Here is a 57671-nt window from a genome sequence, read left to right on the forward strand (position 1 = left end):
CTTATAAAGCCTGTAAAGGGGGCGTTACCTTAGCTTTGTAGTAGGATAGGGGAGGGGTGGGTGTTTTGTAGTGTTTTTGTTTTATTGTTCTAGAGTGTAGTGGTTTATTTTAAGTGTTTTTTTATTTCTTATGCCCTGTCCCCCCTGTAGGTCAGGTTTAAACCTGACCTACAGGGGGGACAGGGCGATTAAAAGATTTAGGGACTAGATGAAGCATAACTCTTCGTCATTGCGAGGAGCAAAGCGACGAAGCAATCTCAAGCGAAGAGAAAGGTTGTTAAAAGAGTAGCTTGAAGAGTGATTGGCGAAGGAGAAGCTCTAAATTTATTGACATAACTACTATATTTGGTATAATATATGTAATTAATAACAGGGCAAGGCCATGGAAGAAATGGTCTTTTTATGCCTTGCAATAGTAAGAGGTTTTAAAAGGGCTTAACTGTATGGCAAAGATATATAAAATAACTAATATAGCGTTAATATTTACGCTAGTAGGGGTGGTTTTGTGCGCGGAGCCTACATTTTCTTCAACCAATTCTTTAGGACTTAGAGTTCCTTTAAAATTTGGCAAAGAGAACAAGAAAACTATAAGTTCTCGGATTATTGTTGAAACAATCTCGCCCAGTACGGAAGAATTTATGCATTATATAGGTGTCTTTGGGGAAATAATACTAGAAGAAACGATGGAAGAAATGAACGAAATACATACATACCAAGAGATAACGGATCTTTTGGATTCTTACGATAAGAGTAAGGTGCTTACAATAAATAAATTTGTATCTCTTGAGGAGAATCTTGCTTCAGCACTTTCGAAATTAGAAGATTCAGATATATTGGCTTTATTCGTAGCCAAGGATATCAATGGGAAGGTAATAGGGGCAGAATTAGCTTATAAGTCTAAATATTTTGAGAAAGGAATTAAAACAATAGGAGCCGTCGTAACAAAATATCAGGGCCAGGATATAGGTATAATGTTTAAGAATGCGTTACTAAAGTGGCTGGTAGAAAATGCAGGTTGGGCGTTTTTTACAACAATAGATAACGATAATAGAGCAAGCTCGGAAAGTTTGAAAAAATCATGCAAAGAGTTGGGTTTGCTTATACAGTCTATCCCGAGCGAAGAAATCGATGCGATTATCTATATAGTAAGCTCAGAGTATAAAGCAATACAACCTATTCTTGAATCTATTATTCTTAAAAGGGGACAGCAATTAGCTGTGGCTGAAAAATTTATAGAAGCAGCAAAAAGAGAAGGTAACCGTACGTTTCAATTCAAGACAATTGATTTTTTGGATATAGAACTAAACTACAGTGAATATGACAAAGTGGAAAAATACTTGGCTAAGCAGATAGAAGAAAGCCTGCCACATGCCAATGGAATAATCTTAAAAAATGTCCAATTTAGTGAATTTTCTAAGTACGATAGCAATAATATATTACTAAAGCTTATGGAAGTGATACGTAAAAAGCTATTTCCGATTAGTCCTGAATTGAAGGAAGCATTAAAAGAGGCTGTTAAGAATGGGGTTATTTATGGTAACGGCAATAAGCCCAACAATATAGTAGTCGTACGTTGGTGGTTTGAAGGAGAAAGGTTTGTAGTGGACATAATCGATCAGGGTAGGGAAGCAATAAATTTTTACAAATTTAAAAAACTTCCCAGAGGACTTCCTCTGTCCCTACAGAGAGAAAGAGGGTATTCAGACTGGATAAGTAAATTTATTGCCTCTCCGCCTAATAGCAAAGGAGAATATAATTTTCCACTTAGGTTCGATCCTAATGGGGAGCAACTTGGCCAAATAGTTCGATTAGAATACACACCTCGTAACTCTCAAGCGAAAAAAATAACTTCATTACGAAAAATTAAGAAAAATATAGATGGGCAGATTTAAAGGTCTGTCCTCGAATCACGCTTCAAAGTGTCCCCGGGACAGCTTGAAGCTTAGAGCTGGGACACTTTGATAGGGGAGAGCCAAAACGGTACAAGATCAAGGTTTAGGCGGAGAGGGTAAGCGAGGGCAGAGGCTGTTAAAAGAGTAGTTTGAAGAGGGGTTGGCGAGGAAGTGAAGTTTTTCTTGCTTAAATGATATTAAATTGGTATAATATTTTCGCTAATCACAATGGGGTGACGAGTGATAAAGATGTCTACATTTTTACAATATAAAGCAATCTTGGTATAAACCGGGGTTGCTTTTTGTGTTTTAGGAGACTATGTTTTTCCTATTAAAACGTGATTCAGGGCGACAAGGAGGAGAAATGTTGATACGTTTTATTACTGCTTTAAGCATGATAGTTGTTCTTAATGGTTGCGCCTCAGCAAGTTACCATAAAGGAGAGGTGCGTAACGACATTGGGGATAGGATAACCGTGGGCAAGGTGCAGCGTGAAATTTTAATTGGTATGAGCTCAGCGAAAGTTATAGAAATATTAGGCTCACCTAACGTTGTTAGCACTGATGAAGAGCGACGAGAAGTTTGGGTCTATGACAAAATAGCCACTGATGTAGTTTATTCAGAGAGTAGATCTGGCTTGAAGTTCTTAACACCTGGAACCTCAGGCGCAGTGTCAAAAACACAGAGAACATTAACCGTTGTTATTAAATTTGACACGGAGAGCAAAGTCAGAGATTTTGCATATCACACTTCCAGTTTTTAAAGTTAGGAGCTATATATGTTGCAATTCTTCAAACACTCACTAGTTATACTATTGGCCATTTCATTAGCTGGCTGTGCTACGACCTACCCTAAAGATTTCTTAAAACCATCCGAAGCTTATCTCCAAAATAGGCAGCTTCAAATGAAGCAGTATGATACTCAAGATGAAAAGCTGATTATCGCGTCTTGTGCGGGTGTTTTACAAGATCTAGGATTCACCTTAGATGACAGTGAATCAGAGTTGGGGTTAGTGGTGGGTTCTAAGGATCGCGATGCGACTGATGCAGGGCAAGTTACACTAGCTACAATGTCTGTTATATTAAGTGCTCTTGGAGGGGTAAGGTCAAACGCATTAGAGATGATAGATAAAACACAAAAAATACGCGCATCTATTGTAAGTAAACCTAGCTTGGAAGGAAGCAAGATAGTTGTCAGAGTTACATTTCAAAGAATTGTTTGGAATGCCAGAGGGGATGTTTCGAGGATGGAGACCTTAAAAGATCAAAGTTTGTATAGCGGTTTTTTTGAACGGTTATCGAAATCTGTATTTTTGGAGGCACACAGCATATGAAACCTTTAGCCCGTAGAAATGTAGTTTTATCTGTAATTATTTTGACCAGTGTTACTTTGTTTGGATGTGTTTCGTCAAGACAACAGTTGCTTGCAACAAACGAAAGTCAGGTTCAGTTGAGAAGTATGCAAACCAGAGCTTTTGATACGACAGATAAGCAAAAGATGCTTCGTACAATAATTAGCACTTTACAAGACCTAGACTTTGTAATTGATAGAGCCGATTTGACGATTGGATCTGTAACGGGTTCAAAGTTTACCGCAAATACCCTGTTAAAACTCTCTGTTACGGCAAGACCACGGGGAGAAACTCAATTACTAGTTAGAGCTAATGCACAGTATGGCTTAAAGGCCATAGAAGACCCAGAGCCTTACCAAGATTTCTTTAATGCTTTAGAGAAAGCAATATTTTTAACAGCGCATCAAGTTGACTAAATTGTTTATTGCTGGACACTAAGAAGTTTTAAATATTCGCGACATAAAGCAATCTTGGCATAAACCGAGGTTGCTTTTTGTGGTTTAAGAGACAGACTGAAGCTTAGAGCTGGGACACTTTGATAGGGGAGAGCCAAAACGGTACAAGAGAACAACAATGTGGAGACTTATGTTTGAAAAATTAAAAAATATCTTTTGGTTTATTTTTGCTTGGGGCTTAGGTAGTTTGTTCATACTGGGTGGCATAAGCAATTTCTTTGACCCAATGTATGAAAGCAGAAAACCTATGTTTGGCATTGATTACAATATTTTTATTGGTATTGGTGGTGTTGCTATAGGTGTCTTAATTATACGTGCATGGTTTAAAATGTATATTAATAAAAAACATTAAGAGAGAACGTGTCAAAAAGGGGCGGGTTACCGATTGAGCGCTGAGGCGACTCTAAGCACTGTATACTAATGAAAAACATACTATTTATTCTCGGAGCGGGCGCTAGTAAACCTTTTGGATTTCCTTTAGGTAGCGAACTAATCATGAACATGATTAAAGGTATTGAGGAAAATTCTTATAGGGATATTTATGAAACATTCCGTAGTTATCACTGCGAAGAAAAAATACATTACGATTTTCTTCAATATCCATATAAAGCGTTATTTTCAGAATTACAATGTCGCAGAGCTAGGCAATTGGTGAACCAGTATGTTGAAAAACATGGGGAACAAATAAATAATTTAGATTACCATATTGCATTTGCTGACCTACTAAATTCTAAGACACATCGCTCAATAGATTATGTTCTAAACGAAAATCCAAGTTATACTTTTATTGGTAGAATGTATATCGCGTTAGAAATTTTACGATTATATGTATGGCCACAGAAAACCGAGTTTGACAATATATTCGCAAATAATATGATTGTGCCTGATTGCAAGAGATACCAGAAATTATCTCCTTGCTATGAAGAGAATTGGTATATTTACTTGGCTGAATTTATAAAGAACATGGGGCAAAATGTGGATGCATTAAACACTATATATGATAAAAACCCTATTAAATTTATAACATTTAATTATGACATGAGCTTAGAACTCTATTTAGAGCATTGTTTTCTTGGTGAAATATATTCTAAATTTGATGTTGGTCGCATAACATCAAATATTTTTCATGTATATGGTAAAGCTGATATAAGCTCGCATAAAAACACTTATCCAAGCAATGATACCAACTATTTGAAGTTAGTTTTTGAACAGGCCGAGAAGATATCGCTCCTACGAACAAGTGAGCAAACCATAGATGTGTCTATACAGGATAATGTTCGTAAGTGTGTGACTGAAGCTGATGTTATTTGCGTTTTGGGCTTTGCTTTTGATGAAATGAATAGAGAAGCTATAGGCTTGGACATTGCGATGGGAAATCCTGACAAGAAAACATATGTGCTTAATTATGATAATAACGAATATATTACCTGGGTAATTGAGAATCTCAATGAACATAAGAATATCAATGTTAAGGCAAATGGCATTAAAAATGCGTTTGTATCAGGGTTTATATCACCACGCATAGCGCTATAGCAGGAGAGAGGTTAATAGGGGCAGGTTCGCGATTGAGCGGGTAGGTGAGTGTTCTTGTGCCGTATTGGGAACTCCTAACCAATCTGTCCCCGAATCACGCTTCAAAGTGTCCCCGGGACAGATTGAAGCTTAGAGCTGGGACACTTTGATAGGGGAGAGCCAATACGGTACAAGAAATACCATTAACTCTATATACCAACATGCCTGACAGTCATGTTTTCATGACTGTCAGGCATGTTCCCGACGAGGACTCCATCTCCCTTTCAGGGAGAGGGTAAGGGTGAGGGGAACGATATCATCCCGATAGCCATACAATCCCCCGGATCAACAGCATAATTACAATCAAAACAATACCCACCAGCAACCGCTCATAATAAAACCTGAAATATGGATGCATTGATTCTCCTTGATTTTAGACGACATCTGAGTTAAAATGTTCTTAGATTAGTATCCTTAATGAGTTATTACTATAATAATACCACAGAAGTAATATAAAGTCAAGGAGAAAAATGTTATCTAAAAGATTAAAGGAACTACGCAAAGAGAAGGGCTGGTCTCAGCAGAAGCTAGCAGAAAAGACAGGGCTATCGTTTAATGCCATTACTAAGATTGAGCAGGGCTTAGCAAAACACCCTACACTGAAGACATTAGTGAAAATTGCTGATGTTTTTAGGATTAGTTTAGATGAGTTAGTGGGAAGAAAGCGGTAGGGGACAGATTGAAGCTTAGAGCTGGGACACTTTGATAGGGGAGAGCCAAAACGGTACAAGAAATAGCTATAAAAAAGGAGGAAAAATGGCTTCGATAATTGATAAATTATTTTCACTCAAAAGCGATATACAGTTGAAGGCTTTAGCAATAGCGATTTTTGGAAGCATCGCTATTATTATGTGTCTACCTCTTATACAATATCGGGGAGCAATGATGGGATCTCAACAGGTAGCGATAATTACATTAGCCATTTTTGGGATAATAATTGTTATTCTTTCTGATCGCATTACTTCCCTTAATATCTCAAAAGATAAATTAAATATTACTTTAGCCGAATTAAAGAAAAACGTTAAAGAAACAATTGATTTTGTACGATCCGATTTAAAAGAAGTTTCATCTTCTTCAAGCTCATCCGCTTCATCATCATCGTCTTCCGAAGATATTAGTAATATCCAAAAGAAACTTTCCGAAGTTGAATCCCTCATGGATACAAAAGCCGAAAAGGAATCAGCTCAAGAGCTTTTTCAAGATGCAACAAATATAGGGCAGGCTATGGGAATGCTACAGGAAATTATGAAAAGCTATAAGGAAATTTGCAAAAAATAAAACAATTTCTTGATATACATTAGGAGATAGCAGGGGAGAGGTTTCCGATTGAGGAGGCATCAAAGTTCTGGGGGCACGACACTTAATTAGTTAATTATTTGAGGGGAAAGCGTATAATTAAGTATTGTGTCCGCAGAATTACGGAATTACGAGGTATAATAAGGGAAAAGTTGATAGGAGGTAGATTCCGATGAATATTGGATTAGAAACAGAGAAAAAAGAGAAGGAAACGGCAAAAAAAGAAAAAAATCCTACCTTCTTATCTGATGCACCGTTAGCCATTGACCAAGAAAAGGACTTTGCTTTTGGTCACAAGAGCATTGCGGAGAGCCTAGCCTATGTCGTTCGGACTTGTCCAAAACCCTTTACCATTGGATTGTTTGGCAAGTGGGGCACGGGAAAAACAACAATTATTCATTGGCTCATCCACCAATTGGCAAAAAATAATATTTTGATTGCAAACATTGATGCTTGGAAGTACGAAGAAGATTCATTGCGAAGACAATTTCTTATCACTTTGGATGAGGAGTTGGGGTTAGGTCGAAATTACAAGAAAGTTCTCAACCAGTCACTTTCGGAGATTGATCCAACAAAAGGTAAATTCAAGTTTGACAAGAGTATGTTCCTCAACCGTGTTGGCGTTGCTACGTTTGCCATCGCTCTTGCTGCGCTTGTCCTTAGAATTATTGCCGCTCACCCTAATGTTTTAATACCGATGAGTTTTTCAGTCAGCTTTGATCTTATTTTTAATTTAGGGGTTGCTGGCTACCTAATTCAGCTAGCACTTAGCTTCTTCCAACGAGTCAGCATCACTATTACTGAGCCGAGGACAGACTCTGCAGAAGGGTTTGAGCGAATATTTGTAGAGGAAGTATTGGGCGATAAAAAAGTTAGGGGCAAGACATTGCTAATAGTTGTGGATAATTTGGATCGTTGTAGCGATAAAAAGGCAGTCGAAATGCTTAGTACCATTAAGACTTTTCTAGTTAAAGAGAGGGAAAAGGCGAGTTGCGTGTTTCTAATAACTTGTGATGATGAGGCAATCAAGAAGCATATTAGGAATATTTATTCTGATGATGAAAAAGGGAATTTATACGATGCCAACGAATTCATCAGGAAGTTTTTTAACACGTTTATCCGAATCCCACCTTTCATAGACACAGAACTCCAGTCTTATACGCAATTACTTTTAGGAGAGACTAATGTCGCAGAGCTATTACCGAGTGAAGTAGCCCATGTTATCGTAAGCGCTTTTCGGGAGAACCCAAGACAGATTAAGCAGTTCATTAACGTCCTTCTGGCATACTTTCTTTTGGCTAAACAGCGCGAAGATGAAATCCCACCGTTGATTCCAAAAGGAGCTGTAACAGGGCATGTAGCCTTTCTGGCAAAGATTCTCGCTATTCAAATACGCTTCTCAAAGATATATGACACAATATTGGAGAACTATTTGACATTCGAAGATGCGGAGAAAATAAATCCGAACGATAAGGACTATCAGAATTTTATTCGGTCAACAAAGCCTGTCCCTAATGTTGATATTCGACCTTTCTTGTATCTTAAGATGTCTGAGCAAGAGATGGCTATTCCTGGTTACAATGAATTAAGAGCAGGACTTGAAGAGAACAATGTTGAGGTTATCCAGAAGAAATTTGAAACAATTAAGAAGAAACCGGAACAGGTTGCGTCCCTTCAACAGTTGTTGCCTGATATGCTCCAAAAGTATAAGAATAAAAGAATCTCATTGCTCAACATTGTATCAGGCTCCTTGGAAGCACTGCATAAGGTGAATTTATCTTTGCAGGGAACTTATTATAACAAGGTTGCTGATCTGCTAGCAGATACTGGCGAGCTAAAAGACGACCTTGCGCAATTCGACCCCAACTTGATATTTAATGAAGTCCTGTTAAAATGTCCTACTTTGTACAGGGCATCTATAATCAAGAAATATTGCGCTCTCTTTACAACGAAACCGAAGGACGAGAAAAGTCGCCTTGCTCCTGAATTCATTGTTGGTCTATTTAAGCAGTTTTTGAAGCACGAAGCTCTAATGAAAGGTAAGATTGGTTTACTTAAGGCGTCGATATCTGAACAGTATTTTTCCGATGTTGACTTGCTTGCATTATTAGTGAACGACAAAGAGAAACTCAAAAAGTATCTCTCAGAAGAGGCTGTTACAAAATATATAGAAACTTTTTCAGATGCCGATGTTGACAATCCCAAGCTATTGGATGAGAAGACGAAGGTTTTGAGTGGGTTTCAGCCTATTTCATCAATAGCGATTGGTAAGAAAATCTTACAACAATACACCTCTCTTCTAGATAGTGAGCAGCAGAAGCCAGCGAGGGAACAAAGGAAAACTCTTCTCGCTACCATGATGGCTGTGTTGCGAATATACAAATCTGTTATAGAAGATCCTTCAAATAAACCGGAACTGTTGGCTCTTTCGTCAAAGATTCTTAAGGGAACGGCTGCCTTAAGTAGTAATTGGAAACAGAAGCAATACTATATTCCAGTATGTCTTTTACTGGCCGAGATAGAAGAATCCAATAGGGCAAATCTCAATTCACAGACGCAGACGTTTTTTGCAAACGCTGATCTTGAAAGCATGAAAGGGGTTTTAGGTTCTTTGCCTATCAAGGAAAGAGAAAAAGCAATTGAACTGTCTAATTCGCAATTCAATCAGCGTGTCCAACAGGATCAGAATATCCTTACCTATATGTATGACATAGCCTCAACAGAAACTCGTACGCAGTGGCTCGTGAATATTATTAACTCTGCGCATTATACACAGATATTGGTATTTCTGGAAGCACGGAAATATAAAATTGATGACAGCAGGAGGGTATTGGAGTCTCTTCTGAATCGAGCACAAGGACTTAACCCCCCAGAGAAAAATAAGATGTACGTCGCTACTAATGAAATAACTTGGAAAAAAGACTGTACTGAGCTAAAAAATATATACGCAGATCAAATAAAGCATTTGTTGGTACAAGCAAGTGCGGTGCACCAAGCAACAGGAGAAGATGCGTTAAAAGGTGCCAAAATGTTGACAGATCCCCAGAGGCGGGACATCGTGCGTTCTACTATCGAATGGCTGGATACGTTAAATGCAGAAAATTCGTTACAGCAGGCTGCCATCAGGAGCATTTTGGCAAATTGGGATTCTATAGAGAAGCAGGAAGGCATTAAAAGTAAATTTATCGAGTTCTTATTCTATAAACTGATTATCAATAACAATAACGTAGAAGCGATAAAGTTCGGTTTTGAAGGGTTGAAAAAAATCAAACCGCCTATCAATCCGAAAGACTATAAGTCCCATTTTGAGGATATAAAATCAAGGATAGCACGCGAGCTTGAGGGAAATACGCAAATCAAAGAAATCCTTGAAAATGGCCTGAAAGAGCTGACTACATCTTCGAAGTAGAAAAGCGTAAATACTAGCAGTCGTCCTGTTTTGGTACAGCCTATAGCAGTGGGAGAGGTTGATAAGGGGCAGGTTCCCTATTAGCTCCAGAATCGTCCCTAAGGTATAATAAAAGGAGGGGGGTATCATGGCAAAAAAGAAAGTATTTGTGAGTTTTGATTATGATCACGATAAACGATATAAGTATTTACTTGAAGCGTGGGATGCAAATCCAGATTTTGATTTTGTTTTTGACGACAAAACCCCGGAAGGAATCAACACTAATAATATTGACCGAATTAAAACAGGGCTTACTTTAAAAATCAAAGAAGCTACGCATACTTTATTTATTGTTGGCGAATATGCAAATCAAGTACATAAAGACCGTGAACTTATCGGCTTTAAAAATTGGATGAACTTTGAAGCACATCAAAGCATAGAAGAGGGCAACAAACTAGCAGTAGTAAAATTAGATGGATCATATGAAGTTCCAGAAGAGCTAATAGGAAGTGGTTACTGGTGGATAGCTGGATTCAAAGAAGAAAATGTTATAGAGGTCTTAGGCAAAGCGTTATCTAAAAGACTATTATGAGTTCAGAAGATACAAAATTACAAATACTAGCTGAGCATTATAACAGCACATATGATACTTTAGTTGTTAAGATAAAAGAAAGAGATAAATTTTTTCTTTTAGTTCTTGTTATTTTAATCGTTAAACTCTTTCGGATTTACACCCCAGAAGAAGCTATACTTGTTCTAACCCAATTGATTTCATCTCGCCTTGGAGTAACAGCCCCCTTAAATTTTTCATTTATTGAAAGTGTTATTTGGTTTTGTCTTCTAGCTGCTGTTCTAAGATATTTTCAGTCAGTGGTATACCTTGAGCGACAATATGATTATACTCATAAATTAGAAAGTCAACTCAGCGCACACTTTGAAAATTCTGCTTTTGTACGCGAAAGTTCAGCTTATTTAAAAAACTTTCCACTTTTTTTAAATTGGGCTTCATTTTTATACACAGTTTTTTTTCCTATTCTACTAATGGTTATTATTGGCTGTAAAGTTACGTATGATTTTCGTTTGATGGGTTTTAAATCTTTACTATCTTGGTTTAATGGACTTGTCTTTCTGGCAATTATGACATCAACTGTTTTATATCTGATCGTAATCCACTCTAGGAAGCAAGGAAAGAAAGCGGGCAGCTTAAAAAGCATGTTTTGCGCTTCTTACAGGATAAAGAGATAAAAAAGCTCTATCATAGAGTAGAGAAAGATAGTAAGAATTTTGGAAGGATTTTTGTGTATTTTAGGTTTTGAAGATGGGACACTTTTCCGATTAGCTGAAGAACCGGTCCTGAAAATATAAAGCATACTTTTTTAGTAACTATTTAATAAGAGAGACTATCATGACGTATATCGTAGGCATTCGAAAACCTGAACACAATTTCCTTACTATTATTAGTGACCTAATGGTAACAAAAAAAATTCCTGATGGCAAAATTCAAAAAGAAAATAATGCCTTAAAAACGGGCTATTTATTCGATGGTTGTATATATGGTCTTTCAGGAGACGCTACTGCAGGACATAAATTTCTAGGTTCTTTCAAGAAAAGCATAGACTGTAAAAACTCAGTAAAAAACAATGTTGAAAAATTATCTAACTTTATAAAATCGTCAAAGTGGAATTCAGGTTCAGGTTTCAAAGTATTGTTTGGAATTAGAAATCCGAATCCTGAATTTTTCCTTTTAGATTCACACACACGAGAGTTTAAATTGTTAGACGAATGTTTATATACAATGGGAAGCGGCCAAATGCTTCTTGACAAGATAGTATCACAAGCATATAACTATTCAAATTCCTTCATAATGGAAAAACTAAAGCAAAAGAAAGCTCCTATAGTTTATTATCCTTGCTTCATATGTCTTTGGCTTTCTGAATTAGTTTTAGGCTTTGAGGAAAAGCAGTTAAGCGAGATAGGAGTTGGAGGAATTTTCCATTATGTTTATCAAGCCGATAAAAAGGAATGTAGTCCAATGCCCATAGTATTTGTTTTATCTAAGCTTGAAAATAATAAGCTCGTTCAAAAAAGTTACAGGGTATGCTTAATAAATGGTTACTTAATCATAGAGAATTTGTCCGATGGTTCAGTTTCAGTATTTACATCAGAAGTCGAAAGGCAAGATTTAGCAGAAAAAGGCTTACTAGATTCGGATGACATTCTCCAAGAAGCGAGGAAGAGATCTAGAAATCTCCCGATTTACTACTTTTGTGGTTTTGCAACTCATGACCCTAGTTATCGCGGGTTCTATTCTGCACATTTTTCATGCAACGAAATAAAAGTAATAGACTGGGAAGGCAATGTTAGGTCGGATTTTCAAGATAAGGTTGACAAAAATCTTAGAATTTCACAAGAATTAAACAAATGAGTGGCTAGGCGTCTCCAAGTATTAAAAATGAATAAATCAAAAACACCGCCTCCTGAATGGGGCAATGATAAGATTACTGAGTTTTTTGAAACAGCAAGAGAGAATAGCTTTGCTACTTTTGTCAAAGATAAGCCTTTCTTTAAGTGTCTAGTAGATATAGAAAATCTTTTTCGCTCAGCCATTGATTCCATGGGAAACAGCGAACACTGGTTTCCATTGTTTTTCTTTCTGAAAGCTCATTCAGCTTTTTTGGCTGCACTTCGTTTAGTCTTCGCTACGCAAATTCCAGAAGCTTTCATGGTTTTACGAGGAGTGATAGAAAATTCCCTATATGGATTTTACATTTACAAAAATCCTAAATTAGCTCCCGTATGGCTTAGTAGGCACCGAGACAAAAAAAGCATGAAAGCAGTTAAAGAGAAATTCAAAGCAGGCTTTATGCTACAAACACTTAAAACAACAGACCCAGCCTTAGAAAAAGCGGCTAGGGAGCTATATGATAGAACGATTGATTATGGTGCCCATCCAAATGAACGTTCTTTGAGTTTGGCATTAAAACGCACAGATGTAAAAAATGGTTTTAGATTTGATCTAAGATATCTAACTGATGATGCACTTGCTATTGAATTCTGTTTAAAATGTACTGCTCAAATAGGGGTATTATCTTTAAAAATTCTACAATTGATTACTCCTGAAAGATTTAAAATAGCAGAGCTTGATACAAGGTTAGAAAAGATATCAAAGGCAAAGATTTTTAGTAATCTTAGTAAATCTTATACTCATTTGTAATTGCAGTCCTACCTAAAGATACCATAAAAAACTCAAAAAATTATGGCCACAACAACAGAGGTTTATATCGACCCCTAGAAACCAGGGGTCAATTTGGTTTATAGGGAGTTAAAATATAACCGCTTATAGATCCCCGCTTTCGCGAGAATGACAAAGTCAGGGGAGAGGTATATATAGGTATATCCAAGGGTGATCGGGGCTATAATAGGCTGTAATGAGGGTTAATTCTGTTATTAAACGTAGGTTAGGTATATAGATTCCAGCTTTCGCTGGAATGACAGGCCGGATAGGCTGTAAGGCTTACCAAATAAACTTTTAATCAAAAACAACCAGAAAAATAGTTATTAACACACTTTTAACATAACGCTGTAAGTCGTTTAGCCATAATTACTTATAGTGTTTTTCTCTCTATAGCCTAGTTAACATAAGATACATTATAGGCGGATAGGGTTAATCATGAAGGAGTCTGGTTTATATGGCTATTCGCGCTCAGCCTGTCCGCTTATGTCATTGCGAGCGAACGCAGCAAGCGAAGCAATCTCTTCTACCTCTTTATAAACCCCATCGACCCCTGGTTTTTAGGGGTCGATATAAACCTACCTTGTAGAATGGAATCCTATCGGACCTTTTGGCTTTGGCGGTGGCTCAGGTGGGGTCTCTGTGAGCTGCTTAATAATCTCGAATATCTTTATTATTAACTTACTATGTTTTCCGACTTCCTGCTCAAGCTCCTTTAGTTTTATAGCAAGTTCTTTATGCGTCGCAAGAACCTGTTTTAGTCTTACAAATGCCCTCATAATAGCAATATTGACATGGATAGAGCGTTCGCTATTTAGCACACTTGATAACATGGCTACACCTTGCTCAGTAAAGGCATACGGTCTATGGCCTCCAAGATGCTTATGTGATGGTATCGCATTTTGCGATACCATGAAGTTAATCTCTGCTTCATTAAGCCGAAACATAAAATCATCAGGGAAACGTCTTATATTGCGCTTTACTTGTTCTCTAAGCCTAATGGCCTTTACTCCATAAAGCTCAGCCAAATCCCTATCCAGCATAACTTTCTGTCCCCGAATCACAAATATCCTACGTTCGATCCTCTCCTGCGGAACGAGTTCTTTCATTACATACCTCCCTCCTGTCTAAGGTCGCAAAATGCGACCTTAGAAGCTATGTAGTCGCAGATTGTAACCACCCATATATTAGACACATCTGGAGGGTGATTTTCTTTCAATTATTTTTATTTTTTTGCTTGATTGTATATTTAGATAGGAATACTGCTATGTCTTACATAAGCGCACTGGGTGCGGCCCCACCAGGTCTTGTGGAGCATGTTGCGGATTGGGACACATAATACTGGTTCACCTTTTATGGTTTTTTGTAGGCCAAAGCGATTATCATAGGTATCGCAGAAATACCTGCCATCCTGGCCCTTTTTCAGGTGCTCACAGGGGTCTCCCTCCAGAACTCCACAACAAGCCCCACACCTCTTGCACAAAGCCTCTTGTTCCAGGTATTTCTGATTCTGTATTTGATTGTATCGCTTTTCATCCATCATGATCCCAGTAACCGATAATATTCTGCTATGGTTTTCAAGGAATTGATCACCAAGATACCTAAAAAATAAGTTACAATAACGACAATAATAGTTATAACTATCTTTTTATTCCTGCTGTAATCAGGAGTAAGCCAGACCAGTGGCAAGGCAAACGGCCCTACAAATACAAAAGCAGCTACTATAGACCCTGTCTTAAGATACCATTTGCTCTGCTGTTTTTTATCTGCGCCTGCATCCTGCATAAGAGAATTTAAAAAGAATACGTTAATGACGTTAGAACCCTGAGGTCGTTTTTCTTTGTGTCTCCTGCTGGCTTAGAGTCATAATCATCTATCACACTTACGTTCAAAGCTAGCTTATCGCTAACAGGATTGGTAAATACTGTCTCTGAATGAAGCCTATAATCGCTAAAGTCATCTATGACAGGATAAAAAAAGACATCCTGGCTTATTTTTGCATTCTCAAAAAGAGTTTTCTCTAAAAACCCCCTTGATATAAACACCGTTTCTTTGGTCTCTTCTGTGGCATCCCTATATTCCGTATGCTCATAGCCCCCTGCGGCCTCCATCATAAGCTTCATAGAGTCTGTGTCATGAAACCAGTACCCCAGACCAGTGTTAGGCAGCAACCTGTAGTCGATATTGGCAAACCTGTCATGATCTGCCTCCAGCTTATAAAAATGGTACCATTTCTTTTTTTGGCCAAAACTAAAGGCATATCTGCCAGAACCATTCCACTTCTGGGCATCCATTTTCTTATCTGAAGATGAATAATAGATATCGCCTTTAAGCGTTATTTCGTCAACATGCACTCTGTTTCTGCTGACAAAAAGGCTAGCGTTTAACTCGCTCGAATCAGTATTCCCGCTGGACTTATTGTATCCCACAGAAACGTTTCTCTTCCATGTAGCTTCCGGAGCGGCTTCCTCGGCCAATACCCCAGGCGCTTCTTCAGTCATACAAAAAAATAAAGCTATAAACAATAGGACTTTCTTGGTGTAACGCATAAAAATTTTCTCCCTTCATGATCTGCTCCTGATAATGCCAAACCCGGCTCCTTTTCTTCTGCTAATATCCGAGACGTCAAAGGCATTGTCTTTAAATTTTTCTTCCAGCTCATTCCATAACCTTTTCATATCATCGCATTGCCTGATATCATCCAGGATCACATAGCTGGGGCTCAGCTTGTCGGTATAAATATTTATATTCTCTTTTGTATGCTCATATTCATGCAGTGAATCGATATAAAGAAGATCTATGTCTCTGTCAAAGGACGAGGTGATCTTTTTCACGACTTCTTCATCCAGTGAATCACCCTGTATCCTACTTATATGAGGGTATTTTTTAAACCCTTCTTTATTTTTACTGGCGATATCCACTGTTACTAATTGGCTATGCGCAATACCATCTTCATGCAATCCTTTACTAATAGACATGATAGAACCGCCGTAATTTGTCCCTATTTCAAGAATATGCGTAAGTCTCTGTGTCATGACAAATCCTGAGAGAAAAAAATAGTAGTTGGTGGGGCGATTAAGAAAAAAACTTGATCCCGTGGTTTCGCCATAAACGCAATCGGACAGATCTATCTGCTTCCCTGCTTCCATTGCCTGCTCACAGATTTCCTTTAAAGATTGACCATAAGGCTTCATAAGCTTATCTCTACTATCTTCTTATTAGTAGTCTCTCCTGATACGATCTTGATGTCTCGTTTCTTCACGCTGAACTTTTTTGCAAGAAGCTCTATTATTCTCTTGTTGGCCTTGCCTTTTTCTGGCGGGCTTAAAACCTTTATCCTGTAGCTATTTTCAGAGAGTTTCTGGACTTCCTCTTTTTTAGCCCTTGTTATGACCTTAAGTCCTATCCTCATCTATTACCTGACTATTATCGATGCCTGTGAATCAAAAGGATTGGTTCTGACTACCAGCGAAAACAAATACGGGTAATTCTTCTTCAAGTGACCTATGTAAGCCAGCCACTCCGCTATAAGACGTAAATACACCCTTTCCATATCACCCTTGAGATGTTCGTAATCTGAGTCAGGCAATTCCGTAAGCTCTGCTCTGTGACCCAATTCCTCTGCAAGATGAAACACTGCCCACAGCAAATCCGTAAAACTGTCATGTTCTAAAAGATTTGGATTCTCAAGAAGATTTAAAAGAAACTGCCTCTTTCTTGCCAGAAAATTCTTCAATTCTTCAAGGTGTTTGTCACTCACGTCAATCTTTGGGGTATACTCAATGAATTCCTTTCTAACCTTTAGAAAGTCCTTCTCTGTCCAGTCGCTCCTAACTATAAGTCTCCCCTTTACCCTGCCAGCTTCAAGATCCAGGTCAGAAAATACTTTTAAAAGCTCTGCCCCTACCTCGCTAAAAAATGCGCCTATCACCATATTAAGCTTATTAAGCATAGATCTTTTTTCCCTGAAATGTAAAAGCTGATGCAAAACCAGCGTTACCATAAGTACTTCGATAAAAACAAACGCCACATCGCCTATCAAATATATAAAAATATGGTGTGCGTCTCTGAAGATCAAAAAATGCCCATAATAAACAACAGCTGACAGCACTATCAGCAATGTCCCGAAAATTACCTGCCACTTTGGAATCCCTTTCATTGCCCTATAGCTCCCTTCTATTCGCCTATAATCTTTACAAGGACCCTTTTGTTGCGCTGTCCGTCGAATTCTCCGTAAAAGATCTGCTCCCATGGCCCAAAGTCAAGCCCTCCATCTGTAATAGCAACTACGACCTCTCTCCCCATCAATGTCCTTTTAAGATGAGCATCACCATTATCCTCACCAGTAAGATTGTGCCTGTATTTTTTGACATTGTATGGCGCGAGTTTCTCGACCCATTCCAGAAAATCCTGATGCAAGCCGCTCTCGTTATCATTAATAAAAATGCTGGATGTAATATGCATACTATTAACAAGGCACATACCTTCCTTTACCTTGCTCTTTTTTAGAGCTGCAGCCACCTGCTGTGTGATATTTACAATATCATACCGGTTCTTTGTATTAAACGTAAGGTATTCTGTATGTGCTTTCAATGTTTTAGTCTCCCTCCTATTCTTTCCTGTAGTGTTCCCATTGGGCATATCATACACCAGGCCCTGTGTTTTGTTGTCACGCCTAAAGCTATAGAGATAATGGTTGTAATAACACACATCGAGACGAAGATCGCTCCTATTGCAACTATACTTCCGCCAGAGCGGATTACGCGAAACACTACAAACGCCATAAGCAGGCTAAATACAAGCCAGCGAAACCATTTCTTCGTAAATATCTTGGGGGCAGGCTTTTTGCGACTGACTTTTGAAAGCACACTATCTAAAAAGGCACCGCGCGGACACAAATTCCAGCACCAATATCTACCTTTAAAAAAAGATAGGGTTAAAAAGAAAACCATCATTGCCAGGACTATGTAGCCCAACATGGGGTAAAATAGCCCGCCTATTACAATAACAGGCAAAAACCATATCATCACAAGCTGTGTCTTTTTCATAATATCATGTTAACACAAAAGGAAATCATCTACAAGCCTTGCTGTTTCGAGCATAGTGTTTATGCGGGTGACTTTGTTTCTTAGGGGCTTTGTTCCTTTAAAGTAGCGCGTGTACCATATGAAGAATTTCCTGAAATTCACAACACCCCTTCTTTCCCCGTAAAAATCACAGCCCAGGTCAAGATGAAGTTTCATGGTCTTTGCTATATCTTTTATCGAAGGCCTTTTTAATATCTTGCCTGTTTTCAGGAATTCTTTTATTTCTTTAAAAATCCACGGATTGCCCAGCGCGCCGCGGGCCACTGTTATGGCATCACAGCCTGTCTCGTCCAGCATCCTCTTGGCCAACTCCGCACTTAAAATATCGCCGCTCCCCACGATAGGGATATCAACAGCCTTTTTTATCATTCTTATTGCTTTATAATTTACTTTACCGCTGTAGCCCTGCTCTTTGGTCCTGCCGTGAACAAACAAGGCATGTATACCCGCATCCTGGGCATACAGGGCAATATCCCTGGCATGAGAAAAATCATTCCAGCCCAGACGAATCTTTGCTGTAACAGGGCGATCTGAATTTTTAACTATTAATTTTAATAATTTATTTAGTGTCTTAGGGGTTTTGAGTAGAGCCGCGCCTTCTCCCCTGCTGGTAATTTTTTTCTGAGGACAAGCCGCGTTAAAATCAAGGATGTCCATCTGGTAGTCTTGAAGCTTCTCAAGCGCCTTTAGAATAAACTCTTTCTTTGCTCCGAGGATCTGAACTCCTAAAGGCTTGTCTTCCTTAGAGGTCTTCATCATTTCCTGAGTTTTTCTACTTGAGTAGCTCAAGGAACGGCAGTTTATCATCTCAAGAAAACAAAATCCGCACCCGAACCCGCGATTGAGCATCCTGAACGGCAAAGAGCTTATCCCTGCCATGGGAGAAAGGAATACTTTATCTGTTAAGAGAGGCATTAAGAGCTCTGAATGTCACATCATTATCCGTAGTTGCCAGGACTATTTTGGCTGGACATCCGCTTGAACAAGTCGTGCAATAAAAATAATTTATATTGATCCCATTATTGGCAAGTATTACAGAAACATTCTTTAATGACCCGGGTTTGTTTTCAAGTTCTATAACAATAACGTCTCTTTCTTCAATATACTCATACTCATTATTAACTAATTCCGCGATTGCTTCCTGATTATTATCAGTTATAAATGTAAGATTGCCCTGCCTGCCAGTTTGATTCGAATACCCGACTATAGTCTCTACATTTATGCCATGATTCACTAAGAACGACATCATCCGCGACAGCGCCCCGACTTCATTTTTAGTTAATACGCTGATTTCTTTTGCCTTTACCAGATTCTTGATCACGTAAGCCCCCTTTCGCTATTCATGCCTTATATTTTACCTCTAAATCACAAAATATCAAGGCACAAATGATGTTGACTGATCTGATTCATTGTGGTTTAATATATAAAAAAAAGGGGGTTCTAATGGGATTAGAAGTAAAGATCACTAAGAAAAAGGATTACGTTTATTCAGTTGAGCTGAAAGGGCCCATTGACAGTAAGACCTATCAGGAGTTGGAACAGGAATTAAACGAGATCACTAATGAAAGCACAAAGGCAGTGATCCTGGACATGAGTGGGGTTGACTATGTGAGCAGTATGGGCGTAAAGGTGGTAATTACAGCAAAGAAGTCTTTGGAAAGAAAAAAGGCAAGCTTTGCCATGGTGGACTTACAGCCTCAGGTTAAAAAGGTGTTTGATATGCTGAAGATCCTGCCCATGTTTGACATATTTGATGACGCGCCTGAGGCAGATAAATATATCGACCAGATCATAAAGGATGAGATTAAAAAGCAGTCTACATGAAGGCTGCTTATTTCAATACTTTCAGAACACCTCTGGCACTTTTTGGCATAGTGCCCTTATTTTCTATTAGTATCTCTTCTGCTGACAAGCTCTTTCCGTAAAGCGTTTTATTGCCATCCAGGTGTTCCTTAATGACCGCGCCTTCTAACTTAATACCGACAAACAGCCCCCTGCTTCTGGAATAAGCAAGTATGCCGCCTTTTAGCTGCACATCTGTTGAGGCCTGAGCCTCTCTTCCCACTGGGCCAGCAGCTACTGCAGCATCTGCGCCTAATTTGAACTTTCCCTGCAGAAGTCCGTCCACGCTGCGCTTATTCATGATAAGCAGGACTATGTCTGTTGCCTGACCGCCTATCTGCCAGCCAATACTCCCTCCTGCCAGAGTAAAGATAGCAGGACTTGACCACCTGTCTTTTGAATTATTCCGCACCATGATTATGCCCTGGCCGTATTTTGCGCCTATGCCCAGACCTGCAGATACAGTATTAGGGAAAATCGCGACAGCCTGGCATTTCCCAATAAGATCTTCTGGTATATGCTGATCTGGCATACCCTGTACCTCAGATAAGACCTTGCCTGATTCTTCTACGAGCCGCGTCCATTTATTCCCTTCAGCTATTGCATGACTATAAAAAACAGTGCTTAATAAAAATATAGCGCAAACCAAAATTTTGCATAGCTTCACTTCAACACCTCCAATATCTTTTCATGAATCTTTCTGTTAGAAGCAACGATGTAGGATTTTTTTTGCGTATCAATCTCTTCTCCGTGTCTGCCTGTAACTTTACCACCAGCCTCTTCTACAATGAGTCTGCCTGCGGCAAAATCCCACGGGCTGAGTTCAAATTCCCAAAAACCAGCTGCGCGGCCGCACGCGACATTACACAGATCAAGCGCTGCAGCGCCAAATCTTCGCAGGCCCAGAATTCGCTTAAAGAAAAACTCTTTTATGTTGCCAAGGGTCTCGACCATTGACTCGGCCCTGTTATAATAGAATCCTGTAATAAGGAGGGATTTTTCAAAGCTATCTGCGGAATTGACCTTTATTGATTCCCTGTTTAAAAACGCGCCTCTCCCTTTCTCCGCATAAAATAACTCATTCCTCATCACATCATACACAACGCCCAATATTGTCTCATTGCCTTTAGTAAGCGCGATCGAAACACAGAAAATAGGCAGCCCGCATGAAAAATTATTCGTGCCATCCAGAGGATCAATGATCCACGTATATTCAGAATCTGTCCTAGCGTATTTTTCTTCTTCAGCTATAAAATTATGTTGAGGGAAATATTTTTTTATTAAAGATACTACAGCCCTCTCGCCCTCAATATCTGCCCTGGTCACGAGGTCAAACGAAGACGACTTTATCTTTATGCCCCCTTTGCAGCCAAAATACTTCTTATGGATCTTCCCGGCTTTCCTGGCTGCCTTTATGGCAAGATTAAGATGACTTATCAAATCGCCTCTATTGTCGAAGGTGGCTTTTTAGTGATATTATAAGTGACGCTTACAACACCCGGGACCTCGGCGACTATCCTATCCGCTAATTTACAGAGTGTCTCGTGAGGCAGCTTTGTGGGGGTTGCTGTTCTTGCATCAATGCTGTCCCAGCATCGCACCTCGATCTGCATGCCAAAATCCCTTTTTCCATCCCTCATACCAGTAACCCTGTCCTGATGCAAAATTCCCATATATTGGAACGCGCCTGTTGAACCTAATTCTTCTTCAACAACAGTGGTTGCCTTTCTCACTATGCTGATCTTTTCTCGGGTTACTTCGCCTATGACCCTGGCTGCTAAAGCTGGTCCTGGAAAAGGTATGCGCTTGTACGTAGACTCTGGTAACCCCAAAGCATCAGCGATCTTTCTCACGCCATCCTTGCGCAGCTGGATCAGAGGCTCGATGATCTTATATCCGAACTCCTTTTGAGGATCAATACCGATCTGCTCAAAGACATTGTGCTGCCTCTTAACACCAGCAACAGTCTCGTCAACGTCTGTCAGGATAGTACCCTGCAAAAGGTACTTAGCGCCGCTCTCTTTTACAAGCAGACCAAACACATCCTTATAAAAAGTCTGCGTAACTGCCTCCCTTTTCTCTTCAGGGTCGGTTATACCTTTTAACGCATTGAAAAATTTATCCTGCGCGTCGATTATCTCTACCTGAACCCCCAGACTTTTAAATAATGCCTTGATCTTCTGAGGCTCGCCTTCTCTCATTATTCCGTTATCTATAAAATATGTCTTAAGTCTGTCTCCCATGGCCTTATGTCCCAACATTGTAACAGCACAAGAATCCACTCCTCCTGAAAGCGCGTTGATAGCCACACCGCTACCAACAGCAGATGACAGCTCTTTTACCTTTTCCCCAATAAACCCTCCTACATCCAAATCCTTTACTGTAATTTCTTTAACAGCCATATTGCCCTCCCTTTCTTTTTTATATGATACTATTACAACGACACAAAAACAAGCTTAAAATCCCTTCTTTCATAAATGTCGTAAATAGTGTATACTGGCTCCATAAAGCTATGAAGAAATCTATTAACAACTTACTTATTGCATGTCTTTTGACTGCGCAAAGCACAGTATACGCAGAAGAAATCTCATCCAGCTTTATGCCTGAGACCGAGACCAAAGAAATTACCTATGTTGATAAAAAAAGTGGCGAGTTTCGATCGAAATTAAATGTTTCTCTTAAAAAAATCTCCAAAGATGGACGCATAATTTACCAGCTATCTTCGACTGGCAAAGGTAACCATGATAAGTATCAGGATGTAGTATGGGAAAGTACTGCGGAGATGGAAGATAGAGAAGGCCTCCTCTATCCATTATATAGCATTACCACCATAAAAGAGGCAATGGATGGCATAGACATCAAACATGAAAAGCGCTTTGATTATGACAAGCGAAAGATATTTTACTCTATATCAGATAGCAAAGGAAACATTATTAAAAAGGCTGCATTTCCCATAAAAGGACTAACTACTGAGTCTAGCACAATGACGTATGTACTAAAGGTCTTTATAGCTAATCGCAATGACAAGACATATAGAGATATTTATCTACTCTCTGATAGAGCAAAGCTTTACCGCGTGACTATTAAGCCTATGGGGAAAGAAATACTAGATCTGCCTTCAGGAAAGATAGAAGCTCTTAAACTAAGACTAGTCCCTAATCTGGGGATACTTACAGGCGTAATCGGCTCATTAATACCACCCACCTATGTCTGGTACATCGACCAACCCCCCTACAAATGGCTGCAATACCAGGGCCTAGAAACAGGCATAGGCTCAACCCACATCAGGGCATACACAAACTAAAGAACCTTCCTTCACAAACTCCAGACAGTTTCCCGATTGTTGACTCGGTAGACGTCTCGCATTTTACCCAATATTGTCAAAATATACTCTTCGCTTTGTGTATTAAACTTTTTTTCTAAACGGTCGGTTTTTAATATCAGCAATATTTTATTATCAAACCTATGCCATTCTTCAAGTGCTTGCTTTATTGTCTTTTCATAATCATCAAACAAAGTAACTACTATCTGCTCTTCATTCTCAAGCATCAACGAACTAGAAGCGATATCTATTGCAATAGGGCCGTCTTTTGCGCCTTTTACTTTAACGCAAACATGATCGGGATTGTTTCTGTCTGGAAAATACCCTAATTCTGGTTCCAAGCCAATCTCCAAGTCTTCAATTGCAGCTTTAAGCGCAAATGAAAGTACTTCACAAAAGCCAGCATCAGGCGACTTGCTTTCGCTAATATTTAATTCGATATACCTATAAAGATCGCCAGCGAGCAGTGCTGCTTTAATTCTATTTTCTCTAATTTTTGTAACTGAGTCGTAAACCTTCTTCTCGTAATCTAAAAATAGTCCCTTTATTCTTTTCATTGTTACATTACCGTCCTCAAGCGGTGCCAAAACTTCGATAAGCACATAATACAAGTTGTCTAGTTTCTTCTCACACTCCTTGTCTAAGTCATCTATAGCTTTTTCTCTTAGATCGTCTCTGTATTTTATCAATCTTGCCATATTTTTATTATTATTCCCGCTTAAATAAACCCTGAGGCATCTTTTCTCCTGCGATAAAGAAAGGTCTGGATAAGCAAGACCCCAGCAAAAAACGACCCCTATCATCGTAAATATTAATGCTATATTATAAGATTTTTTAATCTTCATGATAATCTAGGCAGAGAAAGGCCATGTTTTCATGGCCTACTCCTTATATTAATTTTAATTATACCAGATTATCGACGATTCGTCAATTTAATACTGCGTAGGTCTTTTTATGAATAAGTGGGGCGTGGGGTGTTCTGCAAATGGGAGGATCCACACCGGGCGGAGGGGCCCATTTGTAGAATACCTCGCGCCCCACAATACTAGATTAAAAGATTGCTTCTCCGCCTGCGGCGAATCGCAATGACAGGTTGGGTTTTAACCTATTGAATAGATCAAGAGGGCACCCATGGCTATGACTATGATCGCCATGATCCTTGCAGTGCTAGCTGGCTTCTGGATCCACCAGTCTAGCTTGGCCTTTATCTTGTCCGGTCCAAGGATAAAGAGATAAATGCCTTTTAAGAGAGACATGATGCCCATTACAAGTATGACGCCGGATATCCTGCACTGTGATGCAGATGATAGGAAGATAACAGCGAACAAGATATTTATAACAGCGCCTACATATAGGCGTTTTCCCTGTTTCCAGAAAGCCGCGTATGATTTTAGCGCCTTTGGATTTAGTAAAAAGATAACGCCCATTACTACGATAACTATGGCCAAGAGCCTGATGAGTATGAGCATGTCCTATGCCCTCCTTTTCTTTCTCTTTAACGCCTTTTCCATCCTGTAACGCGCTAGTTCACGCGTGCTGCCCTCTGTCAGATGGTCGCTGCACAATGCAGCAAAACCCCGCCTATTTTTGATCTTGAATACACGGATCTTCATAGAGCCCTCCTTTGTTCGCCTATAGTTTTATTATAACGCTACTAGAGTGAATTTTTCAAGGTAATTAAGGTAATGTCATCATGTTGGGGCGCGCGATGACAGAATTTAAATAATTCGTCTTTTATGTCCTTACCTTTTGAGACTATGTCCTTAACAGCTTCCATATCGAATTCCTGGCCGCGTATGTTGCGGGCCTCAGTTACACCGTCTGTAAAAACAATTATCTCATCCCCTTTTTCCAGGTCAAATACCACGTCTTTATATTCTACATCTTCCATGATGCCAAGGGGCATGTCTGTGGCAAGGTCCATATCTAAAATAGATTTAGAATTATTTTTACGGACAAGTACTGGCGAATGACCTGCTGAAGAGACCCTGACTTTTTTCTCTTCTACATCAATGATCATATAGAGACACGTCACGAACCTGCCAGCGAATCTGCCGTAGAGCTCTTTATTAAGTCTCTGTAAAACCTCGCAGCATGTAGAATATTGCCGTGAAAATAACCTGAAGACCGAGATGGTCTGCGCCATGATCAATGACGCAGGTACGCCCTTTCCAGACACGTCTCCGATAAACACGCCTAATCTTTTATCATCAAGCGCAAAGATATCATACAGATCCCCGGCCACGAACTTTGCTGGCTGCAGGAACGCAGATATTTCTATGCCATGGAATTCTTTTGTATCCTCAGGTAGGAAGCTTTTTTGTATTTCGCGGGCAATGTCTAGTTCCTTTTCCAGGAGCTCTCTTTTTTTTACCTCATCAAGGAATTTATAGACCGTAGCGCTTATATAAGCAACACCTATGATCAATATTGGCAGGAATAAATTGATCCACAAGCCTAAAAATATAAAAAGCGCTGTGGCAATAATAAAATAGACGCTGCCGAGGATTATGTTTCCTGCAAGCGCCTTTATCGCATGAAATCTCAAACAGATAATAATGCTCAGAATAAAAATTAGCAGATTGATAAGCATATTTAAAAACGCGCCCGCGTCTCTTATGAATTCCTGATTGATTATGCTGTTGAATACGCTTGCCTGTAAGCCAAGCATTGGATAGATATTCTCTAAAGGCATTGGCTTTAAGTCAGATGTACCTGCAGCAGTAAGGCCTATAAAACAGATCTTATCTCTGATAATTGAGAGATCTATCTGAGGCAACTCCCCTCGCTCTTTGTCTATGTAGGATTTGAGTATTTCAAAATATGAAAAATGCCTGAAAGATCTGCCCCATTTATCAGGATAATTGACTAAGAAAGAACCATCCGGCAACACTGGCAAAGAAGGTTCATAACCCAGCCAATCAGATGCTGCCTTAAAGGCCAGGTGAGGTAAGGGCGTGCCTTTATACTTTATAAACAGTGGGATCCTTCTTGCCTTGCCGTCGCTGTCTACGGATACGTTGATGTGGCCTGTACCAGCCGCGTTTTTCTTGAGACCTTCGCATATGTCCGCGACTATTGTCTCTGTCTCAGGAAATCCTTTGCATGCAAAAGGGAGATAGGCATTACCCGCGTTCTTTATGGCATTAGAAAATGCATCATCGTACAGCGTGGGCTCGCTAAAAAGCACGTCAAATATCACCATCTTCGCGTCATATTCTTTTAGGACATCCAGCATGCTGGCATGAAAATCGCGCGGCAATGGCCAGGCATTTAAGTTTTTCAGCGTGTCGTCGGAGATCTCAATTATCAGGATGTCCTGAGATGCCTTAAGAGGTGGTCTTAATTTAAACCTCAGGTCATAAGAGATGAGTTCGTAATTATCAAGGGATCTTGCGAAAGAAAGGATTGAAATAATGATACAGCCGAGGATAACTATCCATAATTTTATTGGGATCTTTTTTAAGAATTTCATCAGGGTGTGTTAAAAATGTGACGCTGGATCCTGGTAACCGCCGGTAATATCTGGACCGCCAGGCGCGTCTTCTCCTCCAGTACCTTCCCCTCTGGGCGCAACGGTATTAACATGATCTATGAATTTGCCCCATTCCTGGTAATTTCTGCCACCCAGGGGAATCAGTTCGCCAATAAAACCACCAAATTTTACAAAGCGGCGATATCCGCTGGGTGTATCTTCTTCACCTGTAACATCGCCCTCTTCATCAAGACTCTTGGTGTAGACAGTATCATTAAAACAATCTATAAAGGTCCTGCCCCTGCGATAATCTGTGATCCAGCCAGTACCCCTTGCACCAGCTATGGCTGTAGGCGTGCGGATCTCGAATTTCTCGGCCTTTGCCAGGCCTTCGATCAATGAAAACACCCTGCCTTCAGGAAGAAAGATCTTTCCTGGTTCCATGCTTTCTATCTTTATGTGCGAATTCTCTTTTATGGTCAATATATTTTTCTGTTCCTCATCAAATGCCAAAGTACATCCAGCATCTTTTCTTGTCTGGATCTCAGCATCTATATCCAGCAGCATGTTGAGCTTTGCTTTGCTCCAATCAGAACCAGGCCCCTCCTTAACAAGCACAGAGCCTTTTAAATCAATGATCCTTGCTGACTGCGCATAAACGCAGGCGCAAAAGAGCATCATGTGAAACAAAACAAAAAATATCCCGATCTTTTTCATGGCTTCCTCTCTGTTTTTTATCTTTTTTTCTTCTTCTTTTTTTCTTTCTTCTCTTTTCCTTTAAATAAAAGCTTCCATGGGTGCCTCTTTATGTCACTGCTGAATTCCTCGAAGTTTTTAGAAGAGGTCTCCAGATTTTTAACGATATTGGTGATAGTGTCCTGATTGCCCTCTACAGTAACATTGAGATTTGCCACTAGCATCTCTAATTGTTTTGTTATATCGCGTGACATGATCTGCGCCTCTTCCATAAGGGTATCCAGATCCATGTAGGACTTGCCGTAAAGCACAGCGTCTGGCTCTATGAAATCCTTGCCTTCAGACGAAGATATCTGGATATATTTTTCACCCATAAGGCCCAGGGTCTTTATGGCTATCTCCGGGTTTTCCCTGATCTTTGCTTTTTCTTCCAGCCAGATCTTGAGGACAAGCTGGGTCCTGTCGTTCTCGTATGAAACATTGATGTCATCCACCTTGCCCATTTCCAGGCCATTCAACATCACAGGCGCCTTTTCTTCCAGGCCAGCCACCTCGTTAAACATAACATATATATGATAGCCCGGCCTCTTGATGTTGAGTTTGCCTGTAGAATAACTAAGGTAAAAAAGTCCTGCCAGGCAAAGAATAACGAATAATCCTACCTTAAATTCATTGGTATATTTTTTCATATGTTCCCTCTTTTCTCCTCTAGAGGCCTAGCGCCTCTATTATGCCTATGTCTTCCTTGAAAAAATCTATTGGTCCTTCAGGTTTAGCGTTTATAAACTGTTGGATATAATCATTTTTGGAATTTTTTATATCTTCTGAAACGCCTACCTCTACGATGCTTCCTTTATGGATCATCGCGATCCTGTCAGCGATCTCAAAGACACTCTGCATATCATGCGTCACTACCACTGAGGTGATCGCGAGCTTCACGCTCAGGTCTTTTATGAGCTTGTCAATGACGCCTCCTACCACAGGATCCAGGCCTGAAGTGGGCTCATCGTAAAAAACTATGTCCGGGTCCAGCGCTATTGCCCTGGCAAGCCCAACACGCTTTCTCATGCCGCCTGATATCTGCGATGGATAGTACTGCTCAAAGCCTTTTAACCCCAAGAGCGAGAGCTTCATCTTTATAATGATATTTATTATCTCGTCCGCTAATTTTGTATGCTCCCTTAATGGCAGGGCAACGTTTTCCTCTACAGTCAGGGAATCCAAAAGCGCTGAATACTGGAAAAGCATACCAAAACCCTTTCTCACTTCATCCAGTTCATGCAGAGCGGCCTTAGTAATATCCTTATTTTTTATTGTGATGCTGCCCTTATCAGGCTTTATCGCGCCAGTCATAAGCCTGAGCAGTGTACTCTTTCCAGAGCCAGAACAGCCCATTATGACAAATGTCTCACCTGGGAAAATATCCAGGCTCACATTATCTATGGTCTTGCGGCCCTGAAAAGATTTTGAGACATTTCTCAGGGAGATAATAGGTTTTGTTTTAGGCTTCTCAATGTTCATATTTTAGAAAAATAAAAAATACCTGTGACTACGCAGTCTGCCAGTATGATCAGGATAAAACTCATGACCACGCTCCTGGTGGTCGCCTTCCCAACGCCTTCAGCCCCGCCTTTTGTATTTAAACCTTCGAAACATCCAATGGTCGCGATAATAACAGCAAACACAACTGACTTTACCAGCCCCGTGTAGATATCACCGAGCTCGAGATATTTAAAGGCCGTCTGCATATATAAGTCAGGGTTGATATTAAGACTCTTTGTGCCCATCAAAAAACCTCCCAGCATACCGGAAAGATTTCCTAAAATAGTAAGGGCCGGAAGCATGACCAATAACGCCAGGAACCTGGGCACAGCAAGAAAGCGTGTTGGGTTTATGGCCATGGTCTCGAGGGCTTCTATCTGCTCTGTCACCTTCATCGTGCCTAATTCCGCTGCGATAGCTGAGCCAGATCTCCCCGCGACCACGAGCGCAGTAAGTACAGGGCTAAGCTCCCTGCATAGCGCTACCGCTACTAGAGACGAGACATACAACACCGCGCCCATCTTTTCCAGCTGATAGGCCGTCTGCATCGTCAGGACAATGCCTGTAAATATATCAACAAAAAATACGATCACTATGGAAGAGATGCCCACAAAGACCATCTGCTGAAAGATGCTCTGCCTGCGAGAGGCCTTACCTTTGAAAGGGCCAAGTACTATCCAGTACAGGATATCAAAAAAAAAGGCACCGACCTCTTTAGCCCACCTGACGTACCCTATAAAAATACTCCCTATTCCAGAGATCATTTAAAAATCCTTTAGCGCTGAGCTGCGATCCTCGAATATTTCGAAAAGCTTGTGGAGCTTTGTAAGCTCAAAGATACTCTTTACCTTTGTCTGCATGCTGTTAAAACGAAGCCTGCCGCTTATCTTCTTTAAGCGCTGAAACATCTCTACCAGGGTAGCCAGGCCAGAGCTGTCTATATAGGAGACTCTTGAAAAATCTACAAGTACCTTTTTTTCATTTCTTTTGATGATGCTATCGAAGGCCTTTCTTAGTTCAGGAGAATTACTGATATTGATCTCGCCTTCCGGGACACATATCACTACATCACTCGCCTTTTCTTCTTTTATCTTCATTGCCCGCCCCCTTTATCTTTATTGAGAATCTTTACCATCTTTATGCCGCGGCCGTCATCAAAAAAATCAACCTCGTCCATAAAGTTTTTTATCAGGAATACGCCCCGACCACAAGGCTTTTGGATATTCGCGTCTTCTGTAGGATTTGGGACATTCTTGAAATCAAACCCCTGACCCTGGTCTTTGACCTTTATAATGACGCGATCCGCGTCTACATCTATATTGACTTCCACAAAGAGATCTGGATTTAATTTATTCCCATGCCTTACAGCATTAGCCAGCGCCTCTTCGATGCAGAGTTTCATATTAAAGGAGTCTTCTTTTTGCGCCAGAAAGGGCTCTATCTTCTTCATTAACGCTTTAACAAATTCGGGTATGAGTTCTAATCGGGATGGTAATTTTTCAGAAATGCCCATACAAAAGGTGAGTTTTCATCTTTCTCTCTTCAATGCTTCTTGTTTTCCAACAGAGATCTTGCCTAAGTCTATATTTATAGCTTCTTTTCTAATACCCGGGCTATTTCCCCTAGCCTCGTCGATCTTCAAATCCATGTCCTGCACTCTCATCTTAAATCCATTGATATCTCTCTGTAACCTCTTGACCATCCTCGAAAGCTTATCGACTTTCAGGTCATCTATATCGCCCCTGAGCTGTGAAACAGTAGTCTTGTATCCGCTTTTCCACTCGCCAATATCTTCCTTTATAGCCTCTAGCCTTGACAGGACTTTCCTGGTCTCTATCTTGTTTTCATCAGCTGTGTTCTCTAAAGCTATGTAAAGCTTTTTTAAGTCTTTCTCCATCTCTTTAAATTTATCTATGGCAAACCTGGTCCGGCTATCGAGATAAGCTGTTTTTTCTTTATAGTCAGTATAAACAAAATAGCCCGCGACATAACCAGCGCCTATTGAGAAAAAGATCACCATTGTTAATAATCCACTCGCTAACTTTGCATTCTTCATATACCTACCCTCTATTTAATGTATTATAATATATTAACAGCTATTATTCAAGCAAATCTATAGAATGACCTCGTCTAACGGCTGTTTGACCATTTTTTGATGAGATCCTTTATGGCCTCTTCTATGCGGAAGAATTCTTTGCGGGCTATCCATTCTTTTTTAAATATGCTGGCGCCGATGGCAACTGCTGATACGCCGCTGTCAAAGAATGATTTAATGGTATTGGGGGTTACCCCGCCGCACGCGAGAAGCTTGATATTCTTGAAAGGCGCTTTTATCTCCTTAAAATAACCAGGTCCAAAGAATTTAGCTGGGAATACCTTTACCATTGTAGCGCCTGCGCGATGGGCATTGTATATCTCCTGCGGCGTAAATGCGCCAGGAAATACAGGGATCTTGTGCTTTACGCAATATTCTACGACATCCTTTACCAGCGTCGGTAAAACTATAAATGTCGCGCCGGCATCCAGGGCCTTATGCAGCTCTCTCATAGTAAGTACTGTACCTGCGCCTATTGTTAGACGCTTGCCAGCCACCTTCTTCATGCGCTGGATCGATTTAGGCGCATTGGTTGTATTCATCGTGATCTCGACTGTCTTAAGACCGGAAGAGATTATAGTTTTAGTAAGAGGCTTTATCGCATCTAGCTTCACATCCCGCAATATCCCCATGATCGGAAGTTTTTTAAACTTAGTTACGTTCATAATTTATTCCACAATGGTTAGGCTTTCGTAAAATTCGCGATAATTCTCTTTTTTCTCACTCTTGCGCAATGCCATGGCTGCCTTTGGGTGTTCATTCATCATGCCGGATATGGCATAAGGAATTATGTAGCCCCATTCGATTTTCTTTCTTAGGGGGATAAACTCGTTTGATATCAGATCTAGTATAGGTCGTATATCAAACTTTGGATTCTTCAGAAACCCCATCAATAGCTCTAACGGGCAGTTTCCTGCTGCTCGGCCAATACCATATACAGTGCCGTCCAGATAATTCGCGTCATGGATGATCGCCTCGATTGTATTGCCAAATGCCAACTGCTGGTGGTTATGCCCATGGAACCCTACTTCTCTTGTCTTGAGAATAGATCTGGCCTTTTTAACTAAATGCTCTACTGGCTCCTGGTACAATGCCCCGAAACTATCCACGATATAGACGACATCGACCTTGCTCTCTTTTTCTATCTGGTGAAGCGCTTCATCCAGCTCTGGCCCCTGGTCCCTTGAAATAGCCATGATATTAATGGTGGTCTCGTAGCCCTTTTCAGCAAAATCATTCACCATGCATATGGCCTTGTCTATATCCTTTACGTAAGAAGCGACCCTCATCATATCCACAGGGCTCTCGGATTTAGGTTTTACAGCTTCCATATCCACGCGGCCAACATCAGTCATCACGGAGATCTTTGTCCTTGACTCTATACCATCTATTATCTTACGTATCTCATCGTCCTCGCAAAATTTCCACAAGCCATATTCCTTGGATGAAAAGAACTTTTTGGAATTTTTATAGCCCATCTCCATATAATCCACGCCTGATGCTGAAATAGCCTTATACACCTCGCGGACAAACCTCTGGTCAAACTGGTGATTATTAATAAGTCCGCCATCCCGAATCGTACAATCCAACACCCTTATCTTCTCTCTATACATCTCTATCTCCTTCTTGTTAACTTTGCCGTTCTGTCAAAAAATATACCACAGAGTGCATAGAGATTTTTTTAAATTATAATTTTCTCTGTGTCCTCTGTGGTTTGTTTTTGTGGTTTCTTTTTAGGGTAATAAAACTACTTTTAGAGATTCTTGGGCATCTGAAAGGATCTTAAAGCCCTTTTGAATCTCGTCTAATGGTAGTTTATGCGTTATCATACCTTTTGCATCTATTTTTTTGCTCTTAATTAAATCCAGGGCCTCTTTTAAATCACGCGGCGCTGCTCCATAGGATGAAGCCAGGGTTATCTCATTCCTCCAGAAAACCGCGGTCGGTACCTGAATATCCTTATCAGGTATTGCGAAAAGCAGTATCGCGCCTTTTCTATCTACAGAGTTAAAAGCCTGTTCAATTGCCTGATACGCGCCAGCACAAACAATAACTCTATCTGCCTTTACGTTTAGTTTTTCTTCTTTTACATCTACGACAATATCCGCGCCAAACTCTTTTGCCTTCTTCAATCTGTATTTATTTATATCTGTTGCAATAACCTTTGCGCCCTTTGATTTAGCCAGCCAGATGTTCAGGAGTCCAGAAACGCCACTTCCTAAAACCAGCACTATCTGACCCTTCTTGACTCCAATAACGCGCTGACCTCGTACAGCACAGGCCAGTGGCTCTATCATCGTGCCTTCTTCGCAACTAACGCCTTCCGGCAATACATACGTGCCTCTTTCAACGTTTTCCTTTGGTACCCTGATGAATTCGCTGTAGCCGCCAGGCTCATAATTGCCTTTGTGCAATGTCTCGCATGCAGTATGATTATCATCTGCGCAATATTTACATCTATTACAAGGCACATGGTGACTTACAAAAACTCTCTGTCCTGCTTTATATTTTTTTGAATTTGACTCGACGATCTCACCAGCTATCTCATGGCCTAAAATACGCGGCGCCTTTTTAATCCTATACCACTCCATGGCATCTGTACCGCAAATCCCAGACGCCATCACCCTGACCAGGATCTCGCCTTGTTTGATCTGAGGCCTATCTCTTTCCTCTATCCTGATATCGCTATTGTTATAATAAACCGCTACTTTCACTTTTTCTTATATATTTTAAATGCCTCTTTGACAGACGCATTTTCATGCACGATCGCTCGAACAGCCTTTATCATGCCGATTGGATTATCTGACTGAAATATGTTCCTTCCCATGTCCACACCTACTGCTCCGGAGCTTATCGCGTTCTTGGCCATCTGGAGCGCCTTTTTCTCTTCTATCTTTTTTCCTCCTGCTATTATAACAGGTACATTGCCGCACGCCTTTACGACCTTATCAAATCCAGGCTCGCAATAATATGTCTTTACTATATGCGCGCCTATCTCTACGCAGATCCTTGAGGCTAGGGCCAGATACCTGGAATCCCTTACCAGGGCCTTGCCAACAGCTGTTACAGCCAAAACAGGGATACCATAACCCGCGCCTTCATTGATAATCTTTGAAAGATTGCCAATAGTCTCTTTCTCATGCTCTCCTCCTATAAAAGCAGAGCATGTGATTGCCGAAGCATTTATCCTGATCGCATCTTCAATCGAAGTAGTGATTATCTCGTTCGATAGCTCCTTCAATATACTCTGCCCACCTGAAACCCTGAGCACAATTGGCAGGTCCACTGATGAGGAGATCCAATTTCTTAAAGCGCCTCTAGTGATCATTAGGGCCTCTGCATAAGGCAATAAAGGACTGACTGTCTTGCCTAAATCCTGCAACCCCGTAGTAGGTCCCTGAAAATAACCATGATCAACTGCCAGCATAACACATCGTTTTGTCTTTGGATTAATTATCCTTGAAAGCCTGTTCTCCATACCCCATTCCATACCATACCTCCCCTATGTGCTATATAGCTCAATAATAGGATATATATTATACCTTAAATTATTATCGCTTGTAAAGTCCGATTAGTTCTGCTTGGGTAAGAATGTGGCCTTGCATTGCCTTTTCAAGATCTCTCTTTCTGGCGTTATCTCGCAGATCGATCTCAGTATCCAATGCATACAGCTTGAAGAAGTAGCGGTGTACACCTGAGGGTGGACACGGACCTCCGTAATTTTTTCTACCAAAGTCATTCATGGCCTCTTGCCCTGGGATGCTGTTCTCTTCTATGCTGGAGACAACTGGTATGTTGTACACGACCCAGTGCACCCATGTGCCCATTGGCGCGTCTGGATCATCTACTATCAATGCAAGCGTCTTTGCCTCCCCAGGAACACCCTCAATGACTAGCAAAGGGTTGATGTCTTCGCCCTGACAGGTAAATCTCTTTGGTATAAAACTATTATTTTCAAACTCAGGGCTGGTAATCTTCATGTCTATAGCCTCCTCTGCTCCACAAGGAGCCATAAATATAAAAATGCCTATAAAAAATACGAAAAGAATTTTATTCATTAGGCGCAGATAGTATGTCAAATATCGTCTTTATGATAGCTTGAGCTGGCTCTACTTCCTGTTGTCTTTGTTCACTCCCTTCAGATCCTGCTTCTGTTTCCTGTTGAGGGTCTTCTTTTCTAAAAATAGCCTTTAGTAATTCCTGGCCAGTTGAAACAGCAAGCTTTTCTATTACATAATCAATATCAGGCTTTATCGACATATCACCAAGACTACCTCCGACATGAACAGGCATTGTTATCAGGCCTTGTGAATTCTGCAAATAGCTTAGCTCATAAACTGCGTCAACGCATGCCTCTGAAAGATCTTTAGGTATAAACAGTTCTGAATCCATATCAAGCCTTCCCCTGAGATCCAGATAACCGCTAGCCACTAGATAAAAAACATCTGACTCAATAGTAGTCTTCTTAAGAAATACCTTCCCATCCTTCATATCAAGATACCCTTTAATAGGCCTAAAAGAGGTATGATTGTCTTTTAAGAGCCCGCTGTAGTGTTCTGGCAGCTTGTTTTTTAACTTATACACAAGCCCGGGTAATATATTCTCGAGTCTTTCAAAAGCAACCACTAAAAGATTCATGTTCTTAAGCGCTGCCTTGTCCAGCTTTATACTGGCCCTGGCTGAAAGCGTATCAAGTAGCTTACGCACATCCAATCCTCTTGCTGAAAGATCCGCGTCTATTTCGAGCATACCTTCAAAGCGCGGAGCGCCTGGCCCAACATCTGGCAGAAACATGGAAACATCCATGCCCTGCAGCATGATCTCCATATCTGAATCCTGACTAGAAGACAAATTCCTTACAATACCTTTGATAAAAAAAGCTCCTCCAGCAATAGACCCGGTAAGGCGGTTTATAATCAGGTTTTCTTCTGATATCTTTGCCCTTAATTCAACATCCTTAAAGCTATCCTTCAAGGGAAATCTATTCCCAAATTGCACATCAAGGACCTTGATAAACAGCCTATCTATCTGCAGCTTCCTCTTGATAAGCGGCAATATCCTTATGCGCGCCTCTATAGACACTGCCTCCATCATCGCATTAGACCAGGTCTTTTCTCTATCCTTTACAGAAATCTCATCTACCATAAGCGCCAGGCCTGGAAAAAAACTCAATGACACATCGTCTATCCTGACATCTTTATCTATCATCTCTTCTATTTTTTCTACTAAGATTCCTTTGTATTCATTAGGGTCAAATGTCAATAGATACACTAAAGCGCCCACAACAACAACTATAAAAAGCAATACCACTATTATGAAAAATATCTTCATGGATTAACGTAACTCCTTCAGGCTCATTAACAACTCGTTCTTTCTCTCTGAATAAGCAATGGCTGTTTCTTTTGTTATCCGCTTTTCCTTGTGTAGACATAGCAACACTTGATCAAATGTCTGCATGCCGTACAGGCTGCCATCCTTTATATAGTACTCTATCTCGTCTAGCTTACCTTCCCTGATCAGCTCCACTATAGTAGGTGTAGGGATAAGGACTTCAGTTGCAGGGACGCGACCCCCTTCGTCCTTTAAGGGAATCAGCCTTAAAGACAAAACGCCTTTTAGAAGCATTGATAACTGCATCCTTACTTCAGCATGCTGGTGCGGCTGGAAAAAATTAACTATCCTTTCTATGGTATGAACGCTGCTTATTGTATGTAGATTTGCTATCACCAGCTGCCCTGTCTCAGCAGCTGTCAGGGCAATTGACATAACCTGTGAGTTCCTTATGTCGCCTATAAAAATAACGTCGGGCGTCTGCAGCATGATGTATTCAAGCGCCTTCTGAAAACTCTCAGTATCTATGCCTATCTCTCTCTGAGTTATGATCGATTTTTTATCTTCATATATAAATTCTATTGGATCCTCAAGTGTAACTATATGCTTGGCCGTGGTCTTATTTATGTATTCCAGCATGCTTGCTACTGTGGTAGACTTTCCACTGCCAGTAGTGCCAGTGATCAGTACCAATCCCCGCTTCTCACCACACAGACCCTCCAGTACCTTTGCTGGCAGATTTAGTTCTGCAAATGAAGGAATTTTTCCGCTGATCGCACGGATCACGACAACCGTAGACCCGCTCTGTTTAAAAATCGTTGCCCGGAATCTACCTACGTCATCCATACCAAAAGACACTACGCTCTCGTTTTGATCTTTAAAGACGCTTCTCTTGCTTCTGGTTATTATTTTATCCACTATATCATTTAAATCCCTATCAGTAAGTATGTCTTTATCCTTAAATAACCCGCCATTGATCCTCATGCACACAGGACTGCCTGGTTTAAGAATAAGGTCTGACGCATTTTTTTCAAGCATCTCCTTTAATACATGAACAAGATTCATTGAAACACCCCTCGTTAAAAACAAACCACAGAGAACACAGAGATCTTTTTCAATTATAGTTTTCCTCTGTGCGCTCTGTGGTTTCTTTTAAATCCTTTCATCATAAAAAAGGCGCAACGGATTCTGTAAATCCGCTGCGCCTTAATACTATTCATCTTAACTTACTTAAAACTTGTATGAAATTCCTACGTTCAATGCCTCTTCATCTATGAACCTGCCTTCGATATTGATCGATAGCTGTTCGCTCTGCGGTGTTGCCTCTATCTTAGGTGTAATAGTTAAGCCTACAAAACCACCCAGATTCCTATCAGAACCCTTGCCTTTGCTGTCACTATACTGCTGAGGAGCAATAGTGTAGTCACTGCCAAGCTCTACATCTGAAAACTTTAATCCTACGTAAGGAGCAAAGACACCATTCTTCCACGCAAGTTCAACAGCGCCCTGAATCTCTTCATAATCACTGTTGGTCACATTTGTTAGTTCCGTAGTCGTGTATACTCTCGAATCTACTGTTACATCGTTAACAGCCAGATCCGTCGTCCTATAGCTTGCATTCGCGCCTATCTCAAAACCGTTATCCCATCGATAGATTAATGCGCTAGCCCCTACGCCAATGATAGCCTCTGAATCATATTTAACGGTGTGCTTTTCTCCCAAGATCGTATAATCCAATTCCATGTCTGATGCTTCACCGATATCAACGTAAAGATTAAATCTGTCAAGCATGCTCAAGCCTATCCTGGCCATCACTGCCTGCATTTCAAAGTCGCCGCTGTCAACATCTATTCTTCTTTCCTGTACAGCATCATAAACAACTCCAACACTCAAGCCGATATTGTTATCTGCCCATAATTCACCTTCTACCGCATCTGCCTCTGAGGTAAGGCCAACTGGAGCCGCACATACTGTTGCAGCGAAACCAACAACAAACAAAACAGCTAATAAATATTTTACCATCCTCATTATTTCCTCCTTGAAGTTAATAGATTACTTTATATATTTAACTTTTTTATTATTAGTTGCTTATTTATAGCTTATCCCATGAAGAATACTATTCCATCCCCCCTTTCTGTCTTGCATAAGATAATCAACGATAGCAATTATTAATTAAGTAGTAGTTTACACGGTGTTTTTAAATTAGTCAAGGGCTATGTATAATTTCTCTTCTTTTGTCAAAAACCTCCACATGCCCTCTGACAGGTTACCTAAGGTCAACGCCCCTTCCTTTAGCCTCTTTAAGTGCTTAACTGAATAGCCTGTTTCCGCAAAGATCCTTCTTATCTGCCTCTTTCTGCCCTCATGAATGGTGATCTTAAGGGTCTTGCCTGGCCCCAGCTGAATCTTACACCCTGCAGTACGTCTTCCGTCTAAAGAAACACCTTCTTCCAGCCTCAGCTTATCCGGAACCACCAGCTTCCTGTTAAGTGTTACAACATATATCTTATCCACCTTAAACCTGGGATGCGTGAGTCGATTTATTACGCCCCCATCATTCGTTAAAAGCAACAACCCTGTTGTATCTTTATCCAGCCTGCCAACTGGATTTAAATACCTGAATCTGCGCGGCAAGAGATCCATCACTGTCTTTTCAGCGAATTTGTCCTTCTTGGTAGTTGTGACTCCTTTTGATTTATGCAATATGATGTAGATCTTTTCTTTTGGAAAAACCCTTTTATCATCAAAATAAACCTTGTCTTCTTCCGAGGTAACCCTGTGCGACGGTTCAAAGACTATACTATTATTAACGCGCACCCTGCCAGACTTTATTATATCTACCGCAGACCTTCGAGACGCGACACCTGAGCTTGATAGAAAGACCTGCAAACGCATATCTCTTAAAATCCCCAGTTCAGGCTTGTATTAAAACTAACGTCAGGGCTGGAGGCAGCGCTGATATTTTCAACAACCGCAAAATTCCACGACACGTCGGTCCTTTCCTTCCACCTATAATTAAAACCCAGGGCCCAGTCATGCGCGTCATTGTCCAGAGGATTTGTCTGGCTATATGAATAAGGCGTATTGTTGCCGGTCACCTGTGTGACAACAGAAAACCTCTCTGTAAAAAAATATTCCAGTGCCAGCATGTAAGAATAAAACTCCTGATCGATACCCAGCACTGAGAAAACATCGGGCTTTTCTATTCTCATGACACTGGCACCCGTGTAGACAAAAAGCCTGTCAAAGAATCTCTTATCTATTAAAATGCCAAAACCATAATCGAATTCGCCGCTCCCGATCAAATCATCCTCATCAGCTGTTGGAAACTTGATCGCTGAGCGCACTGATATATTTGGAAAGAGCCAATGCCACTCGCTTTCCCTTAGCAGCTGATATTTAGCAGTTAGCACGACATCACCCAGGCCATGCGTAGAAGTCTTTTGTTGTATGAGGTAGTTGCCGGGACCATACTTGAAACTGTAATCGAATTCGTACGACCCTTGACGCTCTCTTGAGCGAGGCGTCCTTGCTCCAATTCCATCCTCAAAGCCTTCTATAGCATTATCCAGATATCCACTGCACAGGCCTATATAAGGAACCTCTAATCCGATTTCCAGATTATCGTAAACACCATACCTGAAATCAAGCGTGATCCTCTGGACCTCTAAGTCGATCTGGATGTCATAAAAAGATGAGATCGGCGTAAACGCGCTTACAGTGATGTTTGAAACAGTATAATCCGCATCTATTACAAATCTATTTCTCTCTACAACGCTTGCCTTGTCCGGCACCATCTGTAAATAGAAAAGATATAGCGGCATTTGATTTCGTATGGCTACCGGGCCGATCCCTGATACCTGATAAGATTCCTCATCTTCTTCTGGTTCATATAAATATGCAAAAGCACTGTCCAAAGACAAAAAACAACTGACAAAAAACAACACCACGATAGCTGCCAAAAATACCTTCATCCATAACCTCCGCGATCTTGAAAATGGTCTAATTATATGGTATACTTGTATTAGCCGATAAGGGCAAACCCTAGAGAAATCAGGGGGCGCAAAGCCAACAGGCCTAAGTCCTTTAAACGGATATGGCGGCTGGGTTGCCAAGCGATGAAAAGCCGACGCTAATCGCCTTTATCGGCCTTTCTTATTGTCTTCCCCATGATTTCAGAAAACTCATCCTCCAGCACAAAAAAAGGAGCTACGTTGCACCCGGTAAAACTCTTTACCTTATCTATTGCCTCAATATCCTTGGGATTTAACATAGCAAGGCTTACTACGTTCTTTTCCTTCTTAACTGGAATTACCCCATAATTCTTGATCAAATCAATAGGTATCTTGCTTATAACTGCTTTTAATTCTCCATTCTGCTCTAATCTTCTTACATCAAAATGCGGGACATTCAACTGTGACTCCAGGGCCCTTGCTATGTCGCCTGAACTCGCCAAGCCAAGACCTACAATGCTCTGACCGATCTTCTGGCCTGTTGACCAATGTTTACTTAAAGCTGCCTCGAGCTGCTGAGAAGTCAAAACATGTGATTCAACCAGTATCTGGCCCAATGGCTTGTGCCTGAATTCAGGCACCACCTTAGAGGCCTTTTCAGAGACAATAGACTGATGCGAAGCTAAAAACTCTTTCTTCATCATGGTCCTGCGATTTACAAGAAAATTACTTCCAGGCAAGGCCTTCAGGTATCCCTTTATCTCAGCGATTATCTCCATGAGCTCCACGATATTTTGAAATCCATAATCTTTATTATTAGCTATTGCCACAGAAAGGCTCATGAGCGGTGTATTTGTTATGTTGCCCCTTCTATCCTTTGAAATGATATGGCCCAGACCCCTGTCTTCTTTGGTGTAATGAAAAGGCATAAGCCTGTTAAAGCTCAATATGGACTCCGATGCTATTAATCTGTCGCGCTCAGGCGTGGTCACCACTACAAAATCATCGCCTCCAATATGCCCCACAAAGTCATCCTTGTTCCCGTATTTCTTAACTGTCCTTGAAACAATATGGGCAGTCTGGCGAATAACCGCATCGCCCTTCATGTAGTTATATTTGTCATTAAAGGATTTGAAGTTATCAATGTCGTAATACGCGACAGAAAAAATCGCGTCCTCTTCGATCTTTGACTGGATAACCTTTTCTATGCGTCTATTTCCAGGGAGCCTTGTGAGCGCGTTCGCGTGCAGCTGGTGCGTAGTCCTGCGCAGCGCCATTTCCATCCTGACCTCCAGGTCAATAGGATCAGGTGGGTTCGCGATATAATCGTCCACGCCCTGCTCTATCTCGAGCATGCGCTTGCGTATCTGTTTTTTATCAATGAGTATTATTACCGGTATGTGTGCGGTAAGAAAATCTTCTTTCAAGACCTTTGAGACCTCGAAACCGTCTATCTTCGGAATATTGCAGTCTATAATAATAATATCAGGGTGCGCTCGCCGAACCAGCTCAAGCACAGATGCCCCATCTGAAGCAATAATAACTTCGTAATCCCAAGCATTTAAAAGATAAACAAGTATATCTACTATCTTTTGCTCATGCTCTGCTAACAATACCTTTTTATTCAGTCCGTTCATAAGATCATTATAACGTACAATATTTCCAAGGTCAACATTTACCCCACCCAAAAATAATTTACATGCCTGGCTATGAAAAATCCCTGCAGCAGAAAAAATGTAACTAATAACAAAAAGAATCTTTTCTGTCTTTTTTCAATATTAAAATTCATGCCTAAAAACAGATACACTGGAAAGGCTATGGATAAATAGCGCATGTATGACATCATATTGCTGGTCAGGGCTGGTAAAAAACCTACTAAAAATGCATACAAAAATAAAGAAAATCGCTGCTTTTTAAATGTAAAAAACAGGACTGCGGTAAACAACAAAAACGCGATCCTGTCAACTATAGAGGTCGTATATCCATGAAGCGTAAAATCAGTCTTAAAAAAATTATTGTATAGGGTCACGAGTGGGTTCAATAGATTAGAAACACTATGCCTTGCGATGTAAATCCTCTGCGAGTCAAGCCATTCAAAGGCATTGCCTGTTGTAAAATGGAAAAATGCCAATAGCGCCATAAATCCAAGCACAGGAGATAATAGATACAAAATATTTGGCCTTATTTTAGTCTTGTTATTCTCGAAATATATTACTACAAATACCAACGCAATGGACAAACCTGTCAGCCTTGTCAGCGGCAAAAATAAGGCACATAATGCCGCCGGGAGATACTTTTTAGCAAAGGCATAATAGAAAAACATCATTATAAGCATGAAAAACAGGGCCTCTGAATATATGATGGAAAAATAAAACGCGGTTGGAAACGCCAAAAGGATCAACAAGCTCGCCTTGGCAACAGCAAGGCTAAAGTGTCTGCAGGCAAAATAATAAAAATACATCATACCGATAAGCGAAAATATGCTAGAGAGCAGGATGCCGCACATGACAGCGTCGCCTTTAAAAACAGGCAGGAAGATCTTTATTAAAACAGGGAATAGCGGAAATAGTACATTGAATTTATTGTGGCCTTCTGTGTAGCCATTTTTGGCAATATACAAAAAATTATAACTATCCCACGTCTTAAAAGGCGAACGACTGTTCAAGGCCTCGTCATCCGAAAGAACTGTATTTTCCTGGTATGAGGCCTCGTAAAACGGCATCATCTCATATGCAAGAGGTATAAAAATGGTGAGCAAAAATAACTTATATACAACAAGAAAGATTATCAGATTCCTTTTATTTAGCATAATCATCTCCTATGTATGAATATCTTTTATTTCGACCGATGTATGGCCGAATTCTTGAAGCCTATTCGTTTTGATTTTTACGTCACAGGGATTACAGTGACCAAATCTATCACACGACCTAAAGACATCTTCCAATTGAAACTCAGTATCCAATATACTCTCTGTTGACTCACGGCATTCATATAGGTCACTATGACATCTATGCACTCCTCCAGTGGGCCCGATGATAAATTCAGTGGTCTTACAAAGACACTTTTTTTTGAATTTTCTATTCACTGCCATTTCGTATTTATATGTGCCGAACAAAGAATCCTCGTAGTCTCCTAAAAATTCTTTTGTTCTGAAATCTATGCCTATTGTCCTTGCCTTGTCCTGGGCCCTTAAAATAATATCCTTATACGCTGGATGTGTGACTCCCCACATGCCAATACTAAACCCGGCATCCTGCATCTTTAAAACCTTCGCAAGGGTCTCGTCTAAACGCATCACCTCTGGATGGAAGCTCACCCTGATAGATGCATAAGGCGAGTCTCTTTTGAATCTCTCAGGCTTTACTGATCTAGTGAATTCATCCACGTCAAACTGTATGTTTGTAAGCATGTCTAATTTTAGCTCTGGCTTAAGATTATTGATAATATAAATAAAATCCCTGTGTAAACTCGGCTCTCCCCCTTGCAGTGTGATGGGTAAATCGTTTCGCAAGGCAATCCTGTTAAGCCCTCTTATCCAATCCTCTCCACTTATCAGCTTCTTGTTGAATCTGGCCTTTTTATTTTTGAAGTAATTTATGCAATAACTGCATCGGTAATTACAGTTGAGTGTTAAAAACAAGGCTATATAATTATAGGTTTTGGGGATAATTATATCTCTCATTTTAAGTCTGCGTTCTGTTCTCTTCAGGCTTAAACCTGTACAGGTAATAATTCAAGGAAAACCATACAAATACCGAGATCAATATATAAATCCAGAATAGGATAGGATATATTGTCTTAAACTCAAACACAACTCTATGTTTACCAACGGGGAGCTGAATTGCCTGAAATGCGTAATTGGCCCTGTAGATTTTTGCTGGCACACCGTCGATAGTGGCCTTCCATCCCCTATGGAAATTCTCTAATCTCGTTAAGAATCCATCTGCTGGAACATCTATTACTATATCTATTCTGTTAGGATCATCCCTTTTTATGATAGCCATGGCATCGGGCCCTAAAAAATACTTTGCCTTCCTCTTGTCAGGGACATCGAAATCAATCTCGTTTTCCTGAAAAAAAACTCGTAGAGTTTTCTGCTCTTCATCTATAAAATCTCTAAATATCTCCTTTATCATCTCATCTTTTTGCATGTTAGAACCAAAAACCCTCGCATTATTAGTGAAGAACATAGTAGGCATGCCAACACCAAATGCCAATTCATGCCTTGACCCCTGCCTAAGCATTCTTAACATATCATGGAGACGCGTATTTCTTAAGAATATAAGATTTTCCCTTCGACTAGTCAGGCTCGCTTCCTTAAAGTATAAAGGAAAAAAATCGAAGGGCATTGCTGGCGATTGCCTTGCAAAAAGGCCTCTTTCAAGCGGATAGATTACAGGAGCAGGGGGTGATAGATTATCATAGGGGCGCGTGACAAATCTGGAAGGGGCATAAGATGATAATGCGATATTAAAAAAGCAAATATCTAATATTAAAATTAAAAAAAACAGTAAATATGCTGTTCTTACTGCCAGGACCCTATTTTTGAAAATCTTTAGCAGCATAAGCGAAAGTACTATTACTATGCAACTTGATAAAATCAATACCCTGCCTATATTATCCTTCGCGGCCAAAAATAATACCAGGCCAGCTATAATAGTAATAAGGGGTATTTTAAATTTAGATTTTTCAGATAAGATCGCTTTCAGGCCAAATCCTGATGTACAAATTAAAAGAAAAGAGACGAGCTGGGAAAACATGAACGTATGCCGCATCATGTTAAATCCTGGCACATGTTTAACTAAGGAGGGGAACACAAAAAACTCCTTCCCTGCTCCAACCGAAGCAGTGAATATAGCTGTAATAAAAAATGGCCATACCAATTTATCTTTTGATCTAAGTAGAGCTATGGGTATAAGGATAAGCAGGATGATGCCAAAATAGAAGCCGTGATGAATAATGCTGTGAGTTTGACTGTCTTCAAATATCCTGTCTATAAGCAACCTATAATCTGAAAAAGAGGCATTAACCCTTGGTTGAGTACCATCTTGTTCTATAGAAAGGGCCGCGCCTGGGGCAAATGCCCCCCTCGAAGGGGAAACGAAATTTTTCATCTCGGAATTGAGAAAAATCAATGGCCCTGCCGCTAAAACTGCTATAAAAACAGCAAGGATAATCAATTTATAATGCTGCCTCACAATCTGATAAACTATTTTAAGGTATGATAAATTAAACAGGAAAATTACAGCAACAAAGAAAAAAGAAACCAGAAAAATATAAAGAGGAATATAGATATTCCACGACAAGCTGGTGTATATAATCGCGAGGGCTATACCATAAGGAGATTTATTTTTGATGGAGCTTACCAGGCCAAAAAGAATATAAGGGAAGAAATATAATAAAGCTATCCCTGCAGGCTGCCCCATATTCACATAAAAACAACCACTTAGTAAAAGAGATAAAAAACAAAAGAACGCAATCCTGAAATCATCAAAGAGCACATGAAATAATAAATATGCGCCGATACAGAAATTAAGAAATAAAAAAATCCAATATTGGTTAAAAAGGGTGTGGTCGTCTATTCTTATAAATTGGCTTAATAAAGAAAAAAATACATAGGGGGCCTTAAAACAACTGTTCGAAAAAAGATAGATAGGCTCACCCGCGTTCATGAACGGATTCCAGCCAGGATAAAATCCAGCATGAATCCACTGTTTTACTATGCGAAAGAAAATCTCGCCATTCCAGAAAGTATCATGATATGTGCTGGCTTTACCGAGAAAGAAATCTCTATAAAAAAACAGGAATAAAAATACGGCAGATCCTGCCAGGAAGGCCTTAGAAATAGATTTTGTAAACAAAAATACAGGAAGCAGGCAAAAAAACAATATTACCGCAAAATATACAAACGGCTGTACATTGACATCTAACATTATGGCTGTCCTTGCATTAGTCTACGCCAGCATAAAAAGAAAATCGCGAATGTCCAAGATAGCTTATTATAGCACACATAATCATCACAATCGCCGCAGCGATTCTTGGAGAGATATATAGAATTTCCACAAAAAATGGCAAAAGGATCAGGCTCGATAAAAAAGTGACAACATACGTCATGCAAAATTTAAAAAACTCCGTTATTATCCTCCAACCTCTCACTCTTGACTTGAAGGTTATATATTTATGAAAAATAAAGGCGTTGATAATCGCTATGAATGCCCCTAAAATCATGGCAGACATATAAGAAGTGTGTCTAACTTTAAATATATGTAAAAAAACCGCATAGAGAATCAGAAAAACTCCATATCCAAAAATTGTATTCCAAATCCCTACGATTATAAACTTTGTCTGTACTTTGTATTTACTTATGATAGTTTTTATAATATTTGTCACGCTCTTAATGTTCATCAAAAATTAATCTTCTCTTTAATAACGACGAAAGGCTTCTTGCGAACCTGGGAATGAATAGCGCCGATATATTCGCCGATAACGCCTAAGAAAAAAAGCTGGATTCCAAAAAACATTAAAAGCAGCGTGATAACACCTGCAACTGCTGGTATCTGGGCCTGCCAAATAGTAAATTTCAAAATCAGATATATCATACATGCCAAAAAACTCAATGATGCCAGGCCCAGCCCTATATATGTGCTCAGCCTTATCGGAACAATAGAATAACTAATTACTGCATTAATCGCAAAATCAACGAGATACTTAAAGCTGCTCTTTGAAACCCCTTTAGGCCTGGCCTTCCTTTTATAAGGAACACCGATTTGCTTAAAACCAATGGAGGATATTAATCCCCTGATATATGGTTTATAATCGTCCAGTTTAAGAAGTTCATTAACTATTTTCCGGTCTACTAGGCGAAATCCACCAGCATCCAGAGGCAGCTTTTCATCTGATAACGCATTAACAATTCGATAAAATGTCTTGCGCATAAAAGACATGGGGAACATATCGCGAGTTTTCTTTCTGACTCCATAAACTACATCGTATCCATCTTCCCAATATTTTACAAAAGTTGGGATGAGTTCTGGGGGGTCTTTCAGATTCGCCTCATAAGAAATTACCGCATCACCAACGGCATACCTATAACCCATCATTCCACTTTTTATTGGTCCAAAATCCTTAGAATATACCAAAATCTTTACTCTTCTATCCTGCGAGGCTATCTCTTTTAAAATGAAAATTGTTTCATCAGTACTGCAGTTGTCCATAAAGATGTGTTCGTAATCATAGCTCTTCTCTAACCCTGCAAATACTTTTTTAATTACATGATATACATCCCTTACTGTCTCAGCTTCATTACATACCGCGGTAACAACAGATATCTTTTTCATAATAACACCTCTCGTTATATCGGTTTCAACATCTTATCAAAAATACTACAAATAAATTCAATCTGCTCCTTCTTTATCCCAGGATAGACCCCTATCCAGAAAAGATTATCCATTACCATGTCTGTATTTTTTAAACTGCCATGGATCCTGTATTTTATATTTTCATAGGCAGGATGTTTTATTAGATTTCCACCAAAAAGCATCCTTGTGGCAATCTTATTTTTTTCTAAATATTTCACTGTCTCATTTCGCGTAAATGGGGCATCTTTTTTTACTAAAACAGGGAAGCCAAACCAACTTGGGTCAGAATTTTTTGCTTCCAGGGGAAGAACAAAATACCTCTCATATTTTTTAAAAAAAGCGTATAAAAACTTAAAGTTTTCTTTCCTTGCCCTTATAAAACCAGGAAGTTTTTTTAACTGTGCCACGCCAATTGCAGCTTGCATATCAGTAATCTTCAAATTATAGCCAATATGTGAATAGATGTATTTATGGTCATAACCATCCGGCAATCCCCCAAACTGCTGAGAGAATCTTTTACCACAGGTGTTATCGTGTCCTGGTTCACACCAACAATCTCTTCCCCAATCACGAAATGATAAAATTATCCGTTTCAACAGCAAATCATTAGTCAAGACCGCGCCTCCTTCACCCATCGTTATGTGATGCGATGGATAAAAACTACATGTAGCAATATGTCCAAACGCCCCTGTATATTTTTTTCTGTATCTTGAACCCATGCTATCGCAGTTATCCTCGATAAACCATAATTTATGCCTTTTTACTATCTTTAAAATCTTATCCATATCGGCAGGATTACCTAATGTATGGGCAATAAAAATTGCCTTGGTCTTTTTGGAAATCGCCTTTTCGATTCTTTCTGCCTGGATGTTATAAGTCCCCAAATTTATATCTACAAAAACGGGAACTAACTTATTCTGCACAATGGGGTTGAGGGTGGTTGGAAATCCACAGGCAGTAGTAATTACTTCATCGCCTGGTTTTAATCGCCGCTCCTTTAATAGCGGTGAAGTCAAGCTAGAAACTGCCAGTAAATTCGCAGAAGAACCTGAGTTTGTAAGTATACAATATTTTATGCCTAAAAATTCTGAAAATTCTCTTTGAAATTGCTTGGCAAATCTACCGGAAGTCAACCAAAAATCAAGCGAGGCATCTACTAAATTTGTCAATTCTTTTTCATCGTAAATGCGGCCCGCATAATTAATTAAAGTTTTTCCGGGTATAAACCTTGCCTCCTTTTCTCTGTATCTAAAGAGTTTGACAACTTTTTTAAAGACCTCCTGCCTTATTTTTCTCCGTGTCTTCGTCATATATAAATTTACACCGTGTATGCTCTAATCAATAAAATCCTCACTTGTAAATACTTCAGTATAAGGTACTGGGAGCGGTTTACCGTAGATTTTTTTCACCGCATAGTCATTAATAAATTTTCTGTCCTCTGCAATAAGACAAGTGTCAGCATATTTTCCAAAATATTTAACCTTCATGCCTCTTTCAATAATGTCTTTTAATGGTTCTTCAAAAAAGTTTCCAAGAGAAACATGAATATATGGACAGGGCATTACGTCGCCATACTTTGTAATAGACACCATTCTTTTAACTGATATGCATCCTAAATTAAGGCCATACGATGGGGTTAAATGTGTAAACACATTATACTTTTTCTCGAGTTCTCCCATATAATCCATGTCATCCTTATCGACAAGAACATCAAAATTCCCTTCCCATGATCCAACAGGCTTTGCATATGTTACAAATACTCCTACTCCTTTTCCGTTCAGAAATTCCAAAAATTCAATGAACTCTTGTGATCTAACCCTTTGCTTTGTAACTACAGTTTGTATGATAATATTTAATCCTGCGCCCAAGGCCGCATCAACAGCTCTTACGGCTCTTTCTTGCGAACCCGCCTTGCGTCTAAATGCATCATGTTCCGCCGCCGACATGCTATCAATGCTCAACTGAATTTTGTCAACGCCTATACTTTTTAGATGTTTTGCTTTTTCTGAATCCAAAAACCAGCCATTGGTATCCGAAACTATCCAAAATTTCTGCGGGTCGATAGCCTTAACTATATCATCAAAATCCGGAAATACTAATGGTTCGCCGCCTGTAATTACAATTTGCGCAAGCCCCATTTCGTCCGCTTGCCGTGAAAGTTCCCTTACATCATCAGGCGTAAAAAACCTTCCTTCCTTTTTCCCCTGAAATCTTTTCGTTGAACAGTGTATGCAAGAAAAATTACACCTATAATCGTATTGGAATTGAATTATAGCTATGCTCTCTCCATTTTTAACCTTTTCATCAAATTTCATGATTTTTTCATAGACATACGGTTTTTCTTCTTTTAGTGAGGCCCTTTTTTTTATTTCATTTAGTTTTAATTGTCCTTGTTGGCCTGGCATAATATTTATCTCCTTGTATCGCTATGCTATATAGGGATATTAAACATATCTGCATATTTGCGCCAGAAAGGGCTTTCTTTTACGATTATCTTTGCAGTATCCATATATTGTTGTGCTTTATTAAAATTGCCGAGTTTTTCATAGCATTTTGCGGCACAGTAATATGCAATGGCATGGTCATTTTTTGCTCTTATTGCATTCTCAAACCCGCGCAGCGCCATTTCGTAATTGCCCAAACGAAAGTCGCTGTTTTCTACAAGGTTAAGCTCTATATTTAAGATATATGCCTTCTCCTGTATATATTCAGCGGTAAAATTCTCTGTTTCGACAACCGCTTTTTTATAATGGCAGTCAATGTAACCGCCTTTGATGTAATTCTTTTTAAGGCATATATCAAACATTTCACTCCCTACAAGAGGAGTTGCAACCGTTATTCTAAACCAGTTTGCATTAATAGTTTTTAAAAATGCCCTTGTATCCTCAATATCCTGCTTTGTTTCGCCGGGGAGTCCTATTAATATGTTCACATCCATATATATTCCCAATTCACGGCAATCGTCAGCCACAGGCTTTACCATTGAAAGGTCAAGGGGCTTGTGCATTATTTCCTTTAAAACCCTGCTGCTCCCCGATTCAATCGCCAGAACAAGCTGATCAATCCCTGCGCTTTTTAAAGCCTCAAGCATCTTTCTGTCAAGCTCATACAAAGGCAGTCCATTTTGAAAAACAGCAGTTAATCGCAATTCCTTTACTATATCAATGATCTCAAAGGCCCTCTGTTTTTTCGCAATGAAATGATCGTCCTGAAAAATAATTACTTCTGCCCCGTATTGGTCTCTAAGGCGCTTAAAATCCTCTCTGATCCTCTTGATGCTATAATAGCGCATCCTTCTTCCATGGACCGAGTGTGATGCGCAAAAACAACAATGGTATGGGCACCCCCTGGACGTCATTACATGAAAGTTTTGTTTTTTCTTGGTGACAGCCGAATAGGCCTCTATTGCAGGGTTTAATCCATATTCGTCTATCTCGCAAATATCATAATCATAAAAAGGTATTTCATCAAGGTCTTCGATAAAATCATGCAGGAACGTCTGTCCTCTTTCAACTTTTCTCCGCGTAATCCAGGAAGGATTTTCTTCAAAGTACGACACTTTATCATCGGCTTGCACAAGGCCTAAAAGAGGTTTTTCGCCTTCACCATAACATAGAGCGTCAAATCCTGCGCTAGTTTTAAATATATCTTTATATATATTTGTTGGAATGCCGCCGCCTGCTATAATGATGGCATCGGGAAATATGTTACGACAACATTCTGCTATATCCAGCATATTTTGATACGAAGGCGTGAACAGCGAAGATATCCCGACTATAGTTGGCGCATAATCCAAAGTTGAAAGAGATTGCTGAAAAAAATCTACAAAAGAATGATACTCAAAACTTTCTAACTTATTTAAAGTAGTAGCAAAATCTAAAAGCTTAGTTTCTGCTGCGGCATGTTTTTTTAAGCATGAGCTCATAGACATTATACCTAAAGGCATATCGGTGAGCACACTTGCAAAATCTCCATTTTTCTTTTTTACTATTCTTGCATTATAATCAGGTTTGACAAAATCGACATACATAATAGGCGGGGGTACTATAAATAAGACCTTGTCCATATTTCTTATCCTCTAAGAATTAGCAATCCTGAATAACTTCCAATCCAAAATCTCTCAATATAGAGATATTTATATTTCTATCATACTTTTGCCGTATAATACTTGCTACTTCATCGGAATAACCAGCCGCCATAATAATAACAGCATCGACGGGGTCTGAGTTAAGTGTGTCAGGAGAAACTATACGAACATGTGTAGCTGGCGTGAATTTGCCTTGCTTAAACGGAGCTGAATCAACAACATATTTTATTTTATCAGCTAAATTTGCCAGAGAGATAACTGCAAGCGCCTGATGGCCGGCGCCCCATATTGCAACTTGTTTGCATCTATATTGGCCCATATAGTTGTTTATTTCATTTTTAAGCTGCGACTGATATTTATAAAAATGCGCTATATCCAGTCTTACCTTTTTTTTTACAACAGCAGAAATTATATAGTCATGCCACTCTTCATTGCATTCGATAATTTTAAAACCATTTCGCTCTATGACTGCATTTAAAGTTTCTTTCGTAAAATAAAATAGATGATCGCATGTAAATTCAGAGAAAAGTTTATTTCGTAAAATCATATCAAAATTTGGTACCTCGATGAGTCCTATGGCGTCATCTGTCAAATTGTTATATATTCCTCTAAGGGCTGAATGTGGATCAGGCAGATGTTCAAGAAAATTCAATATAAAAAAGGCATCGAACGGGGCATGGTTTAATTTATAAGTACTGCTTTGGATGAATCCTTTTGAAGCCTTTAAGCCGTTCTTGACACACTGCCTCACCGATTCTGTGGAATGCTCCAATCCATAAGCATCTACCCCAAACTGCTGCATGATAGACAAATACTCCCCACAACCACAGCCGATTTCAATAACTTTCTTTCTTTTGAGAGAATATTTTTGTATAAAGCGGTTGAATTGCTTCCTTCGAAAATCTTTCATTTCCTCTGAAAACCGAGCGGCGCGTATAACCTCCTTATAATAAGGGACAGGATCATTGCTTAGCTGTACTAATCCGCAGCCTGAACACTGACAGACTTCCAGATCAATTCCCTTATCGTCTTCGAGCGACTCTGCATCTGGCAAAAATTGAGCAGCCTTTGGCATATTTTCGTATCGCAGCAATGGTTCTTCGAAAAATTTATGGGCACATACTCTACACTTGTTTATTGGCATAAAAACAGCTTCCCATCAATAGAATCTTTCTTTTCTAAATACCAATGATACAATTCATCAATACAATCATCCATATTGCAAAAAGAATAGTCCCCTATTTTGCTAAGTAGTTTGGAATTATCACCGCTATATTCTCTGCCAAGATCACCATGAGAGACTTTAATATCTAATCTTTTTCCAGATACCTTAAGGACTTTTCGAGCCAATGTCAATAGGTCGAAAGTCTCGCCTCTACAAACGTTATAACATTTATCCTCTGGTTCATTTTCGATAAACCATCCTGTAATCCTTATAAGGTCATCAATATAGAGATAATCAAGAAATACATTCTGCTTTATTGTTATTGGTAAGTCCCATACTGTTCTGCAGCACGCGTTAGAAATAAATCGTATTTTCCAATCCTCATATTTGCCAAAAACACCGAAAACTCTCAGATTGTAAATGTTTTCGGATTTTTCCGCATACTTGCACATAATGTATTTCGAAAAAACATCTTGATCTTTTGGCACGCAAATATCAAAGTAATCTTCATTCATTCTATGTATCCAATGTTCTCGGCCATAGACCGCTCCTGACCCATAGTAAATCATCTTTCCGTATTCACCATGGCAGCGGGCAAGATTAAAAAACATCCTGAGATTGTATTCCAAGATTTTATTTGTATCTTTTTTTGAGTTCCTTGCTGCATTCCATGCACAATGAACTATCGCGTCAAAATGGTGTTTCTTAAGATAATTACTGACTTTTCTTTCATTTAACAGTTCGAGTTCTTCATGGGATGGGGCATAAATTTTATATTTATCCTGAAGCTGCTCCTTTAGGTTTCGACCGATAAACCCTGTTCCTCCTGTAATAAAAATCTTCTTTTTCATCCTGCCTCGCCCCGCATGCCTTAATCTAACCAGTGAGTAACTAAGGTCTTGCGATGTTTATTCTTTGCTATTTCTTTATCAGTATAATATGAATCCTTTGCATGATGCGTTGATGAAATCTCTTCGATTATTGCGCCGGCCCTGCTGCCAAAACTATGTTTTTTCTTTCTCTCCACAGTAACTAAGCTGCCGGCCTTATATTCCGTCTCGACCCCATCTATCGTAAGCAGGATATCTCCATATAAAACCTGGAAGGTCTCCTCTTTTATCTTGTGGTATTGCTCAGGGTGCTTCTGCCCGGGAAGCATCACTATCAGTTTCTTGCAATATTCACGGTTTACAAAATTAATCATCGTACAGCCCTGCTCTTCGACCTTATCTACCCCATAGTGATGCGATATCTCAAGATCTAATTTGCCTGGAACCAACACATTACTCTTCTTTAAAATAGCCTTTACCTTCTGAACCACACTATAGACCCTTTCTCTGTTATCCACCTGCCTTAGATTAGCTAAAGGTATCGGCTTATTTACATCCATGTCTGAAGTGGCATAAAAATCTGTGTATTTGGACATATCATTTGCCGTGATCTGACCCTCTGCCGTAGGTATAGCCAGAAAGGTATTAGATAGCTCAATCATCTCGCCCTTTTTTATTTTTCTACTGGCAAAGACACCTCTTTTTAAAGACTGTAGAGCCTTTGTCTCTTTCTCGGTAAATCCTGACCTCTTCATAGCGGTTCCGCACATCTGTAAGGCCTCAAGCGCTGACTCCAACCATAGCCTGACTTGTCCGGGAACAACTGAATAACCATTAAGGCCAAACTGTCCTGTCCTTATCCCTGCATGCTTTTCAAATACCCTTGCGCCTTTTCCTATCGCGATCTTAATGGAAACAAAATTATCAGGCTCCTCATGAGCTGAATAACCAATATCTACCTGAGGGTACCTTGCCTTCAGTAAGTCTATCTGATTTAATTGCAGGCCTTTTTTAGGAGTAGGGTATTCAGCTACGCAATGCATGAGCGCAAAGGCCTTCTCCCTGTGTTCAAGAAAACTAACAACCTTATCTATCTCTTCCAGAGGCAAGCCAGCAGTGGAGACAATAATGGGTTTATTGGTCTTCACAACCCTTTCCAGCAAAGGCCAATCAGTAGCAGAGCAGCTGCCGATCTTAATGATGTCAAAATCCTGTCTTTCTATTAGATCAACTGAGGCCTCATCAAATGGCGTACAAACCGAGACAAACCCCAGGTTATCGATCTCGTCCTTCAATACCTTAAACTGATTTTCATCAAGCCGAGTTTCTAAAAAACGTTTAACGTATTTAAATTCAAACTTCTTCTTAAAATCCGGGTGAATAAAGGTATCTAAATCCCTGTATTGCAGCTTAAACCCAAAATTAAAGTCGAACCCCTTGCAGATCTTATGTATCTCCCTGATGATCTTTAAGCCGTGCTCCACGTTTCCCATGTGGTTATTAGCCATCTCGAAGATAAACAGATTGTGAAATATGCCCTTGTCCAATCCCATAATATATCCCCTATATTTTAGAAATACTCATATTTTCTGCCAGCTCTTCTCTTGACAAAAACGGAAACATGTCTTCCAGAGGCCTTGACTCAAAGGACCCGTCCGCTCTTTTGTAAGAGGCTGCCTTTGGATTCAATCCTTGATGAGGTGATATATTCAATTCACACAAGATAGGCCCTGGCTCTGATAAAACCCTACTTACCTTGCTTTCGATCTCTTTATTTGTTAAAATTTTTTCATAACCTAATCCATAGGCAATAGCTACCTTTTTAAAATCTGGATTGCTTATACCTGACCGTTCGTCTGCCCCCACATAATGACTATTAAAAAAGGTATCTTGTGTCAACCTGATAGATGTATAGCCGGCATTGTTAATGATAAATATCTTTATCGGAAGATTATGATGCCTTATAAGCTGCAGTTCCTGGATATTCATCTGCATGCTCCCGTCTCCTGTAATGCAAATAGTCCTTTTACGATCATTAGCGATACAGGCCCCGATACTGGCAGGTAATCCCCACCCCATTGCCCCATAGCCATTATTTGTAAAGGCCCTCTGCTGCGGCTTCACCTTAAATGCCTGGTAAAGACATAATGCGGCCATGCCATTACCCGTGACTACCACATCCTGCTCTGTTAATAAGTCTGATAATTTGTCATAAAAAATATATGTATCAACATGAGCCTCATCTTCAAAAAATTCATTAACGATAGAGGGATAGCGTTTTTTCCAATTTTTACATGCGTCAAGCCACCCCGCAGGGGCACGAAGATCTATTTCTTTAAGCTGATTTAAAAATTCTTCTAAAAAATCTTTCGCATCGGCTTGAATACGAACATCAGGAGAGAGTGTTGACTTTTGTAATTCTCGTTCATCTACATCCACTATAATCTTTTTGGCATTCGGGGCAAATGCCTTATAATTATATCCAACAATCTTTATGTTCATTCGAGATCCTATGCTTAAGAGGCAATCAGAATTCTGTATCGCAAAATTCGCCCTTCTCTGGCCTATAATACCTGCCTTTCCTATAAGTAATGGGTGCGCGTCTGGAATCAAATCCATGCCGTTAAATGAAAGCACTGCGGGAATCTGAATCCTTTCAAGGATTTGCTTCAACAAGTCTTCTGCCCTGGCTATTCGTATGCCATATCCACATAATATCACCGGCCTCTTGGCCCTCTTTAGCATCTCCATGACTTTACTTACGTGGAGTCTTTTTTTAAGCCGCGGCAACGAGTCCTTTGGCCTAAAGGAATGAAGATTTTCTATATCAATAAAGCTGCCCTGGACATCAAGAGGTATATTGATCCATACTGGCCCAGGCCTCCCTGTAGTGGCTTTATAAAAAGCTAACTCTAATTCGTATTTAATCATCTTGGGGTCTAAAATTGTTTTGGCGTATTTTGTAATAGGCTTGATCGTCTCGATAATATTGATCTCCTGCTCGCCTATCTGTCTTATTTTCGAATAATCCGCTATAAGCTCCCTTTTAACCTGACCGGAAATAACCATCATCGGTACAGAATCAACCCATGCGCTCGCAACCCCTGAAATCGCATTTGTACTTCCGGGACCTGTAGTGACAAGACATGATGATATATGATTTTTTAACCTCGCATACCCTTCTGCGCAATATCCAACAGCCTGCTCATTATAATTACAAAAATACTTTATATTTTTATTTCGCCCCACTGAGTCCACAAGGTGGATGATCCCCCCTCCAGCGATCATGAATATATCCATGATCCCTTTTTGGACTAAAAAATCTATTACATAATCTGAAAGCTTTATCATCTTATCCTTCAAAAAATACCCTTATACCAGTTTATGGTTTTCTTCAAGCCTTCTTCCAAGCTATGCTTTGGTTTCCAGCCAAGGGCCTTTCTTGCCTTCCATGATGAAAGATGCTGATGTCTAATCTCATGCCTTACCTTGCTTAGAATTTTATAAGATGGCCTTATGCCGGCTAGTTGATAAATCTTTTTTACCATCTTTATGACCGATACGGGTTTCTCATTGCTGAAGTTAAATGCCTCTCCTTCTAATTTCAATCTTTGCAAATTTTCAGCAAGCAGAATATATCCATTCATAATATCCTCGACATAAACATAATCACGCGTAAATCTTCCATCGCTGCGAATAAGT

General features: G+C 39.9%; 62 protein-coding genes, 1 pseudogene and 1 riboswitch (1 of these 64 running past the window's edge). Of the genes and pseudogenes, 16 read left to right on the forward strand and 47 right to left on the reverse strand.

Translation table 11 applies throughout. The features are described 5' to 3' along the window. Positions 1 to 443: 443 nt before the first annotated feature. The 14 genes and pseudogenes from P9L93_01985 (at position 444) to P9L93_02050 (ending at position 13168) form a co-directional block, all read left to right on the forward strand. Positions 444 to 1892 carry a hypothetical protein gene (locus P9L93_01985; protein MDP8229853.1) on the forward strand — a complete coding sequence of 483 codons (1449 nt, stop codon included), beginning with the start codon at positions 444 to 446 and terminating at the stop codon, positions 1890 to 1892. Positions 1893 to 2256: 364 nt separating this feature from the next. Beyond that, on the forward strand, positions 2257 to 2655 hold the full coding sequence (locus tag P9L93_01990; GenBank protein ID MDP8229854.1) for a hypothetical protein: 399 nt from the start codon (positions 2257 to 2259) through the stop codon (positions 2653 to 2655). A 15-nt stretch (positions 2656 to 2670) separates the two neighbouring features. Continuing rightward, positions 2671 to 3225: a hypothetical protein gene (locus P9L93_01995; protein MDP8229855.1), complete on the forward strand. Its 555-nt coding sequence runs from the start codon at positions 2671 to 2673 to the stop codon at positions 3223 to 3225. Next, on the forward strand, positions 3222 to 3659 hold the full coding sequence (locus P9L93_02000) for a hypothetical protein (GenBank protein ID MDP8229856.1): 438 nt from the start codon (positions 3222 to 3224) through the stop codon (positions 3657 to 3659). The genes P9L93_01995 and P9L93_02000 overlap by 4 nt, the downstream gene beginning before the upstream one ends. 169 nt (positions 3660 to 3828) lie before the next feature. Further along, positions 3829 to 4050 (forward strand): hypothetical protein, encoded by a 222-nt coding sequence (locus tag P9L93_02005; GenBank protein ID MDP8229857.1) that lies wholly within the window; start codon positions 3829 to 3831, stop codon positions 4048 to 4050. Positions 4051 to 4118: 68 nt separating this feature from the next. Beyond that, a complete protein-coding gene (locus P9L93_02010; protein ID MDP8229858.1) occupies positions 4119 to 5231 on the forward strand; it encodes a hypothetical protein in 1113 nt (370 codons plus the stop codon). A gap of 509 nt (positions 5232 to 5740) precedes the next feature. Next, complete coding sequence (locus P9L93_02015; GenBank protein MDP8229859.1) at positions 5741 to 5941, forward strand: helix-turn-helix transcriptional regulator; 201 nt, start codon at positions 5741 to 5743, stop codon at positions 5939 to 5941. An 85-nt stretch (positions 5942 to 6026) separates the two neighbouring features. After that, the gene (locus P9L93_02020; protein ID MDP8229860.1) at positions 6027 to 6548 is read left to right on the forward strand and encodes a hypothetical protein; all 522 of its coding nucleotides are present in this window, start codon (positions 6027 to 6029) and stop codon (positions 6546 to 6548) included. Positions 6549 to 6738: 190 nt separating this feature from the next. Then, positions 6739 to 9975, forward strand: a complete 3237-nt coding sequence (locus tag P9L93_02025; GenBank protein ID MDP8229861.1) for a P-loop NTPase fold protein — start codon at positions 6739 to 6741, stop codon at positions 9973 to 9975. A 127-nt stretch (positions 9976 to 10102) separates the two neighbouring features. Next, entirely contained in the window at positions 10103 to 10546 is a 444-nt protein-coding gene (locus P9L93_02030) for a TIR domain-containing protein (protein ID MDP8229862.1), read from the forward strand. Then, positions 10543 to 11199: a hypothetical protein gene (locus P9L93_02035; protein ID MDP8229863.1), complete on the forward strand. Its 657-nt coding sequence runs from the start codon at positions 10543 to 10545 to the stop codon at positions 11197 to 11199. The genes P9L93_02030 and P9L93_02035 overlap by 4 nt, the downstream gene beginning before the upstream one ends. After that, a pseudogene (locus P9L93_02040) lies at positions 11148 to 11270 on the forward strand (DNA mismatch repair protein MutS). Before P9L93_02035 ends, P9L93_02040 begins: the two are co-directional and overlap by 52 nt. An 89-nt stretch (positions 11271 to 11359) precedes the next feature. After that, positions 11360 to 12379 carry a hypothetical protein gene (locus P9L93_02045; protein ID MDP8229864.1) on the forward strand — a complete coding sequence of 340 codons (1020 nt, stop codon included), beginning with the start codon at positions 11360 to 11362 and terminating at the stop codon, positions 12377 to 12379. A gap of 27 nt (positions 12380 to 12406) precedes the next feature. Further along, positions 12407 to 13168 (forward strand): hypothetical protein, encoded by a 762-nt coding sequence (locus tag P9L93_02050; protein ID MDP8229865.1) that lies wholly within the window; start codon positions 12407 to 12409, stop codon positions 13166 to 13168. Between the two features lie 596 nt (positions 13169 to 13764). Here P9L93_02050 and P9L93_02055 read toward each other — a convergent pair. From P9L93_02055 to P9L93_02100, 10 genes are all read right to left on the reverse strand, one after another. Then, a complete protein-coding gene (locus tag P9L93_02055) occupies positions 13765 to 14295 on the reverse strand; it encodes an ORF6N domain-containing protein (GenBank protein MDP8229866.1) in 531 nt (176 codons plus the stop codon). A gap of 430 nt (positions 14296 to 14725) precedes the next feature. Continuing rightward, complete coding sequence (locus P9L93_02060; protein MDP8229867.1) at positions 14726 to 14971, reverse strand: hypothetical protein; 246 nt, start codon at positions 14969 to 14971, stop codon at positions 14726 to 14728. An 8-nt stretch (positions 14972 to 14979) separates the two neighbouring features. Continuing rightward, positions 14980 to 15735 (reverse strand): DUF481 domain-containing protein, encoded by a 756-nt coding sequence (locus P9L93_02065; protein ID MDP8229868.1) that lies wholly within the window; start codon positions 15733 to 15735, stop codon positions 14980 to 14982. A gap of 15 nt (positions 15736 to 15750) precedes the next feature. Continuing rightward, positions 15751 to 16380, reverse strand: a complete 630-nt coding sequence (locus P9L93_02070; protein MDP8229869.1) for a class I SAM-dependent methyltransferase — start codon at positions 16378 to 16380, stop codon at positions 15751 to 15753. Then, positions 16377 to 16598, reverse strand: a complete 222-nt coding sequence (locus P9L93_02075; GenBank protein ID MDP8229870.1) for a DUF167 domain-containing protein — start codon at positions 16596 to 16598, stop codon at positions 16377 to 16379. The genes P9L93_02070 and P9L93_02075 overlap by 4 nt, the downstream gene beginning before the upstream one ends. A gap of 3 nt (positions 16599 to 16601) precedes the next feature. Further along, positions 16602 to 17345, reverse strand: a complete 744-nt coding sequence (locus P9L93_02080) for a hypothetical protein (GenBank protein MDP8229871.1) — start codon at positions 17343 to 17345, stop codon at positions 16602 to 16604. Between the two features lie 17 nt (positions 17346 to 17362). Beyond that, positions 17363 to 17779, reverse strand: a complete 417-nt coding sequence (locus tag P9L93_02085) for a secondary thiamine-phosphate synthase enzyme YjbQ (protein ID MDP8229872.1) — start codon at positions 17777 to 17779, stop codon at positions 17363 to 17365. After that, positions 17776 to 18234, reverse strand: a complete 459-nt coding sequence (locus tag P9L93_02090; protein MDP8229873.1) for a 4Fe-4S binding protein — start codon at positions 18232 to 18234, stop codon at positions 17776 to 17778. Before P9L93_02090 ends, P9L93_02085 begins: the two co-directional genes overlap by 4 nt. A 9-nt stretch (positions 18235 to 18243) precedes the next feature. Then, positions 18244 to 19188, reverse strand: coding sequence for a tRNA dihydrouridine synthase DusB (dusB, locus tag P9L93_02095; protein MDP8229874.1), 945 nt, complete (start codon positions 19186 to 19188; stop codon positions 18244 to 18246). Then, a complete protein-coding gene (locus P9L93_02100; protein MDP8229875.1) occupies positions 19169 to 19594 on the reverse strand; it encodes a hypothetical protein in 426 nt (141 codons plus the stop codon). The genes dusB and P9L93_02100 overlap by 20 nt, the downstream gene beginning before the upstream one ends. Positions 19595 to 19716: 122 nt before the next feature. Between P9L93_02100 and P9L93_02105 the strand changes: the two genes are divergently transcribed. Next, positions 19717 to 20097 carry an STAS domain-containing protein gene (locus P9L93_02105; GenBank protein MDP8229876.1) on the forward strand — a complete coding sequence of 127 codons (381 nt, stop codon included), beginning with the start codon at positions 19717 to 19719 and terminating at the stop codon, positions 20095 to 20097. Between the two features lie 7 nt (positions 20098 to 20104). Here the strand turns inward: P9L93_02105 and P9L93_02110 are convergent, their stop codons facing one another. From P9L93_02110 to P9L93_02120, 3 genes are read right to left on the reverse strand one after another with little or no spacing between them, the layout of a single operon-like run. After that, positions 20105 to 20782 carry a lipid-binding SYLF domain-containing protein gene (locus P9L93_02110; GenBank protein ID MDP8229877.1) on the reverse strand — a complete coding sequence of 226 codons (678 nt, stop codon included), beginning with the start codon at positions 20780 to 20782 and terminating at the stop codon, positions 20105 to 20107. Next, the gene (locus P9L93_02115; GenBank protein MDP8229878.1) at positions 20779 to 21555 is read right to left on the reverse strand and encodes an inositol monophosphatase family protein; all 777 of its coding nucleotides are present in this window, start codon (positions 21553 to 21555) and stop codon (positions 20779 to 20781) included. Before P9L93_02115 ends, P9L93_02110 begins: the two co-directional genes overlap by 4 nt. Beyond that, a complete protein-coding gene (locus P9L93_02120; protein ID MDP8229879.1) occupies positions 21552 to 22517 on the reverse strand; it encodes an ATP-binding protein in 966 nt (321 codons plus the stop codon). The genes P9L93_02115 and P9L93_02120 overlap by 4 nt, the downstream gene beginning before the upstream one ends. A gap of 110 nt (positions 22518 to 22627) precedes the next feature. Here P9L93_02120 and P9L93_02125 point away from each other — a divergent pair, with 110 nt between their 5' ends. Continuing rightward, positions 22628 to 23419, forward strand: coding sequence for a hypothetical protein (locus tag P9L93_02125; protein MDP8229880.1), 792 nt, complete (start codon positions 22628 to 22630; stop codon positions 23417 to 23419). An 11-nt stretch (positions 23420 to 23430) separates the two neighbouring features. On the opposite strand, the gene P9L93_02130 is transcribed toward P9L93_02125, so the two are convergent. The 34 genes from P9L93_02130 to P9L93_02295 all read right to left on the reverse strand — a co-directional run. Further along, a complete protein-coding gene (locus P9L93_02130) occupies positions 23431 to 24282 on the reverse strand; it encodes a hypothetical protein (protein ID MDP8229881.1) in 852 nt (283 codons plus the stop codon). A gap of 255 nt (positions 24283 to 24537) precedes the next feature. Then, positions 24538 to 24906, reverse strand: a complete 369-nt coding sequence (locus tag P9L93_02135; GenBank protein MDP8229882.1) for a hypothetical protein — start codon at positions 24904 to 24906, stop codon at positions 24538 to 24540. Positions 24907 to 24909: 3 nt separating this feature from the next. Continuing rightward, entirely contained in the window at positions 24910 to 25050 is a 141-nt protein-coding gene (locus P9L93_02140; GenBank protein ID MDP8229883.1) for a hypothetical protein, read from the reverse strand. Positions 25051 to 25091: 41 nt separating this feature from the next. Then, positions 25092 to 26912, reverse strand: coding sequence for a CHASE2 domain-containing protein (locus tag P9L93_02145; protein MDP8229884.1), 1821 nt, complete (start codon positions 26910 to 26912; stop codon positions 25092 to 25094). Positions 26913 to 26921: 9 nt separating this feature from the next. Then, the gene (locus P9L93_02150) at positions 26922 to 27629 is read right to left on the reverse strand and encodes a FecR domain-containing protein (GenBank protein MDP8229885.1); all 708 of its coding nucleotides are present in this window, start codon (positions 27627 to 27629) and stop codon (positions 26922 to 26924) included. A gap of 17 nt (positions 27630 to 27646) precedes the next feature. Then, on the reverse strand, positions 27647 to 28297 hold the full coding sequence (locus tag P9L93_02155; GenBank protein MDP8229886.1) for an MlaD family protein: 651 nt from the start codon (positions 28295 to 28297) through the stop codon (positions 27647 to 27649). Between the two features lie 19 nt (positions 28298 to 28316). Then, on the reverse strand, positions 28317 to 29099 hold the full coding sequence (locus P9L93_02160) for an ABC transporter ATP-binding protein (GenBank protein ID MDP8229887.1): 783 nt from the start codon (positions 29097 to 29099) through the stop codon (positions 28317 to 28319). Positions 29100 to 29125: 26 nt separating this feature from the next. Then, the gene (locus P9L93_02165) at positions 29126 to 29914 is read right to left on the reverse strand and encodes an ABC transporter permease (GenBank protein MDP8229888.1); all 789 of its coding nucleotides are present in this window, start codon (positions 29912 to 29914) and stop codon (positions 29126 to 29128) included. Next, entirely contained in the window at positions 29915 to 30247 is a 333-nt protein-coding gene (locus P9L93_02170; protein ID MDP8229889.1) for an STAS domain-containing protein, read from the reverse strand. Continuing rightward, on the reverse strand, positions 30244 to 30663 hold the full coding sequence (locus tag P9L93_02175) for an ATP-binding protein (protein MDP8229890.1): 420 nt from the start codon (positions 30661 to 30663) through the stop codon (positions 30244 to 30246). Before P9L93_02175 ends, P9L93_02170 begins: the two co-directional genes overlap by 4 nt. Positions 30664 to 30678: 15 nt before the next feature. Then, on the reverse strand, positions 30679 to 31206 hold the full coding sequence (locus P9L93_02180) for a hypothetical protein (protein MDP8229891.1): 528 nt from the start codon (positions 31204 to 31206) through the stop codon (positions 30679 to 30681). 74 nt (positions 31207 to 31280) lie between these two features. Next, the gene (locus tag P9L93_02185) at positions 31281 to 31910 is read right to left on the reverse strand and encodes a bifunctional 4-hydroxy-2-oxoglutarate aldolase/2-dehydro-3-deoxy-phosphogluconate aldolase (GenBank protein MDP8229892.1); all 630 of its coding nucleotides are present in this window, start codon (positions 31908 to 31910) and stop codon (positions 31281 to 31283) included. A 3-nt stretch (positions 31911 to 31913) separates the two neighbouring features. Next, positions 31914 to 32858, reverse strand: a complete 945-nt coding sequence (locus P9L93_02190) for an aldolase catalytic domain-containing protein (protein MDP8229893.1) — start codon at positions 32856 to 32858, stop codon at positions 31914 to 31916. A gap of 120 nt (positions 32859 to 32978) precedes the next feature. After that, positions 32979 to 33959 (reverse strand): alcohol dehydrogenase catalytic domain-containing protein, encoded by a 981-nt coding sequence (locus P9L93_02195; GenBank protein MDP8229894.1) that lies wholly within the window; start codon positions 33957 to 33959, stop codon positions 32979 to 32981. Beyond that, on the reverse strand, positions 33956 to 34735 hold the full coding sequence (lsrF, locus tag P9L93_02200) for a 3-hydroxy-5-phosphonooxypentane-2,4-dione thiolase (protein MDP8229895.1): 780 nt from the start codon (positions 34733 to 34735) through the stop codon (positions 33956 to 33958). Before lsrF ends, P9L93_02195 begins: the two co-directional genes overlap by 4 nt. A gap of 61 nt (positions 34736 to 34796) precedes the next feature. Next, on the reverse strand, positions 34797 to 35225 hold the full coding sequence (locus P9L93_02205; GenBank protein ID MDP8229896.1) for a YbhB/YbcL family Raf kinase inhibitor-like protein: 429 nt from the start codon (positions 35223 to 35225) through the stop codon (positions 34797 to 34799). Between the two features lie 70 nt (positions 35226 to 35295). Further along, positions 35296 to 36576, reverse strand: coding sequence for an AsmA family protein (locus tag P9L93_02210; protein ID MDP8229897.1), 1281 nt, complete (start codon positions 36574 to 36576; stop codon positions 35296 to 35298). 3 nt (positions 36577 to 36579) lie between these two features. Continuing rightward, positions 36580 to 37641: a PilT/PilU family type 4a pilus ATPase gene (locus P9L93_02215; protein MDP8229898.1), complete on the reverse strand. Its 1062-nt coding sequence runs from the start codon at positions 37639 to 37641 to the stop codon at positions 36580 to 36582. Positions 37642 to 37806: 165 nt separating this feature from the next. Next, positions 37807 to 38604 carry a hypothetical protein gene (locus P9L93_02220; protein MDP8229899.1) on the reverse strand — a complete coding sequence of 266 codons (798 nt, stop codon included), beginning with the start codon at positions 38602 to 38604 and terminating at the stop codon, positions 37807 to 37809. A gap of 174 nt (positions 38605 to 38778) precedes the next feature. Beyond that, positions 38779 to 39471, reverse strand: a complete 693-nt coding sequence (locus P9L93_02225) for a pseudouridine synthase (protein MDP8229900.1) — start codon at positions 39469 to 39471, stop codon at positions 38779 to 38781. Positions 39472 to 39476: 5 nt separating this feature from the next. Beyond that, a complete protein-coding gene (locus tag P9L93_02230) occupies positions 39477 to 40550 on the reverse strand; it encodes a DUF3187 family protein (GenBank protein MDP8229901.1) in 1074 nt (357 codons plus the stop codon). A 52-nt stretch (positions 40551 to 40602) separates the two neighbouring features. Beyond that, a riboswitch (cyclic di-GMP riboswitch) is annotated at positions 40603 to 40692 on the forward strand. A 16-nt stretch (positions 40693 to 40708) separates the two neighbouring features. Further along, positions 40709 to 42166, reverse strand: a complete 1458-nt coding sequence (locus tag P9L93_02235; GenBank protein MDP8229902.1) for a response regulator — start codon at positions 42164 to 42166, stop codon at positions 40709 to 40711. A 38-nt stretch (positions 42167 to 42204) separates the two neighbouring features. Beyond that, positions 42205 to 43338, reverse strand: a complete 1134-nt coding sequence (locus P9L93_02240) for a hypothetical protein (GenBank protein ID MDP8229903.1) — start codon at positions 43336 to 43338, stop codon at positions 42205 to 42207. A gap of 9 nt (positions 43339 to 43347) precedes the next feature. Further along, complete coding sequence (locus P9L93_02245; GenBank protein MDP8229904.1) at positions 43348 to 44211, reverse strand: radical SAM protein; 864 nt, start codon at positions 44209 to 44211, stop codon at positions 43348 to 43350. Between the two features lies 1 nt (position 44212). Then, positions 44213 to 46462, reverse strand: coding sequence for a hypothetical protein (locus P9L93_02250; GenBank protein ID MDP8229905.1), 2250 nt, complete (start codon positions 46460 to 46462; stop codon positions 44213 to 44215). Positions 46463 to 46933: 471 nt separating this feature from the next. Further along, entirely contained in the window at positions 46934 to 47866 is a 933-nt protein-coding gene (locus P9L93_02255) for a glycosyltransferase family 2 protein (GenBank protein ID MDP8229906.1), read from the reverse strand. 14 nt (positions 47867 to 47880) lie between these two features. Further along, on the reverse strand, positions 47881 to 49197 hold the full coding sequence (gene rfbH / locus P9L93_02260) for a lipopolysaccharide biosynthesis protein RfbH (protein MDP8229907.1): 1317 nt from the start codon (positions 49195 to 49197) through the stop codon (positions 47881 to 47883). 24 nt (positions 49198 to 49221) lie between these two features. After that, positions 49222 to 50292, reverse strand: a complete 1071-nt coding sequence (locus P9L93_02265) for a radical SAM protein (GenBank protein ID MDP8229908.1) — start codon at positions 50290 to 50292, stop codon at positions 49222 to 49224. A gap of 26 nt (positions 50293 to 50318) precedes the next feature. Further along, positions 50319 to 51953, reverse strand: coding sequence for a radical SAM protein (locus P9L93_02270; protein MDP8229909.1), 1635 nt, complete (start codon positions 51951 to 51953; stop codon positions 50319 to 50321). Positions 51954 to 51972: 19 nt separating this feature from the next. After that, on the reverse strand, positions 51973 to 53118 hold the full coding sequence (locus tag P9L93_02275; protein MDP8229910.1) for a methyltransferase domain-containing protein: 1146 nt from the start codon (positions 53116 to 53118) through the stop codon (positions 51973 to 51975). Next, on the reverse strand, positions 53109 to 53990 hold the full coding sequence (locus P9L93_02280; protein MDP8229911.1) for an NAD(P)-dependent oxidoreductase: 882 nt from the start codon (positions 53988 to 53990) through the stop codon (positions 53109 to 53111). The genes P9L93_02275 and P9L93_02280 overlap by 10 nt, the downstream gene beginning before the upstream one ends. A 20-nt stretch (positions 53991 to 54010) precedes the next feature. Beyond that, the gene (locus tag P9L93_02285) at positions 54011 to 55522 is read right to left on the reverse strand and encodes an N-acetylneuraminate synthase family protein (GenBank protein ID MDP8229912.1); all 1512 of its coding nucleotides are present in this window, start codon (positions 55520 to 55522) and stop codon (positions 54011 to 54013) included. Between the two features lie 10 nt (positions 55523 to 55532). Beyond that, positions 55533 to 57320, reverse strand: a complete 1788-nt coding sequence (locus P9L93_02290; protein MDP8229913.1) for a thiamine pyrophosphate-binding protein — start codon at positions 57318 to 57320, stop codon at positions 55533 to 55535. 8 nt (positions 57321 to 57328) lie between these two features. Further along, a protein-coding gene (locus tag P9L93_02295; protein ID MDP8229914.1) for a GDP-mannose 4,6-dehydratase crosses the window boundary here: on the reverse strand, positions 57329 to 57671 show its final stretch. Its footprint extends 632 nt past the window's final position; 343 of the gene's 975 nt are visible here — the last part of the coding sequence; the start codon falls outside the window, past its right edge; its stop codon occupies positions 57329 to 57331.

This window comes from Candidatus Gorgyraea atricola (assembly GCA_030765235.1).
In the GTDB taxonomy this organism is placed as follows: Bacteria; Omnitrophota; Gorgyraeia; order Gorgyraeales; family Gorgyraeaceae; genus Gorgyraea; species Gorgyraea atricola.

What these genes read in the sequence shown, in the direction of transcription:
- P9L93_02045 (MDP8229864.1), top strand. Translation starts at nt 11,360, where the DNA reads ATGACGTATATCGTAGGCATTCGAAAACCTGAACACAATTTCCTTACT.
- P9L93_02055 (MDP8229866.1), bottom strand. Translation starts at nt 14,295, where the DNA reads ATGAAAGAACTCGTTCCGCAGGAGAGGATCGAACGTAGGATATTTGTG.
- P9L93_02290 (MDP8229913.1), bottom strand. Translation starts at nt 57,320, where the DNA reads ATGATAAAGCTTTCAGATTATGTAATAGATTTTTTAGTCCAAAAAGGG.
- P9L93_02150 (MDP8229885.1), bottom strand. Translation starts at nt 27,629, where the DNA reads ATGAAAAAGATCGGGATATTTTTTGTTTTGTTTCACATGATGCTCTTT.
- P9L93_02125 (MDP8229880.1), top strand. Translation starts at nt 22,628, where the DNA reads ATGAAGAAATCTATTAACAACTTACTTATTGCATGTCTTTTGACTGCG.
- P9L93_02135 (MDP8229882.1), bottom strand. Translation starts at nt 24,906, where the DNA reads ATGCTCATACTCATCAGGCTCTTGGCCATAGTTATCGTAGTAATGGGC.
- P9L93_02010 (MDP8229858.1), top strand. Translation starts at nt 4,119, where the DNA reads ATGAAAAACATACTATTTATTCTCGGAGCGGGCGCTAGTAAACCTTTT.
- P9L93_02035 (MDP8229863.1), top strand. Translation starts at nt 10,543, where the DNA reads ATGAGTTCAGAAGATACAAAATTACAAATACTAGCTGAGCATTATAAC.
- P9L93_02240 (MDP8229903.1), bottom strand. Translation starts at nt 43,338, where the DNA reads ATGCTAAATAAAAGGAATCTGATAATCTTTCTTGTTGTATATAAGTTA.
- P9L93_02005 (MDP8229857.1), top strand. Translation starts at nt 3,829, where the DNA reads ATGTTTGAAAAATTAAAAAATATCTTTTGGTTTATTTTTGCTTGGGGC.
- dusB (MDP8229874.1), bottom strand. Translation starts at nt 19,188, where the DNA reads ATGCCTCTCTTAACAGATAAAGTATTCCTTTCTCCCATGGCAGGGATA.
- P9L93_02000 (MDP8229856.1), top strand. Translation starts at nt 3,222, where the DNA reads ATGAAACCTTTAGCCCGTAGAAATGTAGTTTTATCTGTAATTATTTTG.
- P9L93_01985 (MDP8229853.1), top strand. Translation starts at nt 444, where the DNA reads ATGGCAAAGATATATAAAATAACTAATATAGCGTTAATATTTACGCTA.
- P9L93_02060 (MDP8229867.1), bottom strand. Translation starts at nt 14,971, where the DNA reads ATGCAGGATGCAGGCGCAGATAAAAAACAGCAGAGCAAATGGTATCTT.
- P9L93_02070 (MDP8229869.1), bottom strand. Translation starts at nt 16,380, where the DNA reads ATGAAGCCTTATGGTCAATCTTTAAAGGAAATCTGTGAGCAGGCAATG.
- rfbH (MDP8229907.1), bottom strand. Translation starts at nt 49,197, where the DNA reads ATGACGAAGACACGGAGAAAAATAAGGCAGGAGGTCTTTAAAAAAGTT.
- P9L93_02165 (MDP8229888.1), bottom strand. Translation starts at nt 29,914, where the DNA reads ATGATCTCTGGAATAGGGAGTATTTTTATAGGGTACGTCAGGTGGGCT.
- P9L93_02090 (MDP8229873.1), bottom strand. Translation starts at nt 18,234, where the DNA reads ATGAAAAAGACACAGCTTGTGATGATATGGTTTTTGCCTGTTATTGTA.
- P9L93_02120 (MDP8229879.1), bottom strand. Translation starts at nt 22,517, where the DNA reads ATGGCTGTTAAAGAAATTACAGTAAAGGATTTGGATGTAGGAGGGTTT.
- P9L93_02105 (MDP8229876.1), top strand. Translation starts at nt 19,717, where the DNA reads ATGGGATTAGAAGTAAAGATCACTAAGAAAAAGGATTACGTTTATTCA.
- P9L93_02050 (MDP8229865.1), top strand. Translation starts at nt 12,407, where the DNA reads ATGAATAAATCAAAAACACCGCCTCCTGAATGGGGCAATGATAAGATT.
- P9L93_02210 (MDP8229897.1), bottom strand. Translation starts at nt 36,576, where the DNA reads ATGAAGATATTTTTCATAATAGTGGTATTGCTTTTTATAGTTGTTGTT.
- P9L93_02225 (MDP8229900.1), bottom strand. Translation starts at nt 39,471, where the DNA reads ATGCGTTTGCAGGTCTTTCTATCAAGCTCAGGTGTCGCGTCTCGAAGG.
- P9L93_02145 (MDP8229884.1), bottom strand. Translation starts at nt 26,912, where the DNA reads ATGAAATTCTTAAAAAAGATCCCAATAAAATTATGGATAGTTATCCTC.
- P9L93_02155 (MDP8229886.1), bottom strand. Translation starts at nt 28,297, where the DNA reads ATGAAAAAATATACCAATGAATTTAAGGTAGGATTATTCGTTATTCTT.
- P9L93_02235 (MDP8229902.1), bottom strand. Translation starts at nt 42,166, where the DNA reads ATGAACGGACTGAATAAAAAGGTATTGTTAGCAGAGCATGAGCAAAAG.
- P9L93_02170 (MDP8229889.1), bottom strand. Translation starts at nt 30,247, where the DNA reads ATGAAGATAAAAGAAGAAAAGGCGAGTGATGTAGTGATATGTGTCCCG.
- P9L93_02015 (MDP8229859.1), top strand. Translation starts at nt 5,741, where the DNA reads ATGTTATCTAAAAGATTAAAGGAACTACGCAAAGAGAAGGGCTGGTCT.
- P9L93_02280 (MDP8229911.1), bottom strand. Translation starts at nt 53,990, where the DNA reads ATGAAAAAGAAGATTTTTATTACAGGAGGAACAGGGTTTATCGGTCGA.
- P9L93_02230 (MDP8229901.1), bottom strand. Translation starts at nt 40,550, where the DNA reads ATGAAGGTATTTTTGGCAGCTATCGTGGTGTTGTTTTTTGTCAGTTGT.
- P9L93_02130 (MDP8229881.1), bottom strand. Translation starts at nt 24,282, where the DNA reads ATGAAGATTAAAAAATCTTATAATATAGCATTAATATTTACGATGATA.
- P9L93_02065 (MDP8229868.1), bottom strand. Translation starts at nt 15,735, where the DNA reads ATGCGTTACACCAAGAAAGTCCTATTGTTTATAGCTTTATTTTTTTGT.
- P9L93_02180 (MDP8229891.1), bottom strand. Translation starts at nt 31,206, where the DNA reads ATGAAGAATGCAAAGTTAGCGAGTGGATTATTAACAATGGTGATCTTT.
- P9L93_02185 (MDP8229892.1), bottom strand. Translation starts at nt 31,910, where the DNA reads ATGAACGTAACTAAGTTTAAAAAACTTCCGATCATGGGGATATTGCGG.
- P9L93_02215 (MDP8229898.1), bottom strand. Translation starts at nt 37,641, where the DNA reads ATGAATCTTGTTCATGTATTAAAGGAGATGCTTGAAAAAAATGCGTCA.
- P9L93_01995 (MDP8229855.1), top strand. Translation starts at nt 2,671, where the DNA reads ATGTTGCAATTCTTCAAACACTCACTAGTTATACTATTGGCCATTTCA.
- P9L93_02270 (MDP8229909.1), bottom strand. Translation starts at nt 51,953, where the DNA reads ATGGACAAGGTCTTATTTATAGTACCCCCGCCTATTATGTATGTCGAT.
- P9L93_02025 (MDP8229861.1), top strand. Translation starts at nt 6,739, where the DNA reads ATGAATATTGGATTAGAAACAGAGAAAAAAGAGAAGGAAACGGCAAAA.
- lsrF (MDP8229895.1), bottom strand. Translation starts at nt 34,735, where the DNA reads ATGGAATGGGGTATGGAGAACAGGCTTTCAAGGATAATTAATCCAAAG.
- P9L93_02190 (MDP8229893.1), bottom strand. Translation starts at nt 32,858, where the DNA reads ATGTATAGAGAGAAGATAAGGGTGTTGGATTGTACGATTCGGGATGGC.
- P9L93_02080 (MDP8229871.1), bottom strand. Translation starts at nt 17,345, where the DNA reads ATGAAAGGGATTCCAAAGTGGCAGGTAATTTTCGGGACATTGCTGATA.
- P9L93_02140 (MDP8229883.1), bottom strand. Translation starts at nt 25,050, where the DNA reads ATGAAGATCCGTGTATTCAAGATCAAAAATAGGCGGGGTTTTGCTGCA.
- P9L93_02250 (MDP8229905.1), bottom strand. Translation starts at nt 46,462, where the DNA reads ATGTTAGATGTCAATGTACAGCCGTTTGTATATTTTGCGGTAATATTG.
- P9L93_02075 (MDP8229870.1), bottom strand. Translation starts at nt 16,598, where the DNA reads ATGAGGATAGGACTTAAGGTCATAACAAGGGCTAAAAAAGAGGAAGTC.
- P9L93_02205 (MDP8229896.1), bottom strand. Translation starts at nt 35,225, where the DNA reads ATGAAGATTACCAGCCCTGAGTTTGAAAATAATAGTTTTATACCAAAG.
- P9L93_01990 (MDP8229854.1), top strand. Translation starts at nt 2,257, where the DNA reads ATGTTGATACGTTTTATTACTGCTTTAAGCATGATAGTTGTTCTTAAT.
- P9L93_02030 (MDP8229862.1), top strand. Translation starts at nt 10,103, where the DNA reads ATGGCAAAAAAGAAAGTATTTGTGAGTTTTGATTATGATCACGATAAA.
- P9L93_02285 (MDP8229912.1), bottom strand. Translation starts at nt 55,522, where the DNA reads ATGGGATTGGACAAGGGCATATTTCACAATCTGTTTATCTTCGAGATG.
- P9L93_02255 (MDP8229906.1), bottom strand. Translation starts at nt 47,866, where the DNA reads ATGAAAAAGATATCTGTTGTTACCGCGGTATGTAATGAAGCTGAGACA.
- P9L93_02175 (MDP8229890.1), bottom strand. Translation starts at nt 30,663, where the DNA reads ATGGGCATTTCTGAAAAATTACCATCCCGATTAGAACTCATACCCGAA.
- P9L93_02275 (MDP8229910.1), bottom strand. Translation starts at nt 53,118, where the DNA reads ATGCCAATAAACAAGTGTAGAGTATGTGCCCATAAATTTTTCGAAGAA.
- P9L93_02020 (MDP8229860.1), top strand. Translation starts at nt 6,027, where the DNA reads ATGGCTTCGATAATTGATAAATTATTTTCACTCAAAAGCGATATACAG.
- P9L93_02220 (MDP8229899.1), bottom strand. Translation starts at nt 38,604, where the DNA reads ATGAGGATGGTAAAATATTTATTAGCTGTTTTGTTTGTTGTTGGTTTC.
- P9L93_02265 (MDP8229908.1), bottom strand. Translation starts at nt 50,292, where the DNA reads ATGCCAGGCCAACAAGGACAATTAAAACTAAATGAAATAAAAAAAAGG.
- P9L93_02245 (MDP8229904.1), bottom strand. Translation starts at nt 44,211, where the DNA reads ATGAGAGATATAATTATCCCCAAAACCTATAATTATATAGCCTTGTTT.